We start from the raw sequence: 55,018 nt of genomic DNA, 5'->3' as shown, positions 1-55,018 counted from the left end.
GCCGACACCGCCGGGCGCGGCATCAGGAAGTTCAGCGTGCCCAGGCAGGCGCCGTCCAGCACCACCGGCACGTTGATCACCGAGCGCAGTCCCAGCGCCTGGATGGCGGCATGGTCGTCGAAGAAGGCCTGGATCGCGTCCTCGCCTTCGCCCACGAACACCTTGTGTTCAAGCAGGACATGCCGGCCCCACGCCGTGCCGGCCTTGTCCTTGCCGCCGCCCGGCGGGTAGGCGGACGGATTCGAGCTGTACAGCCGGACCACGCGCATGCGCGCCTCATCATGCCGGTTGACCGTGAACAAGGCGTGGGCCAGCGCCGCGCCGGCGTAGGCGTCGATCGCCGCGAGCGCGGCCAGCGGATCGGCATCGGCGTAGGCCTGCTCGATCCGCCGCAATTCGTCCTGCCCTGCGGCTGGAAGCGGCAGCAAGGCGCTCATTCGGCCGTCACTCCCAGTTCCTTGATCAGCTTGCCGTATTTGTCGGCATCGCGCGTCAGCGTCTTGGCGAACTGCTCGGGCGTGGTGTCCAGCAGCAGCACGCCCATGTCCGCCATCTTCTTGACGACGTCGGGCCGTTTCAGGATCAGGTTGATTTCCTTGTTGAGCCGGGTCGTGAGGTCGGCCGGCAGGCCCGCCGGACCGAACGCGCCGTACCAGACCGACAGCTCGTAGCCGGGCAGGGTCTCGGCCACGGTCGGCGTGCCCGGCAGCAGCGGCGAGCGCTGTTCCTCGGTGACGGCCAGCAGCTTGAGCTTGCCGCTCTGCACGTGCGGCAGCGTCTGCGTGCCGGCGCTGAACAGGACCTGAGTGCGGCCGGCCACCGTGTCCAGCACGGCGGGCGCGCCGCCCCGATAGGGCACGTGCACCATCTTCACGCCCGCGGCCTTCTCGAACAGCGCCGCGCTCAGGTGATTGGTCGAACCCTGTCCGGCCGAGGCGTAGGCGACCTTGTCGGGATTGGCCTTCAGGTAGTCGATGAACTCGCGCACATTGTTCGCGGGCACCGAGGGATGCGTGACCATGGTGTTGGTCACCAGCGCCAGTTCGGCGATGGGCGTGAAGTCTTTCACGCCGTCGAATGGCATGTTGGTGTACAGCGCCTGGTTCATCGTGTGCGTGCTCATCGAGCCCACCAGCAGCGTATAACCGTCCGGCTTGGCGCGCGCGACATAGGTGCTGCCGATGTTGCCGGACGCGCCCGAGCGGTTCTCCACGATCACCGATTGCTTCAGCGATTGGGTCAGTCCCTCGGATAGCACGCGCGCCAGGATGTCGGTGGAACCGCCGGCGGCCCAGGGCACGATCAGGGTGATCGGCTTGTCGTCGGGCCAGGCGGCCCGGCTCAGTCCGGGCGCCGTCAGCGCGAGACCCAGGGCCGCGGCGGCCAGCTGTTTTAGGAATGCTTGCTTCATCTTGTTTACCCCTTGCTGTGTGTGCCGGTCTCGATGCCGGCTGGAATCCGATATCCGATGGCCGGGATCTAGTGTGCTGTCCCGCAGATACGCCCGCACGAAATCCACCCCTAGCCGCCATGGCGTCGTTGGATGAATTTCGTTATGCGCACGCATCTACGGGACAGCACACTAGCGACCCACCGCGTAGCCCTGCATGCCGCGCGGATTCGCGCCCGCGCGCAGCAGCAGCCCGCCTTCCGGCGCCGCTTCGCGGGTACAGGCGCTGATGCGGCCCTCCGACCAGGCCGGACCGATCACCACCTCGTGGCCGGCCTGGCGCAAGGCTTCAATGGTGGCCGCGGGCATGCGCGATTCCACCGTGACGCGGTTGCGCTTGAACGCGCGGGGCCAGAACGAACCCGGGAAGTGATCGACGTGCCACGATGGCGCTTCGATCGCCTCCTGCAGGTTCAGGCCGGCGGCATGGCGCAGGAAGAACTGCACCGTCCATTGGTCCTGCTGGTCGCCGCCGGGAGTGCCGTACACCATGTAGGGCTTGCCGTCGCGCAGCGCCAGGCCGGGCGATAGCGTGGTAAGCGGGCGCTTGCCCGGCTGCAGCTGGCCTGGCACGCCGTCGTCCAGCCAGGTCATCTGCAGCCGCGTGGTCAGGGGAAAGCCCAGCGCCGGCACCACCGGGCTGGACGACAGCCAGCCGCCCGAGGGCGTGGCGGCGACCATGTTGCCGTGCCGGTCGATGACGTCGATCTGGCAGGTGTCGCCCACGAACAATTCGCGTTCGGCCCATTCGGCCACGGGCGGCAGGGCGGCGAAGGTGGGCTCGCCCACGCCGAACCGGGTGTCGGACGCCGCCAGCGTGCGCCTTGCCGCGTCCAGGTCGGGCAGGCACGGTGGCCGTCCCTCGGGCTGGCCGGGCCGCCAGTCGGGGCAGGCGGTGTCATTGATCAGCGCCGCGCGCGTGCGCGCGTAAGGCTCGCTCAGCAGCGCCTGCAAGGGTACCTCCACGAAGGCGGGATCGCCGTACCAGGCGGTGCGGTCGGCGAAGGCGAGCTTGGCGGCTTCGGCGATGCGATGCACGAACTGCGGTGATTCCGGGTCCAGCCCGTCCATGCCCAGGTGGCGCAGGATGGCCAGCTGTTGCAGATGCACGGGGCCTTGCGACCAGGGGCCGCATTTGGCCACGGTGTAGCGGCCGTACTGCACGGTCGCCGGCTCGTCATAGCCGGGCCGCCACTGCGCGAGGTCGGACTTGCGCAGCAGGCCGCGGTTGCGCTGGCCCGTGGTGTCGCGCACGGCCGCATGTGTGTAATAGGCGTCGATCTCGTCGGCGACGAAGCCTTCGTGCCAGATATGCAGCGCGGCCTCGATGCGGCCGCGGCGGTCCCGGCCGGCGGCTTGCGCCTGTTCCACGATGCGCGTGTAGGTGGCCGCGATGCCGGGCGTGCGGAACAGGGCGTCCGGCGCCGGCGCGCGGCCATTGCGCAGCCAGACCTCGGCCGAGCTGGTCCATTCGTCGCGGAACAGGGCCTGCACCGCCAGGATGGCCTGGGAGATGCGTGGCACCAATGGAAATCCGTCGCGGGCGTAGGCAATGGCAGGCGCGAGCACGTCGGCCAGCTCCCAGGTGCCGTAGTCGCGCAGCAGCGTGAGCCAGGCGCTGAAGGCGCCCGGCACGGTTGCCGGCAACAGGCCGATGCCGGGCACCAGGTCCAGACCCAGACTACGGAAATAGGCCGGCGTCGCCAGCGCGGGCGCCGGTCCCTGGCCGCATAGCGCGCGCATGCGCTGCTCGTCTTCGCTCCAGAACAGGATAGGCACCTCGCCGCCGGGGCCGTTCAGGTGCGGCTCGACGATCTGCAGCGCGAAGCCGCCCGCCGCCGCGGCGTCGAAGGCGTTGCCGCCGCGTTCCAGCACGCCCATGGCGACTTGCGAGGCGAGCCAGTGCGTGGACGACACCACGCCGAAGGTGCCGCGGATTTCGGGGCGGGCGGTGAATGCGGAGGACATGCCGGTCTGCGCCTGAAGCTGGGGACCAGGCCAGTATAGGAGCGTGAAATAACTGCGCGTATATTTGTGGGCATATCTGAATAACCATATGGCTATGGGAGGCCTGCATGGATTGGGATGGCGCGCGGCTGGGCAACCGGCTCAAGCCCAGGCATCTGCGCCTGCTGGCCGACATCGCCCGGCTGGGTTCGCTGACGCGCGTGGCCGCGGCGGCGGGCATCAGCCAGCCGGCCGTGACCAAGGCGCTGGCGGAACTGGAAGACATCTTCGGCGCGCCGCTGTTCGAACGCACGGGACGGGGCCTGCGGCCGACACCGCTGGGCGAGCTGGCGCTGCTGCGCGCCGGCCGCATGCGCCATGACCTGGAACTATGGGCGCGCGAGATCGCGTCGGTGCACGAGGGACGCTCGGCCCATCTGCAGGTGGGCGCGGTGCCCTATGTATCGGCGACCTTGCTGAGCGCGGCCGCCAGCGGGCTGTACCGGCGGCACGGCGCGACCCTGACCCTGCATCGGGCCACCACCGATCAGCTGGTGCCGATGCTGCGCGGGCATGAACTCGACTGCGTCATCAGCCGGGCCACGTCGACGCTGGTGGCGGACGACCTGACCCACCATGTGCTCTACCGGCAGCGGCCGTGCCTGGTCGCCCATGTGGCATCGGCGCGGCGGCTTGCCCGCCGCAAATCCGACTGGGCGGCCGTGGCCGGCATGGACTGGGTCTTGCCGGCAGCCGGCACGCCGACCCGCCGGTTGATCGCCGAGCATTTCATCCACGCGGGCCTGCGCGCGCCCGCGCCGGTGCTGGAAGCCTACTCGACCGACGTGATCGAGGGCATGCTGGCGGCCGACGAGACGCTGGTTTCCGTGCTGCCGGACGACATCGCGGCGGAGGTCTGCCAGCACGGCAAGCTGGGCAGGGTGCCCTGGGATTTCGGCTGGGAGCTTCCGCCCATCAATCTGATCCGGCGCCGCGAGGCCCGGGCGCTGGTGGCGGAAGAGGCGTTCGCCGCCATCCTGCTGGAATGCTGCGCGGGGCAGAAGCGCCAGGGGCCTGGTCCCGGGGCTTAGCGTGGGGTCGCCGTGGTCGCGGTGACGGCCGCCTTCGGCGCGCCGGACAGGACCGAGCGGACCTGGTCCAGCAGGGCCGCCGCCGCGACGTCGGGCGCCTCGTTGTTGTCCAGCCGTATCAGCCGGCACCCTTCGGGTACCGGAAATTCCTGGGCGGCGCGCGCCAGCCGCCGCGCGATGTCGGCTTCGCTTTCCCGGCCGCGTCCGGCCAGCCGGCGCGCCAGCAGCGCGGGGTCGACACGGATTTCCACGGCGGTCAGCGCAGGATAGCGCGCATGCGCCTGAGGCAGGTGTGCGCGCGAACCGTTGACGATGACCGCCGCGCCGCCGGCCAGCCAGGCATCCATTTCCACGCCGATGCCGTAGCGCAGGCCGTGGCTGGACCAACGCAGCGCGAAACCGCCAAGCGCTTCGCGCCGCGAGAATTCATCTTCCGAGAGCCGCAGCGCGTCCTCGCTGGCGCCGCTGTCGCGGGTGATGTAGCGATGCGCGACGATGACGGGTTCGTCGGCGCGCAACTGCGCGCGCAGCAGACGCAGCAAGGTGTCCTTGCCGCTGCCGGACGCGCCCATCAGGTAGATCAGGCGCGCGCCGTTCATGCCGCCGCCTCTCCCTGCATATAGGCCGCGCCGGCCGCATCCTCGCGGCCGCCGTCGAAACGGTAATGGCGCGCGGCCAGGAAGTCCTCGCCGGGGCCGGGCTGCACGTAGACGCTGACGCCGTCGACGGGCATGGGCCGGCCGGCGAGCGGATCGGCGTAGCGGGCGATGCAGGCCTGCGCCTGGCGCAGCTCGGCGTCCGCCAGTTTTTCGCTCAGGGTGATGTGGAAGGTGAACTGGTCGAACACATAGGGGTAGCCCCAGCGCTCCAGCAGCGCGTGCTGGGCCGGCGCCAGCGGATGGCGCAGGCGCTTGGCCAGTTCCTCGGGCGTGGGCGGGGCGCGCAGCGGATCCAGTTCGCGCACGGCGGCGTCGGCCAGCGCGTGAATGCGTGCGCGGCCCACCGGGTCGCTCTCGGTCAGTCGCCAGGCCAGGAAGCCGCGCAGGGGCGCGCATTCCAGTTCGATGGCGAAGGCGCTGTGCTGAGCCGCCAGCGCGGCGGCGGCCCGGTCCACATCCGACGGCCCGGCGCCGGCGATCAGGCGGAAGGGGGGCTTGAGCGTGGCGTGCAGGCCGTAGTGGCGCGGCGCGCGCGTCCATGCCTGCGCGGCGGCGGGCATGCCGGGCTGGCGCTCAAGGGCGGCGCCCGTTTCGGCGCAGCGACCGAGCCAGCGGCTGCCTTGTTCCTGCCAGGGACCGGACGGCGCCAGGTACAGCGCGTAACGATGGGCGAGCGGCATGACCGTCAGGCCGCCTGGCGCGCGGCGGACGCGTCGTCCTGGCCCAGGAAGGCGCCGGTGGCGTAACGCAATTCGCCGCCCACGATGGTTGCGCACACGCGCGGCAGGCCGGGCACGCGATCATCCACCACGATGGCGTCGGCCAGCAGGCCCGGCGCGAGCGCGCCGCGGTCGTCCAGTCCCGCCGCGCGGGCGGGATTGCGCGAGATCAGGTCCCAGGCCTGCGGCAAGGGCAGCACGCCGTCGTGGGCCAGGCGCATCGCGGCGGCCAGCGGCGCGGGATAGTAGTAGTCGGACGTCAGGATGTCGCACAGTCCGGCGCGGATCATGTCGGTGGCGTTGGGCGCGTTGGTGTGGCTGCCGCCGCGCACGACGTTGGGGCCGCCGAAGACGATGGCGTCGCCCAGGTCGCGGGCCACGCCAGCCGCTTCACGGGTCAGCGGGAACTCCGCGACGCCGCAGCCCAGCTGGTGGTAGTAGCGGCGGGTGGCGGCGTCCGGATCGTCATGCGAGGCTACTTTCAGGCCGGCGGCCTGCGCGCAGGCGGTGAGTTCGCGCATGGCGGCGGCCACGGCGTCGGCCGCCGCCATGGCCTGGCGGATGCGCGCCTGGAAGGTGTCCAGGTCGCATTCGGCGCGGTTGGCGTATTGCAGCAGCTTGCGGTCGTCGCCCAGGCGGCGTGCCATGCCGGGCAGGTGATCGTTCAAGGCCAGGAAACGCACGCGGCCCTGGCGGATCCATTCCTGGGCGGTCTCGACGCCGCCGACGTGGTGGGTCTCGAAGCGCAGATGCACGCAGTGCCGCGCGCCCAGCGCCTCGCGCATGCGTTCCAGCGAATCGAACATGCGCTCGGCATAGGCTTCGCCGCGCAGGCCGCCTTCCCAGGACAGGGTGAGGCCGTGGAATTCGGTGGTGATGCCATTGGCCAGCAACTGTCGGTCGACGTCGAACAGGGCGCTGTCGTAGGGAAAGGTCACGCCGGGACGCGGCATGACGGCGCGTTCGAAGGCGTCGCCGTGCAGGTCGACGATGCCGGGCAGCACCAGCAGCCCGCCGGCGTCGAACCAGGGCGCGTCGGAGCTTGCATGCGGGCTGTCGTCGATCCGTCCCGCGCGAAAGCACAGGCTGGCGGGCGCGATGCCGCCGGGGGTCAGGATGCGTTGGCCTGCGATGCCGGCCAGGGGCGAGGGGGCGTGTGCGTGCGGGTTCATGGAAGCAAGTTAGCGGCTGTGCGTTACAACCAGATGTCTAGATGAATTAAAGGGCCTGCCCGGTTCGTTCGATCCCCGCCGCGGCGGCCGGCTTCCGGGGCCGGCCCACCGCCACGCCGTACTCAGTTGTCGTCGCTGACCATCAGCTGCACCAGGTCCCCCACGAACCGGGTGATGCTGTACTGCAGGGGCGCGCCTTGCTGGTCCACGTTCAGCGCCTCGACCTGCAGGATAGGGCGCGTCTTCGGCTGGCCCAGCAGCCGCGCCACTTCGGGCGAGGGCAGCGCCGCCGTGATGCGCGACCATTTGCGCGTGTAGTCGTCGATGCCGTAGTGCGCATAGACCTTGGACACCGATTTCAGCGCGGTCAGGCGTTCGGCGAAATCGGGAAAGCGCTTTTCGTCGAAGTAGTGTTCGGACGCGCTGATGGGCCGGTTTTCGGCCTTGCCCGCCAGATGCACGCGCAGCAGCGGCGCGTTGCGCGGCAGGCCCAGGTGCTTGGCGATGTCGGCGGCCCGCAGCGTCTGGCTGCCCAGCGTTTCCAGGTGCCCCAGCACGCCCTGGCTGCGCAGGTTCTCGGAAAAGCGCGTGCGCTTGCCGATGGCGTAGTCGATGGCATGTTCCTGCACGAAGGTGCCGCGGCCCTGCTCGATGCGGACCAGCCCGCTCTGTTCCAGTTCACCCATCGCGCGGCGAATGGTGTGCCGGTTGACGGCGAACTTGGCGGCGAGCTCGGGCTCCGAGGGCAGCTGTTCGCCCGCGAGATAGAGCTTGTTGCGGATGTCGTCCGCCAGCGATTCGCCGATTTGCCGCCAGACGGCGATGCCGGAACCTCTTTCAACCATATGGGCGCTCGTATTGTCGCGTCGTCATCAAGAATGGCAGTGATTGTGCACCAAGCCGGCGCGCCCGTGTAGGCCGCGATTGTCATCAAAAATTCACGCCCGGCTGTTGAACTTCTCTTCAGCACGGATCATACTCTGTCCAGTCGTCTAGACGTGTAGAGGAAAAAATGAATCATCCACAATCCGATCAGGCCGAGGCCAACGCGCAACGCGCGGCCTGGATGCGCGTGCTGGCGCTGGCCGAATCGTCCGAGCTGGATGGCGCCTTTGGCGCCCTGGGCAGCCTGCCCGCGCACCGCATGCTGCGGCCCGCGCAATCCGGCATGGCCATGGTGCGCGCGCGCAGCGGCGGCACCGGCACGCGTTTCAACCTGGGCGAGATGACGCTGACGCGCTGCGCGGTCAGCCTGGAGAACGGCGTGGTCGGCATCGCCTATGTGCAAGGCCGCTCGCTGCGTCACGCCGAGCAGGCCGCCGTGGCCGACGCGCTGCTGCAGTTGCCTGAATGGCATGAGGCCGTGCAACGGCAGCTGATCGCACCGCTGGCGCGCAGCCGCGAGGAACGCGTGGCGCGGCAGGCGCAGGTGGCGGCGCGCACGCGGGTGGAGTTCTTCACCATGGTGCGCGGGGAGTAGATCCCCCCAGGGGGGCGCCGGCTGCGGACCGGCGGAGCCGGATCCGCGCGGCCCCGCTTGGGACGGCCGTCGCGGGCTTGCGGCGCTTGTGTGGTGGGGCAGGGATGGATGCGGCTTTGCGGATTTGCGGGTTTGGATCGCAGGGCGGGTGGTTGGATCGGAATCTGGAATGGAAATGGACATGCATGCACACACATTGAGTCCGGCGTTGGCCGGGCGGGCGCCGCAGGCGGGGTTCGCGGATCCGGCGGTCGGGGCGCAGGCGGCGTTCCGGGTGGCGCTGGAGGCGCTGGCGCATCCGGGACGGGTGCTGGAGATCGAGGCGGATTGCGGGGTGCCGGCGGGGATGTCGCCGGCGATGGTCGCGCTGTTGCTGACGCTGGTGGATGTGGATACGCCGCTGTGGCTGCCCGCCGGCGTCGATGACGAGGTGCGCGCGTTCTTGCGTTTCCATTGTGGTTGTTCGATGGTTGATCAGCCTGGCGAGGCGCGGTTCGCGGCCTTGCCGCGCGGGCATCGGGCGCCTGCCCTGTCCTTGTTCAATCCGGGGGATCCTGCGTATCCGGACCAGTCGGCCACGCTGCTGATCGAGGCGACGGACCTGGAGCGAGGCCGCGCGCTGACGCTGTCCGGTCCCGGCATCCAGGACCGCGCCGCCTTGCATGTCGACGGACTGGAGGAAGGATTTTGGCGTGAATGGCGCCTGAACCATCAGCGCTTCCCGTTGGGCGTGGATCTCTTCCTGACGCAGGGCCGGCGCATTTGCGGCCTGCCCAGAAGCACTCGAGTGGAGAACTGAAATGTACGTTGCCGTCAAAGGTGGCGAACGCGCCATCCTGAATTCCTACCGCATGCTGGACGACTACCGGCGCGGCGATCGCGAGGTGCCGGAGTTGAGCCTGGCGCAGATCCGCGAGCAGATGCCGCTGGCGGTGTCGCGGGTGATGTCCGAGGGCTCGCTCTACGATCCGCAGCTGGCCGCGCTGGCGCTCAAGCAGGCCGCTGGCGACGCGATCGAGGCGGTGTTCCTGCTGCGCGCCTATCGCACTACGCTGTCGCGCTTTGGCTACACGCAGCCTTTGGACACGGGCCGCATGCGCCTGCAGCGCCGCATTTCTTCCACGTTCAAGGACGTGCCGGGCGGCCAGATCCTGGGGCCGACCTACGATTACACCCAGCGCCTGCTGGATTTTTCGCTGGAAGCCGGGCGCGAGGCCGATGCCCTGCCGCCGGGCGAGGAAACGCTGGACTCGTCCATGCCGCGCGTCACCGACCTGCTGGCGCACGAAGACCTGATCGATCCCGAGCTGCCGCCGGAAGGCGATCCCGAGCCCTTCGACCTGACGCGCCAGCCGCTGGATTTTCCCGCCGACCGCGCCGCCCGCCTGCAGAACCTGGCGCGCGCCGATGAAGGTTTCCTGCTGTCGATGGGCTATTCCACGCAGCGGGGCTATGGCAATACTCATCCCTTCGCCGCCGAGATCCGCTACGGCGCGCTGGAAGTGGAAATGCACATCGAGGAACTGGGCTTCGCCGTGACCGTGGGCGAGATCGAGGTCACCGAATGCCAGATGGTGAGCCAGTTCTCGGGCAATGCGCAGGAAGGGCCGAAGTTCACGCGCGGCTACGGCCTGACGTTCGGCTATGGCGAGCGCAAGGCCATGTCGATGGCGCTGGTGGACCGGGCGCTGAAGGCCCGCGACCTGGGGGAAGCCGGTGATTCGCCCGCCAATGACCACGAGTTCGTGCTCTATCACAGCGACAACGTCGAGGCTTCGGGTTTCGTGCAGCACCTGAAGCTGCCGCACTACGTGGACTTCCAGGCCAACCTGGAACTGCTGCGCCGCATGCGCGGCGAACGCCTTGCGGCCGCCGCCGCGCCGAATGACATGATGGACGAGGCCGTGACGCCATGAACTCGCAAGCCACGCAACACACCGCGACGGTCGAACGCGACCCGCACTACAACTTCGCCTACCTGGACGAATCCACCAAGCGCATGCTGCGCCGCGCCTTGCTCAAGGCGGTGGCGGTGCCGGGCTACCAGGTGCCGTTCGGCAGCCGCGAGATGCCGCTGCCCTATGGCTGGGGCACCGGCGGCATCCAGGTCACCGCCGCCATCATCGGCCCGGACGATGTGCTCAAGGTCATCGACCAGGGCTCGGACGACACCACCAACGCCATCAACATCCGCCGCTTCTTCGGTCGGGTGACGGGCGTGGCGACCACCGAATCGACGCCGGCAGCCACCATCGTGCAGACCCGCCACCGGATCCCGGAGACGCCGCTGCGCGCCGGCCAGATCATGGTGTTCCAGGTGCCGATTCCCGAGCCGCTGCGCTGGCTGGAACCCAGCGAGACCGAGACCCGCACCATGCACGCGCTGGCCGAATATGGCGGCATGCACGTCAAGCTGTACGAGGACATCGCGCAGCATGGCCATATCGCCGCCACCTATGACTATCCGGTCATGGTGAACGGGCGCTACATGATGCGGCCGTCGCCCATTCCGAAGTTCGACAATCCCAAGCTGGACCAGAGCCCGGCGCTGATGCTGTTCGGCGCCGGCCGCGAAAAGCGCGTCTACGTGGTGCCGCCCTATACATCGGTCAAGAGCCTGGACTTCGAGGACCATCCCTTCGCCGTGCAGCAGTGGGACCAGCATTGCGAGCTTTGCGGCTCGCACCAGAGCTTCCTGGACGAGATCATCCTGGACGACGCCGGCACGCGCCGCTACGTCTGCTCGGACACCGAATATTGCAACGACAGGCAGGCGCGCCAGCGCCAGCAGGAGGAAGCGGCATGAACCTTCAGGCCGATATCGGCGCGGACGTCCGTCCGCGCGGCGTCCACGGACAACCGGAGAAGAACCCCCGGCCGCTGCTGTCCGTGCGCGACATGACGCGCACCTGGGACGGGGTGCATGGCTGCCGCGACGTGAGCTTCGACCTGCACGCCGGCGAAGTCCTGTGCGTGGTGGGCGAGTCCGGCTCGGGCAAGAGCACGCTGCTGTCGGCGGTGTCGTGCCAGGCGCCGCTGGATTCGGGCAGCGTCTGGTACGACACGCGCGACCAGGGCCTGATCGACCTGTCCTCGCTGTCGCAGGCCCGCCTGCGGCTGCTGTCGCGCACCGACTGGGGCTTCGTGCGCCAGCATGCCCGCGACGGCCTGCGTATGCAGGTCAGCGCCGGCGCCAACATCGCCGAGCGCCTGATGGCCGTGGGCGACCGGCATTACGGCGACCTGCGCCGCGTGGCCGGCAACTGGCTCGCCAAGATGGAGATCGACGTCGGCCGGCTGGACGACGCGCCGGCCTCTTTCTCGGGCGGGATGCAGCAGCGCCTGCAGATCGCGCGCAACCTGGTCACGCATCCGCGCCTGGTGTTCATGGACGAGCCCACCGCCTCGCTGGACGTGTCGGTGCAGGCGCGCCTGCTGGATCTGCTGCGCCAGTTGGTCAACGACCTGGGCCTGGCCGCCATCGTGGTCACGCACGACCTGGCGGTGGCCCGCCTGCTGGCGCATCGCACGCTGGTGATGCGCGGCGGCGCGGTGGTCGAAAGCGGCCTGACCGACCAGATTCTCGACGATCCGCAGCATCCCTACACCCAGTTGCTGGTGTCTTCCATCCTGCAGAGCTGATTCATGTCCAACGCCATACCCATGATCGAGGCGCGGGGCCTCGGAAAAATGTTCACCCTGCACAACCAGGGCGGCATCCGGCTGCCGGTGCTGGACGCCGTCGACTTCACCGCTTCCGCCGGCGAATGCCTGGTGCTGGCCGGTCCGTCCGGCGCGGGCAAGAGCACGCTGCTGCGCTGTCTGTATGGCAACTACCTGGCCACCGAGGGCAGCATCCGCGTGCGTAATGGCGAAGAATGGGTGGAGCTGGTCGGCGCGCCCGAACCGCGCATCCTGGCCCTGCGCCGCGAGGTCATTGGCTACGTCAGCCAGTTCCTGCGCGTGATCCCGCGCGTATCGGCGCTGGACGTGGTGGCCGAGCCGCTGCGGCAGGCCGGCGTGGACGCGGACGAAGCGCGCCAGCGCGCCGGCGCCATGCTGGCGCGGCTGAACGTGCCGCAGCGCTTGTGGGGGCTGGCCCCGGCCACGTTCTCGGGCGGGGAACAGCAGCGCGTGAACATCGCGCGTGGCTTCATCGCCCGCCATCCCATCCTGCTGCTGGACGAACCCACCGCATCGCTGGACGCGGATAATCGCAATGTGGTGATCGCGCTGATCCGCGAGGCGCTGGCCGAGGGCCGCTGCCTGCTGGGGATCTTTCACGACGCCGAGGTGCGCGACGCCGTCGCCACCCGCACGCTGGCCCTGAAGCCGGCGTCCGCGGCCAGCCTGGCCGCGCTGGAGGAACTGGAGCAATGATGCAAGGCACCTATCTCACCCATGCCCGCGTGGTGCTGGAAGACCGCGTGCTGGAAGACAGCGCCGTGCTGATCGAGGACGGCCGCATCGCCGCCATCGAACCGGCCGGCGCGCGGCCCGCCCGCGAGATCGCGCTGCGCGGCCAGACGCTGATGCCGGGCCTGATCGACCTGCACAGCGACGCCATCGAAAAAGAGGCCGAGCCTCGTTCGCGCGTGCTGTTCCCGCTGGATTTCGCCGTGGCCCAGGTCGACCGTCGCAACGCGGCCGCCGGCATCACCACGCCGTATCACGCGCTGTCCTTCGCCAATAGCGAATGGGGCGTGCGCAATAACCAGACCGCCGCCGAGGTGGTGCGCGCGCTGCGAGCTCACCGTCGCCACAGCCTGGTGGACAACCGCGTCCATTGCCGCTACGAAGTCACCGACCCCACGGCGGTGGACGTGTTGCGGGCGTTGATGGACGAGGGCGCGGTGGACCTGCTGTCGGTGATGGATCATTCGCCGGGGCAGGGCCAGTTCAAGACGCTGGAGTCCTATCTGCAATACATGATGGGCAACCACGCGATGAGCCGCGAGCAGGCCGAAGAGGCGGCGCGGGCCAAGACGCGCGCGCTGGATGGCTCGGTGGCGCGGGTCGAGGCGCTGCTGGCGCACGCGCATGCCCTGGGCATTCCCACCGCCAGCCACGACGACGATTCCATCCAGCGCATCGCCACCATGCGCAACCTGGGCGTGGCCATGAGCGAGTTCCCCATCACGCTGGATACGGCGCGCGCCGCCGTGTCTTGCGGGCTGCCCACCATCCTGGGCGCGCCCAATGTGCTGCGCGGCCAGAGCCAGAGCGGTTCGATGCGGGCCATCGACGCGATCCGCGCGGGCGTGGCGAGCTGCCTGTGTTCGGACTATCAGCCTTCCACGATGATCGCCGCCGCCCATGCCGTCGCGGCGCAGACCGACCTGAGCCTGCCGCAGGCCGTCGCGCTGGTGACGGCCAATCCGGCCCGCGCCTGCGGCCTGGATGATCGCGGCCGCATCGCGCCGGGCTTGCGCGCCGATCTGATCGCGGTGGCGCGGGTTGGCGGGCAGCCGCTGGTCAGCCATACCTGGTCGGCCGGGCGGCTGGTGTTCTCGACCCACTATCATCCGGACAGCGCGCACGCGCCGGCCGTGGCCGTGGCCGCCTGATCCCGCAGGAGTCGTCGATGTCAACACACGCCGTTGTGCAAGCCGTGGCCGCCAGCCCCGGGCATGGCTTCAGCAAGCCGTTGCAGCCGGCCATCACGCTGCTGGCCGGGCTGGGCGTGGAGGGCGACGCGCACATGGGCGTCACGGTCAAGCACCGTTCCCGGGTCCGAGCCGATCCCACCCAGCCCAATCTGCGGCAGGTGCATCTGATCCACGGCGAGCTGCTGGACGAGTTGACCGGGGCCGGTTTCCGGGTCGGGCCGGGCGTCATGGGCGAGAACGTCACCACGCGCGGCATCGACCTGCTGGGCCTGCCGCGCGGCGCGCGGCTGCGCATCGGGCCCGAGGCGATCGTCGAGATCACGGGCCTGCGCAATCCCTGCTCGCAGCTGGACGACTATCAACGGGGCCTGACCGCCGCCGTGCTGGGGCGCAACCCCGATGGCAGCCTGATCCGCAAGGCTGGCGTTATGGGCGTGGTGCTGGCGGGCGGCAGGGTGGCCGGGGGCGACCGCATCCTGGTCGAGCTGCCCGCGCCGCCGTACCGGGCGCTGGAACGGGTGTAGCGGCGCCAGCGCCATCCGGCCCTGCCGCTGGGGCGAAGATGCCGCGAGGCAAAAACGTCGCCCTCGGTCACAGACGCGGCGGCGCGGTTCTGCTTAAATGGCGGGCATGGCATGTTGGCATGCCCCAGCCTTACACGGAGCCCGCGATGGCGCGATTCAATTTCACCCAGGATCCCGAAGAGCCCGATTTGTGGGCGGCCGAGCTGGTGCCGGCCGGCGCCGGACGTCCGCCCATCCACGTCATGATCCAGACCGATGGCGAAGAACCCGGCAGCGGCGCGTCCAAGGCGGTCAAGAGCATCATCGACAAGCTGGACGACCACGTCCTGGCCGCGTCCGAATTCCTGCTCGATCATTATTCCTACGAACAGTGCAAGAAGCACGGCTACGAGGACGACCAGCTGCTGGCCGAGGAAACCGCCGAGGCCATGGCCGGCAAGGCGGTGCTGCGCGCGCTGTGGCTGTTCGACGAGGACGGTGAAGGCTACGAGCTATGGTTCACGCTGCCCTGGGACCCGGTCCATACCTACGACGTGGAGTTCGAGGACGGCGAGCCGGTGGCCTGTTCGGTCAATGACTGAACTGCGCGACTGAACCGCGCGACGGAACGGCGGTATAAAAAAACGGGCCATTCGGCCCGTTTTTGTCTTACACGCTCTGAGAGGCCGGTTTCGCCGGCGCTTCCTGCGCCTGCGGCGCGGCGGCTTCGCCGGCCGCGGCCGTGGTCGGATCATCCTCGCCGCCTTCCATCTTGGCGATCACCGCGGTGGCCAGGCTGTTGCCCACCACGTTGGTGGCGGTGCGGCCCATGTCGAAGAACTGGTCGATGCCCATGATGAGCAGCAGGCCGGCTTCCGGCAGGTGGAACATCGGCAGCGTGGCGGCCACCACCACCAGCGAGGCGCGCGCCACGCCGGCCATGCCCTTGCTGGTCACCATCAGCACCAGCAGCAGCGTCAGCTGTTGCGAGAAGCTCATTTCGATGTTGTAGGCCTGCGCGATGAACAGCACCGCGAAGGACTGGTACATCATCGAGCCGTCCAGGTTGAACGAATAGCCCAGCGGCAGCACGAAGCCCGAGATGCGCTTGGACACGCCGAAACGCGAGAGCGCCTCGATGGTCTTGGGATAGGCCGATTCGCTGCTGGCGGTCGAGAAGGCCAGCAGGGTGGGCTCCTTGATCAGGCCGCCCAGACGGAACGTGGATTTGCCCAGGAACAGGTAGCCGACCGCGAACAGGATGGCCCACAGCAGCGCCAGGCCCAGGTAGAACTCGCCGATCAGCTTGCCGTAGCTGACCAGCACGCCCAGGCCCTCGGTCGTGATGGCGGCGGCCATGGCGGCGAACACGCCCAGCGGCGCGAAGCGCATCACGTAGTCGGTGACGCGGAACATGATCTTGGCCAGTTCGTCGATCATGTTGAAGATGGTGTTGTGGCCCTTGCCGCGGATGAACGACAGCGCCGCGCCGAAGAACAGCGAGAACACCAGGATCTGCAGGATCTCGTTGTTGGCCATCGCCTCGGCGATACTCTTTGGGAAGACGTGGGTGATGAAGGTCTTGAGCGTGAAGTCGCCGGTCTTCAGGCCGGAGGTGAGGCTCGTGTCCGGCAGCGCCAGGTTCAGGTGGGCGCCGGGCTGGAACACGTTCACCAGCATCAGGCCCAGCAGCAGCGAGATGGCCGAGGCCGTGATGAACCAGAACATGGCGCGCAGGCCGATGCGGCCGACGGCGCTGGCGTCGCTCATGCTGGCCAGGCCCGAGACCAGGGTGGCGAACACCAGGGGCGCGATGATCATCTTGATCATGCGCAGGAAGATGTCGGTGATCAGGCTGAAGTACGAGGCGATCTGCTTGGCCTCCTGCGCGTTCTGCGCGTACTTGTTGCAGAGGTATCCCACCAAGACGCCGAGCACCATGGCTAGGCCGATGTAGCGCGTCAGTTTTTTCGTATTCATATCGGTAAAACGCAAAACGGAGGACCGGGTCGCCTGGCGTGAAGCCTGCCGCCGGCACGGGGCGGGACTAGCGGTCTGATGATGGAATGCCAGGGTGGGCCAGGCGGGTTCCACGGGTGGAAACGGCCGTGCGCGGCCTGCTGCGGCTGCGCGGGTTAACCCTCGGGGCGCGATGTTAACCCCGAGTAGCTGACAGTTAGTTGTAAGGTTGGGGACGGTTGAGTCATGACAAAATCATTTGTCCCCGTACCGCCCCGGAAGGAGCGGGAGAGGGCCCGGTCCGCCGGCGCGCCGGCGGCAGTCACGCAAAAATAATGGAGACAGAGCAATGCCGAAACGCGAATTGTCCGTGCTGGCCTCCGGTTATACCTATCTGGAGGGCCTGCGCTGGCGCGATGGGCGCCTGTGGGCGTCGGACTTCTACACCGAGCAGGTGATCGCCGTCGATCTCGAAGGGCGCATCGAGCAGATCTGCAGGGTGCCGCAGCAGCCATCCGGCCTGGGCTGGCTGCCCGACGGCCGCATGCTGGTGTCCTCCATGAAAGACCGCAAGGTGCTGCGCCGGGAGGCGGACGGGACGCTGGTCGTGCATGCCGACCTGAGCGCCCTGACCGGCGGCCCGATCAACGACATGGTGGTCGACGCCCTGGGGCGGGCCTACGTGGGCAATTTCGGCTTCGATCTGATGGCGGGCGAGCCCGTCGCCACCACCACCGTCGTCCGGGTCGATCCGGACGGTTCGGCCCGCGCCGTGGCCGACGGGCTGTGCTTTCCCAACGGCTCCTTCATCACGCCCGACGGCAAGACCCTGATCGTCAACGAGACCTTCGGCAATCGCATCTCGGAATTCGACATCCTGGCCGACGGCGGCCTCGGCCCGCGCCGCGATTGGGCCGACTTCGGCGCGCTGCCGGCCTCGGACGACCTGCACACGCTGATCGCCGCCTCGGCCATCGGTCCTGACGGCGGCGCGCTGGACGCCGAGGGCGCGTTGTGGGTGGCCGACGCCATCGGCAAGCGCATCGTGCGCGTGGCGCGCGGCGGCCGCATCCTGGAGCAGATCGACACCGGCGAACTGGGCATCTTCGCGGCGGCGCTGGGCGGGCCGGATGGCCGCACGCTGTTCATGGCGGCCGCGCCGGACTTCATCGAGGCTAATCGCCGCGCCAAGCCAGAAGGCCGCATCCTGGTCGCCCGGGTCGACGTGCCGCATGCGGGCCTGCCCTGAACATGCGGGCCTGCCCCGAACGTCGGGAGCGGGGAAGCCCGACTCGACCCGCGCCGGCCGCCGTCAGGCGTTCCCCGAGGGCTTCTCCCGGCGCCGCCGCCCTCGTCCGGAAGCATGTGGACATAGGGTTGCAAGACCTTTCCGCGAATCCCCCGTAAAATCCCTCCTTATCAGCAGGTTTCAATCATCTCTCAATAAACTGCACCCTTAGGAGGACCACTCATGGCCCTAGTCTCCATGCGCCAGTTGCTCGACCATGCCGCCGAGCATGGCTATGGCATCCCGGCTTTCAACGTCAACAACCTGGAACAGGTCCAGGCCATCATGGAAGCCGCGGCGGAGACCGACAGCCCGGTGATCATGCAGGCCTCGGCCGGCGCGCGCAAATACGCGGGCGAAGGTTTCCTGAAGTACCTGATCCAGGCCGCCGTGGAGTCCTACCCCCACATTCCCGTGGTCATGCACCAGGATCACGGCCAGTCGCCGGCCATCTGCCAGGGCGCCATCAACCTGGGCTTCTCCAGCGTGATGATGGACGGCTCGCTGAAAGAAGACGGCAAGACCATCGCCGACTACGACTACAACGTCGACGTGACCAAGAAGGTCGTGGACATCGCCCACAAGCTGGGCGTGACGGTCGAAGGCGAACTGGGCTGCCTGGGTTCGCTGGAAACCATGCAGGGCGACAAGGAAGACGGCCACGGCGCCGACGGCAAGCTGACCATGGACCAGCTGCTGACCGATCCCGAGCAGGCCGCCGACTTCGTGCGCAAGACCCAGCTGGACGCCCTGGCCATCGCCATCGGCACCAGCCACGGCGCCTACAAGTTCACGCGCAAGCCCACCGGCGACATCCTGTCGATCGCCCGCATCAAGGAAATCCACGCCCGCCTGCCCAACACCCACCTGGTGATGCACGGCAGCTCCAGCGTGCCGCAGGAACTGCTGGCCGAGATCCGCGAGTTCGGCGGCGACATGAAGGAAACCTACGGCGTGCCCGTCGAGGAAATCCAGGAAGCCATCAAGTTCGGCGTGCGCAAGATCAACATCGACACCGACATCCGCCTGGCCATGACCGGCGCCGTCCGTCGCTTCTTCGCCGAGAACCCCAGCAAGTTCGATCCGCGCGAATACCTGAAGCCGGCGCGCGCCGCCGCCAAGGCGATCTGTGTCGCCCGCTACACCGAGTTCGGTACCGCCGGCAACGCCAGCAAGATCAAGGCCCTGCCGCTGACCGAGATCGCCGCCCAGTACGCCTCGGGCAAGCTGGCGCAAGTGGTGCAGTAAGCCATGCAAAGATGGACTGCCCTCCATGGCAGTCCTGATGTGGCATGAAGAAAAGGGCGAGTCCTGCAGGACTCGCCCTTTTTGCTGTTTTGCCGCCGCATAGCGCGTCTGCCTCAGGCTATCGGTGGCGCATTGCCTGGAAAACTGGGCGCGGCGGCATCGATGTGGTGCCAGGACGGCGCCGAGCCGGTCCACAGGCTGACCCGCGCGCGGAAGGCTTCCGGGTCGTCCAGCGAGCCGGCGCGGACCACGTCGTAGTTGGCGCCCTCGGTGCCGCCGAATAGCGGCGTGCCACAGTCCGGGCAGAAGCTGCGCATGACGGCGCGGCCCGAACCGCCGCGGTAGCGGTGCTCCTTGGCCGCGCCGCGCAGCAGCGTGACCGATCCCGCCGGGAACAGCAGCGCGTGGGCCGGCGCGCCGCCGCTGGAATACTGGCAGTCGCGGCAATGACAGGTGGCGGCCGTGATCGGCTCGTCGGTGACCGCGTAGCGTATGGCGCCGCATTGGCAGCCGCCGGTGAAGTGCACCTGCGCGTCAGTCTTCGAGGTGCGTTTTTGGAAAGCATCCTGCATACGACTCTGTCTCCGGGCAAGGGATATGCGCCGTTGCGCCCCGGCCTGATCCTGCGTGCCGGTCTGGGCAGGAAACGTCCGGGCGGTCGGCGCGAATGTGTGCTGCGGCCACCGGACCCGGCGGCCGGATCAGAGGCTAACCCGGTCCCGCGCGCGCGGCAAGGCGGGCCTATTTGCAGTAATCTATGCGCTTTGCAGGATCCGCGCTTCCGGCGCCCGCCTCGCCCCGCGGATTCCCGGTTTCGTCTTGTTCCCGCCCTGGCGCTCGGCCCGAGGCGGGAATCTTCATTTTTGCCATAGGCCATTCCCGTGACTTCTGCTTTGCATCAATCCAGCATCAAGTCCTTGCCGCTGCTGGGACGCGGCAAGGTGCGCGACATGTACGCGGTGGGCGACGACAAGTTGCTGATCGTCGCATCGGACCGCATCTCCGCCTTCGACGTGATCCTCGACGATCCCATCCCCGGCAAGGGCCAGGTGCTGACCGAACTGACCGAGTTCTGGCTGCAGAAGCTCGCCCACATCCTGCCCAACCATTCCACCGGCGTGAAGCCGGAAGACGTGGTGGCGGCCGACGAGGTCGACCAGGTGCGCGGCCGCGCCGTGGTGGTCAAGCGCCTCAAGCCCATCCTGGTCGAGGCCGTCGCGCGCGGCTACCTGATCGGTTCGGGCTGGAAGGACTACCAGGCCACCGGCTCGGTCTGCGGCATCAAGCTGCCCGCCGGCCTGCAGCAGGCCAGCCAGCTGCCCGAGCCGATCTTCACGCCGGCCGCCAAGGCGGAGTTCGGCATGCACGATGAAAACGTGGACTTCGCCCACGTGGTCAAGGAAGTCGGTCAGGAAATGGCCGAGCGCATTCGCGACGTGACGCTCAAGCTGTACACCGAGGCCGCGCGCTTTGCCGCGACCAAGGGCATCATCATCGCCGACACCAAGTTCGAGTTCGGCCTGGACGACGACGGCACGCTCTACCTGATGGACGAAGTGCTGACGCCCGATTCCTCGCGCTTCTGGCCGGCCGACGGCTACCGCGTGGGCATCAGCCCGCCGTCGTTCGACAAGCAGTTCGTGCGCGACTGGCTCGAGACCCAGACCTGGGACAAGACGCCGCCGGCCCCGCGCCTGCCTCAGGATGTGCTGGAAAAGACCGCCGCCAAGTACCGCGAGGCGCTGGACCGCCTGATGGCCTGATCGCCGGCTGCCGGCTCAGGCACGATCCGAACCCCTCGCAGCGCAAGCGCTGCGAGGGGTTTTTTTTCTGGAATCCACCGGGAATAGGCGATGCCGCAAGGTCGGACAAGTCCGAGATTGCCGGCGCCGCCCCACGCCTTGCGCCGCATGCTCCTGCCCGCAACCGCGTCTTCATTGATCAATAAAAGCTGGAAAATGCGCATTTTTCGTCTAATTATTTCCTAATGTGACGCTATACTCGCCAGCGCATTCCTTCCCGACGCCGGGCCGAGGCCGCGCGGGAGTTCTTTCGCCATCAACCGGATGCGGCCCGCAGCCGCCGCAGCAGGGCCCCGCCGCCCGCCGGAAACAAGAAAGGAGCTGCGCATGGTAATGATGTTGCCTTTCCTGACCGGACTGGTCGCGGTGTGGTTCGGCATGCTGGGAAAGCGCCGTCCCGCGGTCGCCTTCTGGATCGTCACCCTGGGGATCTTCGCCGCCTGGTGCCAGTACCACATGACCAGTCCGCTGGCGCTGTCGCTGTAGGGGCGGGGCGATGATCTTTTCTCCGAACCCCGCGCGCGGCTCGCGCTTCCTGAACGGCCTGGCCCTGCTGGGCGTCACCGCCGTGCTGATCGTGGCCTTCGTCTGGCAGATCGCCTACGACGAGCCGCCTTGCCCGCTATGCCTGCTGCAGCGCGTCGCCTTCATGCTGGCCGGCGTGGGCTTGCTGTTGAACCTGCGGCTGGGGCCGTCGCCCATGCACTATGCGATGGTCATCGCCGCCGCGCTGGGCGGCATGCTGGCCTCCGGACGGCAGGTGCTGCTGCACATCGCGCCCGGCGATCCCGGCTACGGCACGACGCTGCTGGGCCTGCATTTCTATACCTGGTCGTTCATCGCCTTCGTCGCGCTCATCGCCTTCTGCGTGCTGATGCTGTCGGCCGACCGCAAATGGGGCGACAGCATGCTCAAGAAGCAGGTGCCGCTAGCGGGCTGGCTCGTCATGGCCCTGTTTTTCGTCATCGTGCTGGTCAACCTGGGCGGCACGACGCTGGAATGCGGTTTCGGGCCCTGCCCGGACAATCCGACGGGCTATCTCTGGCTGGATTCGCTGAGGCTGCGGTAGCGGCCGGCCGGCGCCGGGTAAAATACTGGGTTTCGCGGCGCGCGCCGTGGTTCCCCAACTATTTTTCACTCGACATCGGTCATGACAGCCAAGACTTCCGCAGCGGCGCAGGCCACCCCCGTGGTGGGCGTGATTATGGGTTCTTCCAGCGATTGGGAGGTCATGAAACACGCGGTCGCCATGCTTGAAGACTTCGGCGTGCCGTATGAAGCGCAGGTCATCTCCGCGCACCGCATGCCGCAGGACATGGCCGAGTACGGCGCCGCTGCGCACGCGCGCGGCCTGCGCGGCATCATCGCCGGCGCCGGCGGCGCCGCGCACCTGCCGGGCATGATGGCGGCCCTGACCGAAGTGCCGGTGTTCGGCGTGCCGGTGCCGTCCAAGTACCTGCGCGGCGAGGATTCGCTGCTGTCCATCGTGCAGATGCCCAAGGGCGTGCCGGTGGCCACCTTCGCGATCGGCGAAGCCGGCGCCGCCAACGCCGCCCTGCACGTGATCGCCACGCTGGCGGGCACGGACGCCGGCCTGCATCAGAAGCTGGTGGCGTTCCGCGCCCGCCAGACGCAGGCCGCGCGCGACATGAAGGTTCCGCCCGAGGCTTGATCCGCATGACTCAATCGACTGCTTTCTCCATCGCTCCCGGCGGCTGGCTCGGCTTGCTGGGCGGCGGCCAGCTGGGCCGCATGTTCTGTCACGCCGCCCAGAGCCTGGGCTACAAGGTCGCCGTGCTCGATCCGGCCGAGGAGTGCCCGGCCGGCATGGTCGCCGACCTGCACATCCGCGCGGCCTATGACGACGAGGCCGGCCTTGCGCGCCTGGCGCAGCAATGCCGGGCCGTCACCACCGAATTCGAGAACGTGCCCGCCGACAGCCTGCGCGCGCTGGCCGCGCGTTGCCGCGTCAGCCCGGCCGCCGATGCCGTGGCCGTGGTGCAGGATCGCATCGCCGAAAAAACCTTCATCGCCGCGCAGGGCATTCCCGTCGCGCCGCATGCCGCGATCCGAGGCGAGGCCGACCTGCGCGCCGCGCCCGCCAACCTGTTCCCCGGCATCCTCAAGGTTGCCCGCATGGGCTACGACGGCAAGGGCCAGTCCCGCATCGCCACGCGCGAGGAAGCGCTGGCTGCCTATGCCGAATTCGGTGGCGTGCCCTGCGTGCTGGAAGCGCTGATGCCGCTGGACTACGAGATCTCCGTGGTGCTGGCGCGCGGCTTCGACGGCGCCAGCGTGGTGTTTCCGGTGGCGCGCAACGTGCACCGCGACGGCATCCTGGCGGTGTCCACCGCGTCGGCCGCCGGCCAGGACGCGGCCCACGCAGAACGCCAGGCCCGCGCCACGGCGGCGGCGCAGTCCATCGCACAGGGTCTGGGCTACCACGGCGTGCTGTGCGTGGAATTCTTCGTCCTCAAGGACGGCAGCCTGATCGTCAATGAAATCGCGCCGCGTCCGCACAACAGCGGCCACTACACCATGGACGCCTGCCTGACCAGCCAGTTCGAGCAGCAGGCGCGCGCCATGGCCGGACTGCCGCTGGGTGGCGTCGACCTGCTGGCGCCGGCCGTCATGCTGAACATCCTGGGCGACATCTGGTACGAGTCGGCCGATACGGACGCGCAGCGCGAGCCCGATTGGGCCGGCGCGCTGTCCACGCCCACCGCCAAGCTGCACCTGTACGGCAAGCGCGAAGCGCGCCGTGGCCGCAAGATGGGCCACGTCACCATCGTCGCGCCGACGCTGGCGCAGGCGCAGGCCGATGCCGCCCGCGTCGCCGCGGCGCTGGGCATGCAGGCGCCGGAGTAGGGCGCGTCCATGGCTATCCCTTCGTCCTGTTCAGCCACGCCCGAGGAAATCGCCCGCGCCGCCGGCCTGCTGCTGGCCGGCGAGCTGGCGGCCTTTCCGACTGAAACCGTCTACGGGCTGGGGGCGGACGCGGAGAACCCGCAGGCCGTGGCCAAGATCTACGCCGCCAAGGGGCGGCCGTCCAACCATCCTGTGATCGTCCATATCGCGCCGGGCGCGGACGTGTCGTACTGGGCCGCGCAGGTGCCGGCCGAGGCGCGGCTGCTGATGGACGCGTTCTGGCCGGGCCCGCTGACGCTGATCCTCAAGCGCGCGCCGCATATCGCGGATACCGTCAGCGGCGGGCAGGACAGCATCGGCCTGCGTTGTCCCTCGCATCCCGTGGCCCAGGCCTTGCTGGCGGCTTTCGCCGCCGGCAAGCCGAACGGGCAGGGCGGGGTGGCGGCGCCGTCGGCCAATAAGTTCGGGCAGGTCTCGCCGACGCTGGCCGAGCACGTGCGCGCGGAATTCCCCGACGAGGTCGCGGCCGGCATGCCGGTGCTGGAAGGCGGGGCGTCCGAAGTGGGCATCGAATCCACCATCCTGGACCTGTCGCGGCTGGACCAGGGCGCCGGTCCCGTGCTGCTGCGTCCCGGCCATGTCAGCGCCGCGCAGATCGAGGCGGTGCTGGGCGCGCAGGTGTTCGCGCCCGACGCGGCCGCGCCGCGCGCCTCGGGCACGCTCAAGGCGCATTACGCGCCGCGCACCGAGCTGGAACTGGCCGGCGACGCGCGCGTGGCCGACGTCCTGCAAGGCATCGGCCTGCCCTCGGGCCAGGTGGCGCTGGTGTCGTTCGACCCCGCGCCGGCCTCGGCCGATGCCCGCGTGCAATGGCGCCAGGTGCCGTCCGATCCGGCGCGCTACGCGCAGGCGCTGTACGCGCTGCTGCGCGAGCTGGACGCCCAGGGCTATGCCCGCATCGTCGTGCAGGCGCCGCCCGCCAACGACGCATGGCATGCGGTCAACGACCGCATCGGCCGCGCCGCCGCCGCCTTCACGCTCGATACCTCCGACCTGTAGTTTTCGGACAGTCCCGTCTTGCCGGCATGCGTCCGGAGCGGCGCTGCGCCAGCCATGGGCGGCTGGCGGCATTTCCTGGCCTGGCTTCAGGTCTGGCTGAACCCACGGGCATTTCATCGCATCTTCTTGACCGGGCGTCGCTGTTGTCGCGGGGCGACGAAGGCGGTAATTTCAATCAAGGGAAGTAATGATAATGATTGTTATTTGTTATTATTTGTCCCGCAAGATTCCCAGCCCCCTTTGGTAAACGGGCTAGTCAGGGCCGGCGCAAGCCACCCTGCGGCAGTACCGGTCGCATAAGCCGAACCGCGCGTGGCCCCATCGGGATTCAGTGTTTCCTTGTTCCGCCTTGCGGACGTCCATTCCCACCCACATCCCGACATGAAAATCCGTACTCTCGCCTGCATGGCCGCGGCCCTGTCGTGCCTGGCCCATGCGCAGTCTCTGTCTCCATCCGCAACCCCGTCCGCAATGCCAGCCCAAGCCACGGCGCCCACGGTGTCCATGGACGCCATCAAGGTCGAGGCCAGCGCCGACGCCTCGGCCGGCGGCCTGGCCGAGCCCTATGCCGGCGGGCAGGTGGCGCGCGGCTTCGGCAATTTCCAGGAGTCGTACTTCATCCGCGGCTTCATCCTCGGCTCGGACGACGTGGCCTACAACGGCCTGTACAGCCTGCTGCCGCGCCAATACATCGCCACCGAGCTGTTCGAGCGGGTGGAGGTGCTGCGCGGCGCATCCACCTTCCTGACCGGCGCCGTGCCCAATGGCGGCGGCATCGGCGGCGTGATCAACCTGGTGCCCAAGCGAGCGCCCAACGAGCCGCTGACCCGCCTGACCACCGGCATCTCCAGCGGCGGCCAGTATCAGATTTCCACCGACATCGCGCGCCGCTTCGGCCCGGGCGACAGCACCGGCGTGCGCCTGAACGTGGCGCAGCGCAGCGGCGACACCGCCATCGACGACGAGCACTCGCGCACCAGCCTGGTGTCGCTGGGCCTGGATTGGCGCTCGGCCGACACGCGCCTGTCCGCCGACGTGGGCTGGCAGGAGAACAAGCTCAAGCGCGCCCGCCCGAACGTCAGCTTCGCGCCGGGCCTGAAGGATCACGTGCCCGCGCCGCCCGACGCCAGCTCCAACTACGCCCAGCCCTGGTCGTACTCCAACGAGCGTGATGTGTTCGGTACGCTGCGCGCCGAGCATGACTTCAGCGACAAGCTGACCGGCTGGGCCGCCTTCGGCATGCGCCGCAGCGACGAGGCCAATTCGCTGGGCAACGTCACGCTGACCGACGCGCGCACCGGCGCCGGCAATTTCTACCGCTTCGACAATACGCGCGAGGACAGCGTCAACACCGGCGAACTGGGCCTGCGCGCCAAGGTCCGCACCGGCCCGGTCGGCCACGAGCTGGTCGTGTCGGCATCCTTCTTCGACCTGAAGAAAAAGAACGCCTACGTGATGGACTACGCCAACACGTTCCCGACCAACCTCTACGATCCGGTCTCCTACGGCAAGCCGGCCTTCAGCGCCGGCGCGCTGCGCGGCAACGACCTCGACAATCCCGCCTTGCAGGGCCGCACGCGCACCAGCAGCTACGCCATCGGCGACACCATGTCCTTCCTGGACGACAAGGTGATGCTGACGCTGGGCCTGCGCCATCAGCGGCTGTCCTCGCGCAGCTATGCATACAACACGGGCAAGGAAAACGGCGCCTATGACGACAGCCGCAATTCCCCCGCGGCTGGCGTGGTGGTGAAGGTGGCGCCCAGCGTCTCGCTGTATGCCAACTACATCGAGGCGCTGGTCGCGGGCGACACCGCGCCGGCCAATGCCAATGGCAAGCCGGTGCCCAACGTGGGCACCAGTCTGTCGCCCTATGTATCCAAGCAGAAGGAAATCGGCGTCAAGTACGACGGCGATGGCCTGGGCGCCGGCCTGGCGCTGTTCTCGACCGACAAGCCGCGCGCCGCGTATGACGCCAACAACAACTTCACGGCGTCCGGCAAGGACCGCCACCAGGGCGTCGAACTGACTGTCTTTGGCGAGGCGAGCAAGCGCGTGCGTGTGCTGGGCGGCCTGACCTGGCTGGATGCCAAGCAGCGCGCCACCGGCAACGCCGCCATCGACGGCAACCGCGTCATCGGCGTGCCGCGCTTTCAGGCCAACCTGGGCGCGGAATGGGACATCCCCGGCGTGCAGGGCCTGACGCTGGATGGCCGTGTGGTGTACACCGGGGCGTCCTACGCGGACGATGCCAACACGCTCAAGGTGCCCGGCTGGACCCGCCTGGACGCGGGCCTGCGCTACATGATGGATGTGGACGGCCATGTGGTGACCCTGCGCGCCCGCGTCGAGAACATCGCCAACCGCAACTACTGGTCCTCGGTGGGCGGCTATCCCGGCAACGGCTATCTGGTGCTGGGCGGCCCGCGCACCTTCATGCTGAGCGCCAGCATGGACTTCTGAGGCCGCATGCGCGGCGGCGGGCCTACCAGAACCAGCCGCCGCGCGTCAGGTCCTGTTCGCAGCTCTTGTACTGCGTGGTGTAGCGCTCGGCGCGCGCCTTGACTTTCTGGGACACGGTCTTGAGCCAGGCCTTGCGGTCGTAGCTGCGGTTGCGGTAACCGGTCCAGCCTTCGTGGTAGTTCAGGTATTGGCCATAGGCATCGGACTTGGCCACGCCGTTCAGGCGCTGGGTCTTGTGCATGTACCAACCCATGAAATCGATCGCGTCGGCGAAGTTGTCGCGGCTGGAGCCCCAGCCGCCGGCGTCCTTCTTGTAGTCGTCCCAGGTCTCGTCCTTGACCTGGGCGTAGCCATAGGCGGAGCTGACGCGGCCCCAGGGAATGAGGCCCAGGAAGTAATAGCGGGGCGGCACCGCGTCCTGTTTGAAGGAGGACTCCTGGTACATCATGGCCATGGGAATGGGCACCGGCGCGCCCCATTTCTTCTGCACCTTGAGGGCGGCGTCGTGCCAGTCCGGCTTTTCCCGGAAGATGGCGCAGATGTTGTCGGGGTTCGAGGGCGGCGCGGTGGCGCAGCCGGCGAGCGCCAGCAGCAGGGGCGGCATCAGGAGCCGGATCATTGGCGGGGGTTCCTCCAGGCGCTCCACCGGCGTCCCGGCGGGCTATCTGTGTCAATGTGTGCCTGGATTGTATAAAAACGTTTCGTCCAAAATGCGCCGGCTTGGTGAAAAATCGTGAAAAAGATCGCTCGGACTGTCATTCCCGATGAATCAGCGCGCGATTTCGGCCGAATCCTCCGAGGCAAGCTCGCGGCGGGCGCGGCGGCCGAGCGCGCTCTAACAGATGGACACACGGCGCCGGCGTCCGATGTTATCGGGGCCAGATGCACGTGTTAATTTATGCGCCCAGGCGCGAGCGCCCGGCCGTTTGGTCCCACCTTTCCTAATCGTTGAACACCATGCACACGAACGTTGATCGCGCCCAGGCGGGCTCCCTTCGGAAAATGCGGGCTTCGGGCATGTTCGCCCTCGCGGTGAGCGCGGCCCTGACCTTCGCCGTCGTGCCGGGCATCGGCGCCGCGCAATCGGCCCATGGACACCAGCCGGCACAACCCGCCGCTGTCCAACCGCCCGCGACGCTGCCGGCGCCCGCGCCCACGGCTGCCGCCCGCGCCGAGCAGTCGGCAAGCGCCGGCGCCTTGGCGCCGGTGCAGAAGACCGACGTCAAGGACCAGGCCGCGTATGAGCGGCTGCTGGGCAACAGCGGCATCACGCTGCAATGGCTCTGGTCGGCTTCGCGCGGCCAGCTGAACGCCAAGGATGAGAACGGCGTGGTGCGCCTGGAAGGCACGCAGTCCAATTTCGAAGGCACGCTTAAGATCAAGGGCGAGGTCGTGTCCATCGGCAGCGACCGCTTCGTTCTGCGTGGCACCATCCTGATCCTGGACGCGCCGGACAAGGGCCGCCGCTGCGAACGCACGGGCGACTACGAGTTCCGCGCGACCGGCAAGCGCAAGTACTGGCGCATGCAGAAGATGGAAGCCTGCGGCGGTCTGACCGACTACGTGGACGTCTACTACTAAGGCCGCAGGCGCCTGCCCGTTCCCCTGCGTGACGGAACGGGCGCGGTCGCCAGCGGGGCGCGCGACGCGCAGCATGAAAAAAGGCCCTGGATCGCTCCAGGGCCTTTTCGCTTGGTCCAGGCCCGAAGGCCTGGAGGGCGGCGTTTACAGCTCGACGACGTCGGCCACGTCCTTGTAGTCCGCGATCTTGTCGAAGTTCAGGTATTGATAGATCTGGTCGCCGCTCTTGTTGATGACGCCCATGTCCACCATGTATTCCTCCTTGGTCGGAATACGGCCCAGCTTCGAGCAGATGGCGGCCAGTTCGGCCGAGCCCAGGTACACGTTGGTGTTCTTGCCCAGGCGGTTCGGGAAGTTGCGGGTGCTGGTCGACATGACCGTCGCGCCTTCGCGCACCTGCGCCTGGTTGCCCATGCACAGCGAGCAGCCCGGCATTTCGGTGCGCGCGCCGGCCGTGCCGAACACGCCGTAGTGACCTTCCTCGGTCAGTTGCGTGGCGTCCATCTTGGTCGGCGGGGCCACCCACAGCTTGACCGGGATGTCGCGCTTGCCTTCCAGCAGCTTGGACGCCGCGCGGAAGTGGCCGATGTTGGTCATGCAGCTGCCGATGAACACTTCGTCGATCTTGGCGCCGGCCACGTCCGACAGCGTCTTGACGTCGTCGGGGTCGTTCGGGCAGGCCACGATGGGTTCGTGCACGTCGGCCAGGTCGATCTCGATCACGGCGGCGTACTCGGCGTCGGCGTCCGGCTGCAGCAGCTTGGGATCGGCCAGCCAGGCTTCCATGGCCTTGATGCGGCGGCCCAGCGAGCGCTCGTCTTCATAGCCGTTGGCGATCATCCACTTCAGCATCACGATGTTGCTGTTGATGTACTCGATGATCGGTTCCTTGTTCAGGCGCACCGTGCAACCGGCGGCCGAACGTTCGGCCGAAGCGTCCGACAGTTCGAAGGCTTGCTCGACCTTCAGGTCCGGCAGGCCTTCGATTTCCAGGATGCGGCCGGAGAAGATGTTCTTCTTGCCCTGCTTGGCCACGGTCAGCAGATCCTGCTTGATCGCGTACAGCGGAATGGCGTTGACCAGGTCGCGCAGCGTGACGCCGGGCTGCATCTTGCCCTTGAAGCGGACCAGCACCGATTCCGGCATGTCCAGCGGCATCACGCCGGTGGCGGCGGCGAAGGCCACCAGGCCCGAACCGGCGGGGAACGAGATGCCGATCGGGAAGCGGGTGTGCGAGTCGCCGCCGGTGCCGACGGTGTCGGGCAGCAGCATGCGGTTCAGCCACGAGTGGATCACGCCGTCGCCCGGACGCAGCGAAATGCCGCCACGGGTGCTGATGAACTCGGGCAGCGTGTGGTGCGTCTTCACGTCCACGGGCTTGGGGTACGCAGCGGTGTGGCAGAACGACTGCATCACCAGATCGGCCGAGAAGCCCAGGCAGGCCAGGTCCTTCAGCTCGTCGCGGGTCATGGGGCCGGTGGTGTCCTGGCTGCCGACCGAGGTCATCTTCGGTTCGCAGTAGGTGCCCGGGCGCACGCCCTTGCCTTCCGGCAGGCCGCAGGCGCGGCCGACCATCTTCTGGGCCAGCGTGTAGCCCTTTCCGGAATCGACCGGGTCCTTGGGCAGGCGGAACAGCGTCGACGGCGCCAGGCCCAGCGCTTCGCGCGCCTTGGCCGTCAGGCCGCGACCGATGATCAGCGGAATGCGGCCGCCGGCGCGCACTTCGTCGAACAGCACGTCGGACTTCACTTCGAATTCAGCGATGACTTCGCCGTTCTTGATGGCCTTGCCGTCGTAGGGACGCAGTTCGACCACGTCGCCCATTTCCATCTTGGACACGTCCAGCTCGATCGGCAGGGCGCCGGCGTCTTCCATGGTGTTGTAGAAGATCGGGGCGATCTTGCTGCCCAGGCACACGCCGCCGAAGCGCTTGTTCGGCACGAAGGGGATATCTTCGCCGGTGAACCACAGCACCGAGTTGGTGGCGGACTTGCGCGACGAACCCGTGCCGACCACGTCGCCGACGTAGGCGACCAGGTGGCCCTTTTCCTTGAGCGATTCAATGAACTTGACCGGGCCGCGCTTGCCGTCTTCCTCCGGCTGGAACGCGGCGCCTTCGCGCTTGTTCTTCAGCATCGCCAGGGCGTGCATCGGGATGTCGGGACGGGTGGTGGCGTCCGGGGCCGGCGACAGGTCGTCGGTGTTGGTTTCGCCGGGCACCTTGAAGACGGTGATCGTCAGGCTCTGGGGCAGCTCGGGGCGGCTGGTGAACCATTCGGCGTCGGCCCAGCTTTGCAGCACGGCGCGCGCGTTGGCGTTGCCCTTGTCGGCCTTTTCCTTCACGTCGTGGAAGGAGTCGAACATCAGCAGGGTCTTCTTCAGCGCCTCGGCGGCGATGGTGCCGATTTCAGCGTCGTCCAGCAGTTCGATCAGCGGGCCAATGTTGTAGCCGCCGAGCATGGTGCCCAGCAGTTCGGTCGCCTTGGCGCGGCTGATCAGCGCACAAGCTTCCTTGCCCAGCGCCACGGCGGCCAGGTACGAGGCCTTGACCTTGGCGGCGTCGTCCACGCCGGCAGGCACGCGGTGCGTCAGCAGCTCGACCAGGTTCTGCTCCTCGCCGGCGGGCGGGTTCTTCAGCAGTTCGATCAGTTCGGCGGTTTGTTTGGCCGTCAAGGGCAGCGGGGGGATCCCCAGGGCCGCGCGCTCGGCGACGTGTTGACGATAAGTATCCAGCATGGAAGGCCTGCTCAAAGTCGGGTTGGAAGAAGGGTTACCGGACGGATTGTAGAGGCAAGGCCGGCCGCTCGCAAATGTCTTATATCTTATATAAGACTTGCGGCGGCGCGACTGTTGCCGGCAGGCGACGGCATGGTCGTCGTCGATCCGGCCCCGGTTGATTCAGGCGTCGCCCTTACTCGGGCACGGCGTCGTAGACCACCGCGACGCGCTTGAAATTGGCGCCGTATTGTTTCACGTCCAGCTGGAACGGCGCGCTGTCGCCGGGCGCCAGGCGCGGCAGCCGCAGCTCCTCGGAACGGGCGCCGGTCAGCTGGTCTTGCGCGTCGTACAGGCTGATCCAGACCTTGACCTTCTTGACCGCGGCCTGGTCGTCATTGCGCACGCGTCCGTGGACCACCACATACTTGTAGCGGAAGCGGTAGCTGAAGTTCAGCGTGCCGGTGCCGACCGCGGCTTCGGTGTTTTCGACCGTCACCGCCAGCTTGGGGCGCGGGCCGGGCAGTTCGGCGCGCTTGGCGGGAGTCCAGTCCGTCTTGACCTCGGTGTAGCGCGCGAAGTCGCGCCCGACCAGCTCCACCGGCACGCGTTCGCCTGGATACAGATAGGCGGGCAGCTCCCAGGACTGACGCAGTTCCAGCGGCTGCGAGCCGTCGAACACGGCGATCGAGGCGCGCGGCGACAGCGCGACGTAGCGATCGCTGGTGTTGCTGACCTCGGCGTAGAGCCGGGGGCGGTCGATCTCGTCGAGCAGCCGGCGCGGCGCGCTGAGCTTGAGCTGGGCGGGATCGAACAGGGCGAAATTCTCGTCCAGCAGTTCCAGCGCAGTCAGCCGGGGCTTTGGAATCGCTCGGATGGCCGCCGGGCTGATGCGCTGCATCCGGCTGGCGGCGTTGGCCTGCGTGCTGGCGTCCTGGCCGCCGGACGCCGTGGTCTGGACCATGTATTCATAGGATGCGACCGCGCCTTCGCCGTACAGCTCGCAGCGCACGTCGAAGGTGGTGGCGGCGCCGGCCGCCAGCGAGCCCGCCGCGCCGTAGCCGTTGCCGCTGCCGATCAGCTTGCCGCCGGCGTCGTACAGCATCACCGTGACCTGCGCGCCGGAGATGGCGCTGGCGCCTTCATTCTTCAGGATGCCGACCAGCCGGTGCGCGCCGTCATTCTGGACCAGCTGCACCTTGCTGGCGGCGACCTGCCGGGTGATGGCGCTCATCGCGGGGCTGACCGAGCCGATGCGCAGCTCGTAGCGGCTGTAGGGCTGGCTGGGCAGGTCGATCAGCACCGGGCTGTACTCGCCGGGCAACAGGGTGCGTGACAGCGGCGAGCCGCTGGCCGAGTTCTGCGCCAGATCGCCCTGGTAGAACTGCGCGCTGACGCTGGGCGCGTTGATGGGCTTGCCAGTCTCGTTGCGCATCATCAGCAGCAGCTGCTTGCGGCTGCCGTTGGCGATTTCACGGGTGTCCGTCAGTTTCACCAGCGAGGCGTCGATGGGCGGAACGCGCGGCGCCGCCTGATACGACGTGCGCGAGGAGCCGTTCATCAGCGAGATGACCACGGGAATGGAGATCACGGCCACCGCGATCGCGGCGGCCGTGATGACCAGATTGGGCTTGACGCGCGGCGTTGCCGGCGCCTGCATGCCGCGCAGGATCTGCTCCAGCCGCTCGGCGACGTTGTCCTCGACCAGCGTCACGGCCTGGCAGTGGGTGCAGCGGTACTCGTTCTGGTCCAGCTTGGTGAAGTGGCCGCTGCCGCAATTCGAGCAGGTCAGGGTCACGGTATTGATGGTGGCGTGTTTGGCTGTCATGGACGCGGGCTGCGGGCGTATGGGTGTCTGGTGCGCACGCGGTGCCTGGGAGGGCTGGCGCGGCGGCTGCGCTGGCCGGCAAGGATAGCGGTGGAGCGGCCATCAGACATGGACGCTCGCATCTATTTGTGACAAAAAATGTGGAGCTTTCCGCTGGCGGGCCCGGACTAGGCCCGGTGCTATCATCGCGTCCTTCTCCATACGCCATCTGGCAAGCGCGTCCGCCGTTCCCAATCGTTTCCTCCCTGGCCGCGCCGCGCGGCGGGCAGAGCCGAGGCAGGTCAGGCTCTTTCCCCGCTGAGCATCTACCAACATCTGCTGTTCCTGGCCTGCGTGGCGCTCGCCACCTATGCGCAGACCATGACCGGTTTCGCCTTCGGCCTGGTGTTGCTGGGCCTGTCCGGAGTGTTTCAGCTGGCCTCGGTGTCCGAGGTGGCCAACGTGGTGAGCGTGCTGTCGCTGGTGAACGCGGCCGTCACGCTGGCCCGCGCCAAGCCGCAGGTGAACTGGCGATTGCTGGCGCCGGCGCTGGGCAGCAGCCTTGCCGGCGTGGTCGCGGGCGTGTTCGCGCTGGCCTGGATCAGCGGTTCGATGGCCGTGGCGCTGCAACTGCTGCTGGGCGTGACCATCATGGCCTGCGCCGTCTTGCTGGTGGCGCGCGCCGAACCCTTGCCGCGCCTGTCCTCGCGTGGTTCCTTCGTCTTCTTCGGCAGCGTGTCCGGCCTGCTGGGCGGTTTGTTTTCCAGCGCCGGGCCTCCCATGGTCTATCACCTGTACCGCCAGCCGCTGCCGCTGGCGTCCATCCGCAACAGCCTGCTGATCCTGTTTTCGTTCAATGCGATGGCGCGCCTTGGGCTCGTGACCAGCCAGGGCCAGTTCCAGGCCTCATCCTTCTGGCTGAGCGCGCAGGCGTTGCCGCTGGTGATCGCCGTGACCTGGGCGGCGCGCCGCTACGGCAGCGCCGGATCGATGAAGACCATCAGGCGCATGGTGTTCGTGTTGCTGCTGGCGGCCGGAGCCGGGCTGGTCGTGCCCGCCGCCCGCCAGCTGGCGGGCGGATAAGGCACCTGGCCGGCGCGTCCGCGCTAGCGTTCGCCGCTGATGTAGCGTTCCAGTTCGGTAATGATGAACTTTTGCTCGCTCATCACATCCTTGACCAGGTCGCCGATCGACACCAGGCCGACCAGTTTCTGTTCATGGATGACGGGCAGGTGCCGGAAGTGGCGCTCGGTCATGAGCGCCATGCAGTGCTCGCGGGTGTCTTCCGGGCGCACGTAGTAGACCGAGTCGGTCATGATGTCGCGGACCTTGGTGGTGCGCGAGGAGCGGTCCTGCAGCACGATCTTGCGGGCGTAGTCGCGTTCGGTGAGCATGCCCAGCACCGTCTCGCCATCCACCACGACCACGGCGCCGATGCCGCGTTCGGCCATGGTGCGGATGGCGTCGTAGACGGAGGAGTCCGGCGCCACCGTCACGACCGCCGGATTGGACTTTTCCCTGAGAATCTCAGCCACTTTCTTCACGATGCGCTCCCGAATCGCTGCCTGGGTTCAAACCCTGGCCGCCCCGCGCGGCTGATGCCTTCATCGCCGCGAGGCGCGGTCCTGGCTCCATCCTAAGCCCGAGCCCCGACTTGCCGCAAGCGCGCCGGCGGAGCCGGGCGTCCGGGCGACTCGGACCTGTCATCCGGCGGCAACATCGTGCGTCCGGGCGGCGGCGGGCGGCTCGGGTAGCCGCCCGCCGCCGCCTGTTCCGAATCAACGGATCAGGAAGCCGGCGCCGACCGGATCGTTCTGGTCGATCACCCAACGCGCCGTGCCCAGGATGCTGGCGGTGCCCTTGACCGTGGGACGGACCGCGCGGGTGCCGTTCAGGTCGACCTCGCCCAGCAGGCAGCCTTCGAAGGTGCCGCTGCCCAGCAGGCCCTCGGAGCGGATCGGCTGGTTCAGGCCAAGTTTGCCGCGGGCCTCGAACATGGCCATCATCGCGCTGGTGCCGGTGCCGCCGGGCGAGCGGTCGAGCTGGCCGGCGCTGAACACGTGCACGTTCTTGTAGAAGGCGCCCTCGATGGTGGGCTCGTGCCAGAACGTGATGAAGTTCAGATTGTTGATATGGGCCTCGGTCGGGTGCTGGATGCGCTGGCGGGCGTTGAGCTGGTCGCGCACGATCAGGCCCATGCGCGACAGCTCGGTGCCATTGTCCGGCGAGATGCGCAGGCCGCAGCGCGACAGGTCGACGATGCCGAAGTAGTTGCCGCCCCACACGATGTCGGCCGACAGCGCGCCGTAGCCGGGCAGTTCCACCGGGATATCCTGCGCGGCCACATAGGCCGGCACGTTCTCGAAGCGCGTCCACAGCACCTGCTCGCCTTCCGAGGCGACTTCCGACACGACCAGGCCGGCGGTGGTCTCGAAGCGGATGCGGGTGATGCCGTCCGGACCGCGCGGCACCAGGCCGTTGGCCACCATCGCCATGCTGACCGCGATGGTGCCGTGGCCGCACATGTGCGAGTACTCGGTGCCGTCGATGTAGATCAGGCCGGCGTCGAACTCGGGGCTGGACGGCGGCGTCAGGAACACGCCGAACATGTCCTTGTGGCCGCGCGGCTCGCGCATCAGCGCCTTGCGCAGCCAGTCATAGCGCTGTTCCAGGAAGGCGCGCTTTTCCAGGATGGTCGAGCCGGCGGGATAGGGGATGCCGCTGTGGACGATGCACAGGGGCTCGCCCTCGGTATGGGTATAGATGACGTCGAACGCGTCTTGCTTGCGCATGGCGTGTGCTCCAGGCTTGGGGGTAGGGTAAGGGTTCATTGGCCGCGTTCGGACAGCATGTCCAGCCCGACGGTCAAATCGAGGATGACGATGGCGATCACCGCTGCCGCGATCGTGGCGCCCGAGACGGCGGCGATGGTCGGATCGATCGTGTACTGCACGTAGTTGAAAAGCTTGACGGGGATGGTGTTCAGGTCCGCCGTGGTGTTGAAGATCGACAGCTCCACGTTGATCCACGACGAGATGAAGGCGAAGATCGATCCGGTCACGATGCCGGGCCGGATCTGCGGCAGCGTCACCAGGAAGAAGGTGGTCCAGGGACTGGCGCCCAGGTCCGCCGAGGCTTCCTCCAGCGCGCGCTGCTCCGGCGTCAGCAGGCCCAGCGTGGCGCGCAGCACGAAAGGGGCGATGATGACGACGTGGCCGATCAGCAGGGACAGGAAGCTGCGTGTCAGGCCGAAATACGCGCCGTACTGCAGCAGCGCCGCGCCCAGCACGATGTGCGGCAGGACCAGCGGTGACATCAGCACCGACGACAGCGCCGCCTTGCCCGGGAATTCGTGGCGCGCCAGCGCCAGGGCGGCGGGCACCGTAAGCAGCACCGCCGCCGCGGTGGCGGCCAGCGCCAGCACGGTGCTGGTGGCGAAAGCCGCCGCGTAGCCGGGCTCGGCCAGCATGGCGCGATACCAGTCCAGCGTCCATCCCTGCGGCGGGAAGGCCAGGTAGGGCGTGGCCGTGAAGGACGCGCCCAGGATCACCAGCAGCGGCAGGGCCAGGTAGGCGAGCACGCCCAGGGCGGACAGGCGGATCAGGCAGCGGGCGATCATCGTGCGCCTCCGGGCGGAACGGCGGCGCGGTTTGCCAGCGCCACCAGGATCAGGGTCAGGACCAGCAGCACCATGCTCAGCGCGCCGCCGTAGTGGAAGTCGAACACCGTGCTGTACTGCTGGAAGATCAGCATGGACAGCACCGTGACGCGCCCGCCGGACAGCAGCGCCGGCGTCACGTAGGCGCTGACCGCCAGCGTGAAGACGATGATGGCGCCGGATATCACGCCCGGCAGCGTCAGCGGCCAGGTGACGTGCACGAAGGTGGCCGCGGGGCTGGCGCCCAGGTCCGCCGAGGCCTGCTCGCAGGCCGGGTCGACGCGCGCCAGCGCATTGCCCACGGCCAGCACCACGAAGGGCAGCAGCACGTAGACCATGCCGATCAGGATGCCCAGCTCCGCGCCGATGAAGCGCACCGGACGGTCGGCAGCGCCGGTCGCCATCAGCGCCTGGTTGATCAGCCCGTTGCGGCCCAGTAGCACCATCCAGCCGAAGGCGCGCACGATGTTGCTGGTGAACAGCGGCACCACCAGCAGGATCACGCAGGCCCGGCGCCATGCCCGCCAGCGCACCACCCGCACCAGATACCAGGCCAGCGGATAGCCCAGTGCCACGCAGATCAGGGTGGTGTAGAAGGCCAGCCGGAACGTCACCAGGATCACGTCCCAGTGGTACTGATCCGCCAGCACGCGCAGGTAGTTGGCCGGTGTCAGGGCGGTGCCCGACGGGCCGCCGGTGATGCTGGCCAGCGCCACCACGGCCAGCGGGGCCAGGAAGAAGGCCGCGAAGAACAGCGCGGGCGCGGCCAGCAGCAGGGCGGGCGCGCGCAGGGAGCGGCGCGTCATGATTGTCCGCCGATCAGGTGCAGGTCCGTGGCCGCGAAGGCCAGCGTGGCGGCGTCGCCCGCGCGCAGCCCCGCCGGCGCGGCGCCGCCGTGCCGCGCCACCAGCGTCTGTCCGTCCACGTCCACGTGGATCATGCAGTGGCTGCCCACGTTGATCACGTCGCGCACCGTGCCGCTCAGCGCGCAGTCCGCGCCGGGTCCGTCCTGCGCGAGGCGCAGGTCTTCCGGACGCAGCAGCGCCAGGCCGCTGGCCGGCGCGTCGCCGGCCGAGCGCGTCACGCGCAGGCCCTGCGCCTGCAGCCGCAACGCGCCGCCCGCCTCGACGGCGTAGGGGATCAGGTTGGCGTCGCCGATGAACTCGGCCACGAAGCGCGAGGCCGGACGCCGGTAGATGTCGGCGCCCGCGCCGGCCTGTTCGATGGCGCCGGCGCGCATCACGACAATGCGGTCGGCCATGGTCATGGCCTCTTCCTGGTCGTGCGTGACAAAGACGAAGGCGATGCCCAGCCTGGCTTGCAGGTGCTTGAGCTCAAGCTGCATGCGCTTGCGCAGCTTCAGGTCCAGCGCCGACAGCGGCTCGTCCAGCAGCAGCAGCTTGGGCCGGTTGACGATGGCGCGCGCCAGCGCCACGCGCTGCTGCTGTCCTCCGGACATCTCGCGCGGGTAGCGCGGGCCGAACTCGGCCAGGCCCACCATGTCCAGCGCAGCCCGCGCGCGCTCTGCGGCTTCGGCCCGCGACGCGCCCTGGCGGCGCGGGCCGTAGGCCACGTTGTCCAGCACGCTCATGTGCGGGAACAGAGCATAGTTCTGGAACACCGTGTTCAGCGGGCGATGATGGGGCGGCAGGCGGCTGACGTCGCGGCCTTCGATCAGGATGCGGCCGGCATCCGGCGTGAGGAAACCGGCGATCGAGCGCAGCAGCGTGGTCTTGCCGCAGCCGCTGGGGCCCAGCAGCGCGACGAACTCGCCCTGGTTGATGGCCAGATCGATGCGGTCCAGCGCCTGGTAGGCGCCGAAGCGCGTCGACACGCCTTCTATGGATAGCAAAGCGGACATGGCGGTTCCTGCATTCAGCGCTTGCGGGCGACCTGGCGGTTCCAGGCCTCGGTGACTTCGGCGCGGCGGCTGTTGATCAGGTTCCAGTCGAACAGGCTCAGGTTCTGCACCGAGCCTTCGGCGCCCCAGGGCAGCTTGCGCGCCACGTCGGGCGGCACCTGGGTGTTCCTGACGGCCGGCCCCAGGTAGAGCCGCTGCGCCAGGCAGGCCGCGGCCTGCGGCGTGAGCGCGGTATCGATGAAGCGCTGCGCGGCGGCCTTGTTCGGCGCGCCCTTGACCAGGTGCAGCCGGGCGTCGGTGGCCCAGGCGCCTTCCTTGGGCACGGCGAAGCCGATCGGCAGGCCCTTGTCGATCAGGTCCCAGGCGCCCACGTTGAAATGCGCGCCGATCACCGCTTCGCCGCTCTGGTAGGCATTGGTGGCCGCACCCGAACTGTCGAAGTACAGCGCCGTGTCCAGCGTGGCGAGCTTGGCGTAGAGCGGGGCCAGGTTGGACGGATCCACCGACCAGACGCGCGCCAGGAAGAACACGAAAGGCACGCCGGAGGAATTGGCGGGCGAGGGCAGGGCCACCGCGCCGGCGTATTCGGGCCGCCACAGGTCCTTCCAGCTGGCCGGCGGCTGCTTGACCTCGCGCGTGTTGTAGACGATGCCCAGCGAGTAATAGCCGGAGCTGACCGCATAGGCGGCCCCGTCCTTGCGATACACGCCCTGGTCGATCACGTTTTTCAGGTTCGGGATGGCCGCCGGGTCCAGCGTGTCCAGCACGCCCGCCTGCTCGGCCAGCTCGCTGATGCCGCCGTCCAGCCAGGCCACGTCGATGGTGGGCGCGGCCTTCTGCTGCTGGAGCTTGGCCAGCGTCGTGGTCGAGGTGCCGACCTCGGGAGATACCTGCACGCCGGTCGCCTGGGTGTAGGGCTCGGCGACGCAGGCGTGGAACGCGTCGCCCCAGTTGCCGCCGTACCAGGCGACGGTGATCTTCTGCTGCTGCGCGCCCGCCAGTGGGGCCGTGATTAGCCCCGCAGCGAGCAAGGCGGCGCCAACGGCGCCGCGGACGAATGTTGCCATGTCGGATTCCCCTTGTCGTTTGTCGATCCGTGATCTGGACACTGTCTAGCCACATCCGCATCTTGGTGGATGCCCGGGAAAACCAGCTTGAAGGCGCGGGACATAAATTTGAATAATTGCGTCATGCAGCCGCCGCTTTCCGCCCCAACCGAGCCCGTTCCCTATGAAGACGATGCCGATGCCCCGGCTCGGGGAAAACCCGCGCTCGCGGTTGGCATCGTGTTGCTGGACCAGTTCACGCTGGCCGCCTTCGCGGGTTTTGTCGACGCCTTGCGCCTGGCCGGCGATCACGGCGGACGCAGCCGGCAGATCCACACGTCCTGGCGGGTGATGAGCTGGGACGGCAAGCCGCGCTGCTCCAGCGCGGGCCTGACCATCGACGTGGCGGCGGGCCTGCCGGACGATCCCGAGCAGTTCGACTACGTGGCAGTCTGCGGCGGCAATGACTACATCAACGGGCGCATGCCCGAGCCCTTGCGGGACTGGCTCCGGCTGGCCGCCGAGCGGCGCGTGCGGCTGCTGGGCATCTGCACCGGCACTTTCGCGTTGGCGCAGGCCGGCGTGGTCGGGCCGCGCACGGTCTGCGTGCACTGGAACGTGCTGGAAGCTTTTCGCGAGCGCTTTCCGCAGACCCGCGCCGTGGTGGACCGGCTGTTCATCGACGAGGGCGACTTGATTTCCTGCGCGGGGTCGACCGCCGCGATCGACCTGGGCCTGTACCTGGTGGCGCGCCATTGCGGCCGCGACAAGGCGCAACAGGCCATGCGCCACATGATGCTGCAGGGCGTGCGGCCGGCGCGCGTGCCGCAGGCGCATTTCCGCAGCGATCTCTCCGGCATCCAGGATCTGCGCGTCAGGCAGGCCGCGCATTTCATCGAGCAGCGCATCGACAATCCGCCGCCGCTGGACGCCATCGCCCGTTATGTCGGCGTCGGGCGCAGGCAGCTGGAACGGGCGTTCCGCCTGGCCACGGGTTTATCGCCGATGGCTTTCCAGCGCCAGTTACGCCTGGAATATGGCTGCTGGCTGCTGCTGAACAAGCCCAGCAGCATTACCCAGGTTGCGCTGGATTGCGGTTTCGCCGACGGCGCGCATTTCTCGCGCGACTTCCGCGCGCATTTTGGCGTATCCCCGCGTCAATATCTGCAATCCGGGGCGGCCGTCGCGCGCGAACCCGATTCCGTGGGCGGTCTGGCGACAGTCTGAATCAATCGGGTTTTACGGGGCGCATGCCGGTTGCTCGCCGGCATATACGGGGCGCACCCGTGATAACCCAGGGAAATTAATGCGCTTTCAGCTTTCCGCAAGACTCGCGCGGCGGGTTTCCCTATTTTTGTAACCCGTTGATATTTTTTTGGAAACCGCGCCCTGGAAAATATTGAGAATGGCGCCTTTTTGAGATTAAATATTTTCGACTGGATACATTCTGCTGTTTTTTGTTTTCAGTAGACCTACCGTCATCGCGGGGATGGCGGAAAACGTAGGCGGCCTGTGGCGCGGCGCGGCGCGCACAGCCGGATCGCGGGCGCGCAGACGGTTTTCCTGATTGTTTTGCGGTTGTTTGTCGGTGTCAGCAGTTTCGTCCATCCCTCGCAGGAGGCGTCATAATGCATTGGCTTACCCTCAACCGCCTGCTCCGCGTCGAACGCGGCATGCAGAAAGCGGATCTATACGGTCAGATCGCGGCAATTCACAAAGCCCAGGCAGTCATCGAGTTCGATCTTCAGGGTCATGTCCTGATGGCCAATCAGAATTTCCTGGACACCATGGGTTATTCCCTGGACGAGGTTCTGGGACAGCATCACCGCATGTTCATACGCCCGGAAGAACGTGATTCCGCCGCCTATGCCGAGTTCTGGGAAAAACTGGGGCAGGGCGCCTACGATGCCGGCCGTTATCGGCGCGTGCGCAAGGACGGCAGCGATGTCTGGCTGCAAGCCACCTACAGTCCGATCTGTGACAAGCGCGGTCGCCCGTTGAAAGTGATCAAGTACGCGACCGATATCAGCGAACAGCAGCAGCGGCAGGCCGATTTCGAAGGCCAGCTGGCGGCGATTTCGAAAGTCCAGGCGATCATCGAATTCGAGCTGGACGGCACGATACTACGCGCCAATGAGCTGTTCCTGGATGCCATGGGCTACCGCGCCGACGAAGTCGTCGGCCGTCATCACAGCATGTTCGTCACGCCGGAGGAGGCGCGCGGCGCCGCCTACCAGGAATTCTGGCGCAAGCTGCGCGAAGGCCGCCATGACGCCGGACAGTATCTGCGCATCGGCAAGGGCGGCCGGCAGGTCTGGATCGAGGCCAGCTACAACCCCATCCTCGATGCCGAGGGTCGGCCCTTCAAGGTGGTCAAGTACGCCACGGACATCACCAAGCGCTTCACCGCCGCGCAGACGCTGCGGGTCACGGTGCAGGGCTTGACCGAGAATGCCGAACGCGCGTCCCAGGCCAACACGCTGGCGCAGGATGCCTGCAAGGTGGCCGAAGAGGGCGGCCGCACGGTGCAGGACGTGGTGCGCACGATGTCCGCCATCACCGACAGCTCGCGCCGCATTTCCGAAATCATCGGCGTGATGGACGGCATCGCCTTCCAGACCAACATCCTGGCGCTCAACGCCGCGGTCGAGGCGGCCCGGGCCGGCCCGCACGGCAAGGGTTTCGCCGTGGTCGCGGCCGAGGTGCGCAGCCTGGCGCAGAACAGCGCCGCGGCGGCCAAGGAGATCAAGGGGCTGATCACCACGTCGGTGGAGCAGATCCAGGCGGGAGCGGTCCAGGTCCAGTCGGCCGGCAGCACCATGGATGACATCGTCACGTCGTCGCACCGGGTCACCGAGATCATGGGCGAGGTGGTCCAGGCATCGCTGGCGCAGTCGTCCAAGCTTGGCGACGTGACCGAAGACATCACTGCGATGACCGCCGACGCCGCCCAGGTGCTCAGGCAATCGACGGCCGAGCGCGAGGTGCGGCCGGTCTCCGTGGTCAAGCCGGTGGCGCAGGGCGTGCGGGCGCGCCCCGCGGCCAATACGCCCATGCCGTCCAAGCCGGTGTTGGAGTACGTCCGCTACTGAAGGGCGCGGCAGGTGGACGGCGGGATGCGCTATAAAGTGCGTCTTGCCTGAACTTCGCGGGCCCGGGCGGCAAGATCGCCCACCGGGCCTGCCGCCATTGCCACGCCCATGACCGAATCCGAAGCCCTGGCCCTTGCCTCGCACCGCCATTACAAGGGCGGTCTGTACCGCTATGTGGGCGAAGCCCGCCATTCCGAAACGCTGGAAACCATGGTGGTGTACGAACACCTGTGGCCGCATGCGCGCGGCCTGTGGGTGCGGCCGGCGGACATGTTCTTCGGCCAGCTGGCCGACGGTTCGCCGCGCTTCGCGCCGCTGGACGCCAAGTGAGCGGCGCGCGGGCCTTGCCGGCGCCCCTGGCCGCCGCGCTGCATGCGCTGCGCGGCCCTTTCGTCGTGGCCGACCTGGAAACCACCGGCCTGTCCACCGCCAGTTGCGAGATTCTTGAAATCGCCGCGGTGCGCGTGCAGGCCGATGGCGTTTGCGAGCGGGAATATGCGCAGGTGGTACGCACAAGGGGCCGGGTGCCGCCGTTCATCAGCCAACTGACCGGCATCACGCAGGCTGAAGTGGACCGGTTTGGCATCCCCGTGAGGCAGGCGTTCTCGTCCTTCCTGGATTTCGTCGAGGACCTGCCGGTGTTCTTTCACAACGCCTCGTTCGACCGACGCTTCCTGGCGGCCGCCTCGGACCAGACCGGGCTGGCCTTCGCCAACCCGGTGCACTGCACGCTGGCGCTGGCGCGACGCGCCTGGCCGGAACTGCCGTCCCATAAACTGGATATCCTGGCCCGTCACGTGGGCGCGTCGGATCCGACGCACCGCGCCCTGGCCGATGTGCGTACGACCGTGGCGGTGGCGCTGGCCGCCGGGGCCAGGCTGGCGCGGGCTTGATGCCCGCCCGATGACTGCGGGAGCGCGACATGAGCGATTTGCGGGAGATCACGGCGGCGGTGCGCCGATTCGCCGAGGAACGGGAATGGCAGCCCTTTCATACGCCCAAGAATCTGGCGATGGCCCTGGCCGGCGAGGCGGGCGAGCTGCTGGCCCTGTTCCAGTGGCTGACCGCCGAAGAGTCTCGCGGCCTGTCGCCGGCGCGCCTGGCCGAGGTCGCCGACGAGATCGCCGACGTGCAGATGTATCTGGCGGCGCTGGCCGATCAGCTGGACATCGACATCGCCGGCGCGGTCTCGGCGAAGATGGCCAAGAACGCGCTGAAGTATCCGGCGGATCGCTTTCGCGGCAGCGCGCGCAAGTATGACGATCCGCCCGAAGCGGACTGAACGCTACAGGACTTTCTGCTCGTGATGCACCTGTGGCGGCTCGACGAAGAAGCCTGCCACGAGCTTGCGCCATTCCTGGAAATCGGTGGATTCGCGGAAGTCCACCATGTGGTTTTCCACGGTTTCCCAGTCGACCACGAGCGTGTAGCGCTGCGGTTGTTCGATGCTGCGATAGAGCTGCATGTCGTGGCAGCCGCGGGCGCGCAGGAACAAGGGCCTGGCTTGGGCCACGCCGGCCTCGAACAGCGCCTCCTGGCCTTCACGGACGTGAATGCTGGCGATCTCCTGGATCATTCTGGGTCTCCGTAGGAATGGTGCCGGGCGCAATCCCGCCGGCCGGAGTAGTATGGCTGAAAAACTCCGCACGCGTCGCCCGATGGCAGGCGCGCCAACCCCGTTCCGGCCCCACCGATGACCCGAGTCGCCACCTTGCCGCGCCTCATCGCTGTCCGACTGCTGTGGTATGCGGCTGTCGGTGCGGTTGCGCTGCTTGCCTTCAAGTTGCACACGCAGTTCGGGGCAGATGTGCTGCTGACGGCGATCGCCGCCTACGTGCCCTTGTCCCTGTCGTTCCTGCCCGTCCTGGCCTGGCTGTGCGGTCGCCGCCGCGAATCCGGACGAGCGGACGCGCAAGCCGCGCCGGGTTGGCCGGGATACCTGGCCGCCGCGACCGGCATTGTCATGCTGGCCGGCTATCATGTGGCGGCCGCGCCGTACCTGGCCGAATGCGGCATCCTGCTGTTGCTGGTGGCAGCCGATCTGTGGCTGGTTCGCAAGGAGTCGGCGTACTTCCTGGCCCTCGCCGGCTGACATTCCCTTTCCCGGCCAGATTCTCTCCCGACGCTTCCGACGCCGTGCCCGCCGCCTTTGCTCCGCGACGCCATGTACGCGTCCGTCCGGGGCGAGACGTTCGCCCGTGAAACCTATGCCTGGACCGTCACTTGCATCATCCTGGCCTATGCCCGCGCGGGCCCGACCCGGGATGGCGTAGTCCGCTGGTTTGCGCGGTGCAGCACCTGCTGCTTTCGTCGGCGCCGGCTGACAAACAGCCTAACGCGCATCTGCCATCCACGGACCCGCATGCGCGCTAGGCAAGGCGGGCGAGTCGCGCGGCTGCTTTGCCCTCCATAGTGCTGAGCCGCTCCGGCGGATCAGGCCAAGCCGCCCTCCATTCATCCTCCATATGCATGGCCCGCGCATCCGCGCACGCAAGATGCCCGCAACTTTGGCGAGATTGTGGCGTGCTTGCGCATGGCGCCAGCCGGACGGTCCGCCGTTTAACCGATATCGACACACTTTGGACGGCGCAATCATTCCGTACCAATACGAAAGTTCCACGCGTCCTGCCGCGGCATGACGGGACTGCTGGAGAAGTAGAGGTCCGCGCCGGTCGGCCACCGGCAGCCTGTACATCCGTATCCACGGATCAGGAGGAGCTCAAATGAAACAGCTCGCAGCAGTCGCAGTCCTGTCGATGTGCGCCGCTTCCGCGTACGCGGCGGGTCCCGGACCCAGCGTATCCATCTCGGGTTATAGCGGGAACATCCATGGCACCGTGTCGTCCGTGTCGACTGGCAGTTCGGTGGTTTCCACCCAGGTCAACGGCTACGGTTCGTCCAGCCAGACCTCGTTCGGCGAAACGGGCGGCGTGGCGCAAGCCAGCGGGTCGTTCAGCCACAACGGCATCGAAACCGTCACCAGCACGCGGCAATACGCCACCAGCGATACCTACGGCCACGTGAGCGGCAATGCGCCGATCATGGTGGGCGACAGCATCGCCAATGGCGGCGCCACGTTCGAGAAGACCGACACGAACGCTTCCGCCACGGGATCGTTCCATGCGGCGACTTTCGGCGCGACGGCGTCGATCCAAGGGATCGGAGGGATTGGCCACTTCCAAGGGTTCAACCACTGAGCCAGCGTTCCGGACGGCTTCGGCCGTCCGGGCAAGGGGACATCATGAAGACCATTGTTCTTGCCCTATCCCTGTCGCTCGCGGCGTTCTCAGCCACGGCGCAGACCAACAGCGCCTCGTCGTCCACCACGTCCGCGACCTCGGGCGCGACCAACGCCGGCAACACGCAAGGCATCACGTTCAATTCCAAATCCGACGCTTCCGGCACCTTGCGCACGGCGCCCGCCATGGGTGGGCAGAGCTTCTACGGCTCGTTCTCTTCGGACAGCTGCATGGTGTCGGCGGGCGGGGGCGGCTCGGTCGTCGGCTTCGGCATGAACGTCGCGTTCCCGATCGAGGATCAGAAGTGCAGCCTGCGGCGCAACTTCGAACGCACCATGCAGGCGGCGGCGTCCACCAAGGATCCCGACCGCTCGCGCCGGCTGGAAACCGCGGCCATCGACATTCTGTGCCAGACGGACGATCGGACCAAGGCCGCGCTGGTGGCGCAGGGGCTGTGCACCAATCCCGCCCTGACCACGGCTGATCACCGCTTCGACAATTCCGCCGTGGCGCAGACCTCGACGCCGGCCTCCGCGCCGCCCGCCTCGCCGGCCGCGCTCGCGCCCACGCCGCAGACGCCTGTCGCCCAGGCTTTCCCGGTGCAATCGGTGCAGAGCGGCGCCATGAATTCGCCGCCCTTGCGTAACCCGCGCCTGGATCGGCAGGGCATGCTGGATATGTACTCGCCGGGCTGACGCGCGTGGGCAGCGGACCCGGCGGCTAGGACGTGGCGGGCGGAGCCGCCAGGCCCGGCGCGTCCACGGTCCGGGCCGGCGGGGTGGGGGCAAGCAGCACGGTGGTCGGCGATGACACCTCCAGTCCCGCCTCGCGCAGGCGACTCAGCACCGTGAACAACAGTGCGCTGCGCACGCCATAGGCCGCGCGCGGCGATGAGACGTAGCCCTTGGCGTTGAAGATCAGGTTGCCGCCATCCAGGCCATCCAGGAAGACATTCGGCGCGGGCGTGGCCAGGATATCGGCGTGGTCGGCGAAGGCTTGCAGGATGGCGTCGCGGGCGCGTTCGGCGTCCGTCGACAGGGGCATGGGCAGCTTGATCTGCACCAGGCCCAACGGGCTGGAGCGCGTCACGTTGCGCACGGTCTTGGTGATGAATTCCGAATTCGGCACGATCACGGTCGAACGGTCGCTCATCTGGATTTCGGTCGCGCGGACGTTGATGCGCAGGATGTCGCCTTCCACGCCGCCCAGCGAGACCCAGTCGCCGACCTGGACAGGACGTTCCGCCAGCAGGATCAGGCCCGACACGAAGTTCTGCACAATGGCCTGCAGGCCGAAACCGATACCCACGGACAAGGCGCTGGCGATCCAGGCCACCCGTTCCAGTCCGATGCCGGCGGCCGACAGAGCCAGCGCCACCGCCACCACGAAGCCGGCATACCCGAACAGCGTGACCGCCGACAGCTGCATGCCCGGATCCAGTTCCGTGGTGGGCAGATAGCGGTTGGACAGCCAGCGCTTGAGCATCTTCACGCCCAGCAGGGCCAGCGCCAGCACGATGAGCGCCTGCAACACGGCGCCCGGATGAATCTGCGCCTCGCCGATGGCCAGTCCCTTGCGCAGCTGGTCGAAGCGCTGCAGCAGGTCGGTGGGGCCTTCGCCGAATGGCGCCAGCAGCAGCGTGATGGTCAGCAGTCCCACTGCCACCCGGCCGACGCCGGACAGCAGCACGGCCGCCTGGTCGCGCAGGGTGGGCCGGGCCTTTTCGCCGGTCTCGGGTCGGGGCGAGCTTAGCAGCGAACTGAAGACGTCTTCGATCAGCGTGGACGCCAGATAGCCCGAGGCCAGCACGATCAGCACCCACAGGACCTGCTTGGCCAGGAAGTTGGCGATTGCGACGTAGCCCGCGAGCAGGCTGCCCAGGCTCACGATCAGCACGGCCCAGGCGATGCCGGTCAGCGCCGGCACCCAGGCCGGAATGGTGGCGTCTTCCTGTTTCCGGGCCTGGCGGCGCAGCTTGCGGCCGATGGCGAGCGCGGTCGCCATGGTGGCCATGATCAGGGTGGACACGATCCCGGTCAGCGTGATGGTGGTGGTCAGGCTGGTGTTCAGCAGCACCGTCAGGCGTTCGGCCAGCCAGATCAGCACGATCAGCGCGCCCATCGTTGCCGGCACCCAGCTCAGCCTCTGCGCCACGGCATCGCTGATGGGCGGCAGGCGCCAGGACGGATGGCGGGCCGACAGCAGGGCGCTGCCCAGCCCCGAGGTGTAGCCGCCGAAAAAGACCGTGATGACCATCGCGGCCAGCAGGTTGGAGGTGCTGTCGGACAGCTGTGAATTCCAGTCCAGGCCGACATGGACCAGCACGGCGATGAGGCCGGGCGTGGCGGTCGACAGCGCCACCTGGGCTGCTGCCAGCGCCGATCGGCGCAGGCGTCCTGGCGGCACGCGGTTCGCGGTCAGTCTGAGCAGCGCGCGGCCGATCCCCATCCGCAGCGCGATCACCAGGGCGGCAATGCCCGCCAGCAGCAGCCAGCCCCAGGCGGGTGTCTGCTGCACGGCTTCATAGAGATCGTCTCGCAGCGTGCTGAGGCGTTCCAGGTCGCGCGGAAGCTCGCCCTTGAATTCGTTCCAGAACTGTCCGGACAGGAAGGCGTCGCGGCGCTCGCCCAGACGGGCCTTGAACTGCGTGCGCAGCTGCGCCGATACCTGCTCGGCGGTCTGTCCCGCGTCCACGGACAGCAGCTTGGCGAGCTTGATCTGTGCGTCCAGCCCGCGCCGGCTGGTTTCCAGGCTCAGGCGCTGGGCGGCGACGTCGGGCGCTTCCTTGCTGCCTTCCGGGGGCGCGCCCAGCTCGTTCAGCCTGGCCGCCACGCTGGCCAGCTGCGGCGCCAGGGTTTCGGCGGCGGCCTCCGCCTTGGCCTGGATGTCCACCGCCGTGCCATAGAGCTGCTGCAGATTGGCATCGTCGGCTTCGTTCGCGATGCGCTTGCGCATGTCGTCGATCTGCTTGCGGGCGCTGGCCAGGTCAGCCTCGATTTCTGCCGGTGTGCCCGGCGTCGCGGCATGGGCGGCGGCGGACCATGCGCCCGACAGCAGCAGCGCCATGGCCAACGCCAGTGATGCGAGCAGGGCGGACGCGCGCGAGCGGCCGGCGCGCGTCAGGGGCAGGGAGGTGTTCGGAAACATAAAGGGTTTGATGAGCGGCTTGCGCCAGGGGAGGCCAGCATAGCAAGGCCGGGGCCGGCGGCTGCAACAAAATTGCGAGCCTGTTTCTTTTATGTGACAGGGGGGATGGTGGAATCGGCCGGTCCGCTTTGTCGGGGTGAGCATCTTTCGCCTTCGCGTTCGCGCGGGGCGTACAGGACTGGGCCTATCCCGGGAGCGGTTCTCGTTTCGCCGCGGGTGGTTCGCCATGTCGAGGTCGTCCCGATTTTGGCCTCCCTAGCACTTCGTCACACACTTCCAGCCAGGCGCGGGCGGCGTAGGACAGGTAGCCGGACTGCTGCCAGATGTGGCCGACCTCCCATTGCAGGCCCGACTTGGCCAGTTTCGCCGTGCTCAGGCCGCGCGTCTTCATGCGGCCCATCAGCGGTTCGGGCAGCAGCGCGACGCCCAGGCCGACCGAGGCCATCGCCACCAGGAAATCCCAGTGCGCGCTCTGGGCTGCGATGGCGGGCTGCATGCCGGCGTCGGCAAAGGCCTGGCGCAGCCGGCGTGTCATGGCGAAGTCATCCGTGGGAACCAGCAGGCGGGAATCGCGCAGGGCCGTCAGCGGCAGGGATGTCTTGCCCGCCCAGGCGGCGTCCGGCGGGCCGATGACCCAGATCGGATGGCTGCCGAAGGCCCGGGCCGCCAGGCCGTGGTCCGGCGCGACGGGCAGGACGGTGGCGCCCACTTCCAGCTCGCCGTCGGCGACCAGGTTTTCCACCGCCTGGCCCGTGCCTTCGCGCAGCGTCAGATGGATGTCCGGATGGCGCTCGCGAAAGCGCTTGACCACGGGCGTGAACAGCAGATTGATCATGGGCGGAATGCCCACTTCCAGCGCGCCGCGGCGCAGGTCCGCCGTTTCACGGATTTCCTCGGACAGCTGGCGCATGGTCTCCAGCACCTGCAAGCCGCGTTGGTACATCACGCGGCCGGTGTCCGTGGGGCGGGCTGTATGTCCGTCGCGGATCAGCAGCTGCGCGCCGGCTTCCTCTTCCAGTTGCCGGATCATCTTGCTGACGGTGGACTGCGTGACGAATAAGGCGCGCGCCGCCTGCGTGAAGCTGGCGTGCCTGACCGTCTCGACAAAGTAGCGCAGCGCGCGCACATCCATGGAGCCATCCCGTCCGCATCGGCGCGGAATTTCAATTAATGAAAAAAGCGACTTGAATGAATGATTTTAAGTCATTACGAGATTTGAAGCCGCGTTCCTATACTGCCGGAAAATCGTCCGCCTTCCCGTGATCCGGGATTGCGGACATCGGGAAACGCCGCGTCAGACGGCGTCCGGACAGAAGGCTGCCGTGCCCGGTCCGGTCGCCGGCCGTCGGCCCTCAAATCTGGAGACACCATGCATCTCGACCGTATCCGCCATTCCGGCCTGCACGCCAGGATCACTTCCGCCGAAGAGGCGGCCCTGCTGATCGAGGACGGCATGACCGTCGGCATGAGCGGATTCACCCGCGCGGGCGACTGCAAGTCGGTGCCTGCGGCGCTGGCCCGGCGGGCGGAGCGCGAGCCGCTGTCGATCACGCTGATCACCGGCGCCTCGCTGGGCCACGACACCGACAAGATGCTGGCGCAGGCCAATGCGCTGGCGCGTCGCATGCCGTTCCAGGTCGACACCACGCTGCGGCGCAAGATCAACCAGGGCGAGATCGCCTTCATCGACCAGCATCTTTCGGAAACCGCCGAACAGCTGCGCGCCGGCCATATCGGGCCCGTCGACGTGGCCATCATCGAGGCCGCCGCCATTACCGAAAGCGGCGCCATCGTGCCCACCATGTCCGTGGGCAATTCGGCGTCCTTCGCCTTGCAGGCCAAGCGCATCATCATCGAGCTGAACGTCGGCGTGCCGGCCGCCATCGAAGGGCTGCACGACATCTATGTGCCGCAGGATCGTCCCGCGCGCGAACCCATCGGCCTGATGGCGGTGGACCAGCGCATCGGCAAGCCCTACATCGAAGTGGATCCTTCCCGGATCGCGGCCATCGTTGTCACCGAGAAGCCGGACAGCCCGTCCAATGCCTTGCCGCCGGACGATGAGACCAACGCCATCGCCGGCCACATCAATGATTTCCTGCGCGCCGAGGTCAACGCAGGCCGGCTGAACAACGGCCTGTTGCCGCTGCAGGCCGGCATCGGCACCATCGCCAACGCGGTGCTGCACGGTTTCGAATCCTCGGAGTTCGAGCAGCTGTCCATGTATTCCGAAGTGCTGCAGGACAGCGCCATCGAGCTGCTGGACCAGGGCAAGCTGCAATTCGCCTCGGCCTCGTCCATCACCGTATCCAAGCCGGTCTACGACAAGATCCTGGCCAACATCGAGCACTATCGCGAACGCATCGTGCTGCGTCCGCAGGAGATCAGCAACGCGCCCGAGATCGTGCGCCGGCTGGGGATCATCGCCATCAACACGGCGCTGGAGTTCGATATCTACGGCAACGCCAACTCCACGCATGTGGGCGGCACGCACATGATGAACGGCATCGGCGGGTCGGGCGATTTCGCCCGCAACGCGCATCTGGCGATCTTCGTGTCCAAGTCCATGGCCAAGAACGGCGACATTTCCAGCGTGGTGCCCATGGTGTCGCACGTGGACCATACCGAGCACGACGTCGACGTGCTGGTCACCGAGTGCGGCCTGGCCGACCTGCGCGGCCTGGCGCCGCGCGAGCGCGCCCGCGCCATCATCCGCCACTGCGTGCATCCGTCGTACCGCGAGGCCTTGCAGGACTACTTCGACCGGGCCTGTGAACGCGGCGGCCAGACGCCGCATCTGCTGGAAGAGGCGTTCTCCTGGCACCAGCGCTTCAGCGAAACCGATTCCATGCGCCTGTCCAAGGCCGAGGTGCGCAAGGTCGCCTGAAGCGCGCCGCGGCCCGGTCCACTATCGCCGCGAGGCGTGGTGCCGGGCCGGTTTCATGTCTTGTCGTCGCCGGGGCGGCGTTCTTCGGGTTTCTCGGGCGCGGGCACATGACCGCGCCTCGCGCCTTACAGGCCGCGCGCGAGGCTGAGCCTGGCCGAGGGCGTTGTCTTGGATTGGGGCGGAGCGGCGCTTGCCGCTCCGCCTATTTTTTTGGGTTCTCGCCTTCGGCGCAATCTTCGGGCTGGTACGTGACCAGCGACTTGCGCGACAGCTCGAGTTCGTCGCGCAGCCATTGCTTGAGCGCGACCAGCGGCGGCCAGTCGCGCAGACTGGGGCGGTAGACCAGATGATAGGTCTGCGCCTGTTCATACTGCACGCGTACCGTCGACAGCTGCACCAGCCTGCCTGCGCACAACGCGTCCGCGGCCAGCAGCTCGCGGCCGAGCGCGATGCCCAATCCTTGTTCCGCCGCCTGCAGCATCATGCCCGCGTCATTGAAGGTCGCGACGGGGTTCACCGGAATGCGCAGCCCGGCCGAGTTGAACCAGTGTTGCCAGACATCGCGCTCGCCCAGCAGGGGCTGTCCGGCGAGCGTCTCGGGCGTGTGGTCCGGCAGGGCGCGCGCCGTTTCGGGGGATGCCAGCGCGATGAGCGGCAGCGGCACATCGAATAGCGGTTCGGATTCGACCCCCGCCCAGGGGCCGCGCCCGAAGCGCAGCGCCGCATGGAATCCATCGCGCAGCAGGTCCACCACCTGCTGCGAGGTTTCCATTTCCAACGTCAGCTCCGGATGACGGGCGCGCCAGCGCGCCATGCGCGGCAGCATCCAGCGCTGCGCGAACGAGGGCAGCACCGAAACCCGCAGTTGCAGGGAACTGCCCGCAGCCGCGGCGGCGGCCGTGCGCATGCCGTCGTCCAGCAGCGCCAGCGCTTCCTGCACGCTGCACAGCAGTGCCGCGCCGGCGGGGTTCAGCACGATGCCCCGGCCGCTGCGCTCGAACAGGTCGAAACCCAGCTGTTCTTCCAGGCCACGGATCTGCTGGCTGACGGCGCTATGGGTCAGGTGCAGGCGTTCGGCCGCGGCGCGCAGGTTTTGCAGTTCGGCCACCGCGCGAAAGGCGGGCAGGGCGTTCAGGGATAGTCGCATGGCTGGAATAAGGGGATATGGATCGCTGGTCAGTTGGTGGTTAGATTAACTGACCAAATCAGGCAAAACAATTTGATTTTCTCCGGGGATTTGGGCGGATACGCTAACCAAAACATTCCAAATCCGGAGCAAATCATGAGTCATCTGCAATCCAGCCCCGCTACTTCCTGCCTTGTCGCCTGCGACGCCGTGCCGCCGGCGCGGGATACCCAGGAACGCTGGGCTCCCTCCAGCCTGCTTGGCCGTCTGCTGCAGGTCTGCCTGCAATGGCGGAACAGGAACCGGCTGCGCAATACGGCGGAAGGCTTGGACGAGCATATCCTGAAGGACATGGGGGCGCCCGATTGGCTGGTCAGCGAGGCCAGTGTCAGCCGGGAGTTCAAGCGTTTGCGCAATATCGACTATTTCCGGTGGTAGTTTCGGCTTGCCGCCCCTAGGGACGCCTGCCAAAGCTCGGCCCGAGCCGGTCGATTCATCATGGCGCCAGGTGCATGCCAGCCGCCCGATGGGGGCGAGGCGGGGGTGAGGTCGACTTCCCTTTAGCAGTCCCTGGAATGTGCTGACGGCCGAAACGCGGTGCTATCTATATATAGAGACGCCATTGTCCATGGATGGCAAGCAGGAAGGGGGGCTGGCGCGGCTGGAGCAGGGGTAGGTCGCTGGCTTTGCGCGGTCCTGGGCGATCCGGCAGGTGTCGCTACTCAGACTTGAGCTCGCTCTCTATAGAGAGATCCCTATAGGAACCATCTGCATACTAGAAGAGGGTTCCTATGGAAGAAAAATGGCCTGGCGTGCCTGACGAGCCAGGACTCTCCTGCTCTTGTCAGGCACTTTGCCATGGATGGCGGCGAGCTAAGCGCAGATTTCTTCACTCTTTTTGCGTCGCGCTGATGACAAGCGAAATTTCTGTGCTATAGTCTCGCTCCTTCGCAGTTCAAGCAGTTTTCTGAGCCGCGAAGCCAAGCAGGACGCAACGGGTTGTTGGTTTTTCCAGCGATCTGCCGCAGCGGCAAACGAGGTCCTTCGGGACGTTGAGCGCCAGGCGGTTATTGCAAGGTACGGTGCAAATCAGGCAGAAGCCAGTTGCATGAACTGCAATAGTGTGTTATAGTCTTGGGCTTGGCTAGTGATGTTGATTCAGGGTTAACCCGGATGGGTGGTCTGAACAAGATGACAAGCCAACCGAGGTGTAGCCAACCTTCGATGCGATGCAAATTGAATCGAAGCTGCGGATAGGAAGTTTGAGCGAAAGCGCAAGCGACCGGAAAGCGGGGTTGCAAGATAGAATGCAAATTAGGCAAAAGCCGGTTGCATAATCTGCAAAAGTTGTGTTATAGTTTCGGGCTTGGCAGTTGTCGAAAAGTTAGGGAATACCCTGATGTTTCGATAGCTGCTAAGAGGGAGATCCGAAAGGGTTTTCCGGCGAGACCTGAAGAGGTCGCCGTCAAGTGGGTGAAGCGAAATTAAACGCGACGCTGACTTGACAAGCGATAAAAACTTCTTCATAATCTCGTTTCTCTG

Annotated in this window: 53 protein-coding genes (1 of these 53 cut by a window edge); 31 read left to right on the top strand and 22 right to left on the bottom strand. The window is 67.5% G+C overall.

Annotation, left to right across the window (positions count from 1 at the left end; all coding sequences use genetic code 11):
• The 3 genes from AC6LJ5_RS15750 to AC6LJ5_RS15740 all read right to left on the bottom strand — a co-directional run.
• Positions 1–437 carry the 5' portion of a GAF domain-containing protein gene (locus AC6LJ5_RS15750; RefSeq protein ID WP_498140955.1) on the bottom strand. The gene continues 76 nt to the left of window position 1, outside the view, so the window shows 437 of its 513 coding nt (coding positions 1–437); its start codon is at positions 435–437; the stop codon falls past the left edge of the window.
• Positions 434–1,411 (bottom strand): Bug family tripartite tricarboxylate transporter substrate binding protein, encoded by a 978-nt coding sequence (locus AC6LJ5_RS15745; protein WP_498140954.1) that lies wholly within the window; start codon positions 1,409–1,411, stop codon positions 434–436. Before AC6LJ5_RS15745 ends, AC6LJ5_RS15750 begins: the two co-directional genes overlap by 4 nt.
• Before the next feature lie 171 nt (positions 1,412–1,582).
• Positions 1,583–3,418: a gamma-glutamyltransferase family protein gene (locus tag AC6LJ5_RS15740; protein ID WP_498140953.1), complete on the bottom strand. Its 1,836-nt coding sequence runs from the start codon at positions 3,416–3,418 to the stop codon at positions 1,583–1,585.
• Positions 3,419–3,525: 107 nt separating this feature from the next.
• Here AC6LJ5_RS15740 and AC6LJ5_RS15735 point away from each other — a divergent pair, with 107 nt between their 5' ends.
• Positions 3,526–4,488 carry a LysR family transcriptional regulator gene (locus AC6LJ5_RS15735; protein WP_498140952.1) on the top strand — a complete coding sequence of 321 codons (963 nt, stop codon included), beginning with the start codon at positions 3,526–3,528 and terminating at the stop codon, positions 4,486–4,488.
• Here AC6LJ5_RS15735 and phnN read toward each other — a convergent pair.
• The 4 genes from phnN to phnF form a co-directional block, all read right to left on the bottom strand.
• Positions 4,485–5,087 carry a phosphonate metabolism protein/1,5-bisphosphokinase (PRPP-forming) PhnN gene (phnN, locus tag AC6LJ5_RS15730; protein WP_498140951.1) on the bottom strand — a complete coding sequence of 201 codons (603 nt, stop codon included), beginning with the start codon at positions 5,085–5,087 and terminating at the stop codon, positions 4,485–4,487. The genes AC6LJ5_RS15735 and phnN overlap by 4 nt on opposite strands.
• Positions 5,084–5,827 (bottom strand): DUF1045 domain-containing protein, encoded by a 744-nt coding sequence (locus AC6LJ5_RS15725; protein ID WP_498140950.1) that lies wholly within the window; start codon positions 5,825–5,827, stop codon positions 5,084–5,086. The genes phnN and AC6LJ5_RS15725 overlap by 4 nt, the downstream gene beginning before the upstream one ends.
• Positions 5,828–5,832: 5 nt before the next feature.
• Positions 5,833–7,038 (bottom strand): alpha-D-ribose 1-methylphosphonate 5-triphosphate diphosphatase, encoded by a 1,206-nt coding sequence (locus AC6LJ5_RS15720; protein WP_498140949.1) that lies wholly within the window; start codon positions 7,036–7,038, stop codon positions 5,833–5,835.
• A gap of 122 nt (positions 7,039–7,160) precedes the next feature.
• Positions 7,161–7,883: a phosphonate metabolism transcriptional regulator PhnF gene (gene phnF / locus AC6LJ5_RS15715; RefSeq protein ID WP_103275813.1), complete on the bottom strand. Its 723-nt coding sequence runs from the start codon at positions 7,881–7,883 to the stop codon at positions 7,161–7,163.
• Positions 7,884–8,050: 167 nt separating this feature from the next.
• Here phnF and phnG point away from each other — a divergent pair, with 167 nt between their 5' ends.
• From phnG to AC6LJ5_RS15670, 9 genes are all read left to right on the top strand, one after another.
• Positions 8,051–8,518 carry a phosphonate C-P lyase system protein PhnG gene (gene phnG, locus AC6LJ5_RS15710; RefSeq protein ID WP_498140948.1) on the top strand — a complete coding sequence of 156 codons (468 nt, stop codon included), beginning with the start codon at positions 8,051–8,053 and terminating at the stop codon, positions 8,516–8,518.
• A gap of 181 nt (positions 8,519–8,699) precedes the next feature.
• Positions 8,700–9,317, top strand: a complete 618-nt coding sequence (gene phnH / locus AC6LJ5_RS15705; protein WP_392411982.1) for a phosphonate C-P lyase system protein PhnH — start codon at positions 8,700–8,702, stop codon at positions 9,315–9,317.
• A gap of 1 nt (position 9,318) precedes the next feature.
• Entirely contained in the window at positions 9,319–10,434 is a 1,116-nt protein-coding gene (locus tag AC6LJ5_RS15700; protein ID WP_103275811.1) for a carbon-phosphorus lyase complex subunit, read from the top strand.
• Positions 10,431–11,324, top strand: coding sequence for an alpha-D-ribose 1-methylphosphonate 5-phosphate C-P-lyase PhnJ (locus AC6LJ5_RS15695; RefSeq protein ID WP_498140947.1), 894 nt, complete (start codon positions 10,431–10,433; stop codon positions 11,322–11,324). Before AC6LJ5_RS15700 ends, AC6LJ5_RS15695 begins: the two co-directional genes overlap by 4 nt.
• On the top strand, positions 11,321–12,160 hold the full coding sequence (gene phnK, locus AC6LJ5_RS15690; RefSeq protein WP_392411958.1) for a phosphonate C-P lyase system protein PhnK: 840 nt from the start codon (positions 11,321–11,323) through the stop codon (positions 12,158–12,160). The genes AC6LJ5_RS15695 and phnK overlap by 4 nt, the downstream gene beginning before the upstream one ends.
• Positions 12,161–12,163: 3 nt before the next feature.
• Entirely contained in the window at positions 12,164–12,898 is a 735-nt protein-coding gene (gene phnL, locus AC6LJ5_RS15685) for a phosphonate C-P lyase system protein PhnL (protein WP_498140946.1), read from the top strand.
• Positions 12,898–14,085: an alpha-D-ribose 1-methylphosphonate 5-triphosphate diphosphatase gene (locus tag AC6LJ5_RS15680; protein ID WP_498140956.1), complete on the top strand. Its 1,188-nt coding sequence runs from the start codon at positions 12,898–12,900 to the stop codon at positions 14,083–14,085. The genes phnL and AC6LJ5_RS15680 overlap by 1 nt, the downstream gene beginning before the upstream one ends.
• A gap of 17 nt (positions 14,086–14,102) precedes the next feature.
• On the top strand, positions 14,103–14,651 hold the full coding sequence (locus tag AC6LJ5_RS15675; protein WP_103275808.1) for an MOSC domain-containing protein: 549 nt from the start codon (positions 14,103–14,105) through the stop codon (positions 14,649–14,651).
• A gap of 146 nt (positions 14,652–14,797) precedes the next feature.
• Positions 14,798–15,232, top strand: coding sequence for a hypothetical protein (locus AC6LJ5_RS15670; protein WP_103275807.1), 435 nt, complete (start codon positions 14,798–14,800; stop codon positions 15,230–15,232).
• Positions 15,233–15,299: 67 nt separating this feature from the next.
• Here AC6LJ5_RS15670 and AC6LJ5_RS15665 read toward each other — a convergent pair whose 3' ends face one another.
• Positions 15,300–16,610 carry a dicarboxylate/amino acid:cation symporter gene (locus tag AC6LJ5_RS15665; RefSeq protein ID WP_103275806.1) on the bottom strand — a complete coding sequence of 437 codons (1,311 nt, stop codon included), beginning with the start codon at positions 16,608–16,610 and terminating at the stop codon, positions 15,300–15,302.
• A gap of 328 nt (positions 16,611–16,938) precedes the next feature.
• On the opposite strand from AC6LJ5_RS15665, the gene AC6LJ5_RS15660 reads away from it, so the two are divergent.
• The gene (locus AC6LJ5_RS15660) at positions 16,939–17,838 is read left to right on the top strand and encodes an SMP-30/gluconolactonase/LRE family protein (protein WP_498140945.1); all 900 of its coding nucleotides are present in this window, start codon (positions 16,939–16,941) and stop codon (positions 17,836–17,838) included.
• Positions 17,839–18,060: 222 nt separating this feature from the next.
• On the top strand, positions 18,061–19,125 hold the full coding sequence (gene fba / locus AC6LJ5_RS15655) for a class II fructose-bisphosphate aldolase (RefSeq protein WP_103275804.1): 1,065 nt from the start codon (positions 18,061–18,063) through the stop codon (positions 19,123–19,125).
• 113 nt (positions 19,126–19,238) lie between these two features.
• Here the strand turns inward: fba and AC6LJ5_RS15650 are convergent, their stop codons facing one another.
• On the bottom strand, positions 19,239–19,697 hold the full coding sequence (locus AC6LJ5_RS15650) for a GFA family protein (RefSeq protein WP_103275803.1): 459 nt from the start codon (positions 19,695–19,697) through the stop codon (positions 19,239–19,241).
• Positions 19,698–20,006: 309 nt separating this feature from the next.
• Between AC6LJ5_RS15650 and AC6LJ5_RS15645 the strand changes: the two genes are divergently transcribed.
• From AC6LJ5_RS15645 to AC6LJ5_RS15615, 7 genes are all read left to right on the top strand, one after another.
• Positions 20,007–20,888, top strand: a complete 882-nt coding sequence (locus AC6LJ5_RS15645; RefSeq protein ID WP_103275802.1) for a phosphoribosylaminoimidazolesuccinocarboxamide synthase — start codon at positions 20,007–20,009, stop codon at positions 20,886–20,888.
• 366 nt (positions 20,889–21,254) lie between these two features.
• Complete coding sequence (locus tag AC6LJ5_RS15640; RefSeq protein ID WP_212313058.1) at positions 21,255–21,413, top strand: DUF5993 family protein; 159 nt, start codon at positions 21,255–21,257, stop codon at positions 21,411–21,413.
• A gap of 10 nt (positions 21,414–21,423) precedes the next feature.
• Positions 21,424–21,996 carry a disulfide bond formation protein B gene (locus AC6LJ5_RS15635; protein ID WP_103275801.1) on the top strand — a complete coding sequence of 191 codons (573 nt, stop codon included), beginning with the start codon at positions 21,424–21,426 and terminating at the stop codon, positions 21,994–21,996.
• A gap of 81 nt (positions 21,997–22,077) precedes the next feature.
• On the top strand, positions 22,078–22,599 hold the full coding sequence (gene purE, locus AC6LJ5_RS15630; RefSeq protein ID WP_212313062.1) for a 5-(carboxyamino)imidazole ribonucleotide mutase: 522 nt from the start codon (positions 22,078–22,080) through the stop codon (positions 22,597–22,599).
• Between the two features lie 5 nt (positions 22,600–22,604).
• The gene (locus AC6LJ5_RS15625; protein WP_498140944.1) at positions 22,605–23,795 is read left to right on the top strand and encodes a 5-(carboxyamino)imidazole ribonucleotide synthase; all 1,191 of its coding nucleotides are present in this window, start codon (positions 22,605–22,607) and stop codon (positions 23,793–23,795) included.
• A gap of 9 nt (positions 23,796–23,804) precedes the next feature.
• Positions 23,805–24,854, top strand: a complete 1,050-nt coding sequence (locus AC6LJ5_RS15620; RefSeq protein WP_498140943.1) for an L-threonylcarbamoyladenylate synthase — start codon at positions 23,805–23,807, stop codon at positions 24,852–24,854.
• Positions 24,855–25,325: 471 nt separating this feature from the next.
• Positions 25,326–27,317 carry a TonB-dependent receptor gene (locus AC6LJ5_RS15615; protein WP_498140942.1) on the top strand — a complete coding sequence of 664 codons (1,992 nt, stop codon included), beginning with the start codon at positions 25,326–25,328 and terminating at the stop codon, positions 27,315–27,317.
• Positions 27,318–27,339: 22 nt separating this feature from the next.
• On the opposite strand, the gene AC6LJ5_RS15610 is transcribed toward AC6LJ5_RS15615, so the two are convergent.
• Positions 27,340–27,936, bottom strand: coding sequence for a transglycosylase SLT domain-containing protein (locus tag AC6LJ5_RS15610; RefSeq protein WP_103275798.1), 597 nt, complete (start codon positions 27,934–27,936; stop codon positions 27,340–27,342).
• 398 nt (positions 27,937–28,334) lie between these two features.
• On the opposite strand from AC6LJ5_RS15610, the gene AC6LJ5_RS15605 reads away from it, so the two are divergent.
• A complete protein-coding gene (locus AC6LJ5_RS15605) occupies positions 28,335–28,898 on the top strand; it encodes a hypothetical protein (RefSeq protein ID WP_233772532.1) in 564 nt (187 codons plus the stop codon).
• A gap of 144 nt (positions 28,899–29,042) precedes the next feature.
• Here the strand turns inward: AC6LJ5_RS15605 and acnB are convergent, their stop codons facing one another.
• Positions 29,043–31,634 carry a bifunctional aconitate hydratase 2/2-methylisocitrate dehydratase gene (gene acnB, locus AC6LJ5_RS15600; RefSeq protein ID WP_103275796.1) on the bottom strand — a complete coding sequence of 864 codons (2,592 nt, stop codon included), beginning with the start codon at positions 31,632–31,634 and terminating at the stop codon, positions 29,043–29,045.
• Positions 31,635–31,809: 175 nt separating this feature from the next.
• Positions 31,810–33,441, bottom strand: a complete 1,632-nt coding sequence (locus AC6LJ5_RS15595) for an FxLYD domain-containing protein (RefSeq protein WP_498140941.1) — start codon at positions 33,439–33,441, stop codon at positions 31,810–31,812.
• A 297-nt stretch (positions 33,442–33,738) separates the two neighbouring features.
• Between AC6LJ5_RS15595 and AC6LJ5_RS15590 the strand changes: the two genes are divergently transcribed.
• Complete coding sequence (locus AC6LJ5_RS15590; RefSeq protein WP_103275795.1) at positions 33,739–34,503, top strand: sulfite exporter TauE/SafE family protein; 765 nt, start codon at positions 33,739–33,741, stop codon at positions 34,501–34,503.
• 23 nt (positions 34,504–34,526) lie between these two features.
• Here the strand turns inward: AC6LJ5_RS15590 and AC6LJ5_RS15585 are convergent, their stop codons facing one another.
• The 6 genes from AC6LJ5_RS15585 to AC6LJ5_RS15560 all read right to left on the bottom strand — a co-directional run bounded on the left by AC6LJ5_RS15585 (position 34,527) and on the right by AC6LJ5_RS15560 (position 40,006).
• The gene (locus AC6LJ5_RS15585) at positions 34,527–34,964 is read right to left on the bottom strand and encodes a CBS domain-containing protein (RefSeq protein WP_103275794.1); all 438 of its coding nucleotides are present in this window, start codon (positions 34,962–34,964) and stop codon (positions 34,527–34,529) included.
• Between the two features lie 234 nt (positions 34,965–35,198).
• On the bottom strand, positions 35,199–36,212 hold the full coding sequence (locus tag AC6LJ5_RS15580) for a proline racemase family protein (RefSeq protein WP_103275793.1): 1,014 nt from the start codon (positions 36,210–36,212) through the stop codon (positions 35,199–35,201).
• A gap of 35 nt (positions 36,213–36,247) precedes the next feature.
• Positions 36,248–37,039, bottom strand: coding sequence for an ABC transporter permease (locus AC6LJ5_RS15575; protein WP_103275792.1), 792 nt, complete (start codon positions 37,037–37,039; stop codon positions 36,248–36,250).
• On the bottom strand, positions 37,036–37,884 hold the full coding sequence (locus tag AC6LJ5_RS15570; RefSeq protein WP_392413317.1) for an ABC transporter permease: 849 nt from the start codon (positions 37,882–37,884) through the stop codon (positions 37,036–37,038). The genes AC6LJ5_RS15575 and AC6LJ5_RS15570 overlap by 4 nt, the downstream gene beginning before the upstream one ends.
• Complete coding sequence (locus tag AC6LJ5_RS15565; protein WP_498140940.1) at positions 37,881–38,939, bottom strand: ABC transporter ATP-binding protein; 1,059 nt, start codon at positions 38,937–38,939, stop codon at positions 37,881–37,883. The genes AC6LJ5_RS15570 and AC6LJ5_RS15565 overlap by 4 nt, the downstream gene beginning before the upstream one ends.
• A 14-nt stretch (positions 38,940–38,953) precedes the next feature.
• Positions 38,954–40,006: an ABC transporter substrate-binding protein gene (locus AC6LJ5_RS15560; protein ID WP_498140939.1), complete on the bottom strand. Its 1,053-nt coding sequence runs from the start codon at positions 40,004–40,006 to the stop codon at positions 38,954–38,956.
• Between the two features lie 123 nt (positions 40,007–40,129).
• Between AC6LJ5_RS15560 and AC6LJ5_RS15555 the strand changes: the two genes are divergently transcribed.
• From AC6LJ5_RS15555 to AC6LJ5_RS15535, 5 genes are all read left to right on the top strand, one after another.
• Positions 40,130–41,212, top strand: coding sequence for a GlxA family transcriptional regulator (locus tag AC6LJ5_RS15555; RefSeq protein ID WP_233772530.1), 1,083 nt, complete (start codon positions 40,130–40,132; stop codon positions 41,210–41,212).
• Positions 41,213–41,613: 401 nt separating this feature from the next.
• Positions 41,614–43,077 carry a methyl-accepting chemotaxis protein gene (locus tag AC6LJ5_RS15550; protein WP_498140938.1) on the top strand — a complete coding sequence of 488 codons (1,464 nt, stop codon included), beginning with the start codon at positions 41,614–41,616 and terminating at the stop codon, positions 43,075–43,077.
• 108 nt (positions 43,078–43,185) lie between these two features.
• A complete protein-coding gene (locus AC6LJ5_RS15545; protein WP_103275786.1) occupies positions 43,186–43,407 on the top strand; it encodes a DUF1653 domain-containing protein in 222 nt (73 codons plus the stop codon).
• Positions 43,329–43,970 carry a 3'-5' exonuclease gene (locus AC6LJ5_RS15540; protein WP_498140937.1) on the top strand — a complete coding sequence of 214 codons (642 nt, stop codon included), beginning with the start codon at positions 43,329–43,331 and terminating at the stop codon, positions 43,968–43,970. The genes AC6LJ5_RS15545 and AC6LJ5_RS15540 overlap by 79 nt, the downstream gene beginning before the upstream one ends.
• A gap of 29 nt (positions 43,971–43,999) precedes the next feature.
• Positions 44,000–44,359 carry a nucleotide pyrophosphohydrolase gene (locus AC6LJ5_RS15535; protein ID WP_392413305.1) on the top strand — a complete coding sequence of 120 codons (360 nt, stop codon included), beginning with the start codon at positions 44,000–44,002 and terminating at the stop codon, positions 44,357–44,359.
• 3 nt (positions 44,360–44,362) lie between these two features.
• Here the strand turns inward: AC6LJ5_RS15535 and AC6LJ5_RS15530 are convergent, their stop codons facing one another.
• Positions 44,363–44,653 (bottom strand): antibiotic biosynthesis monooxygenase family protein, encoded by a 291-nt coding sequence (locus AC6LJ5_RS15530; protein ID WP_103275783.1) that lies wholly within the window; start codon positions 44,651–44,653, stop codon positions 44,363–44,365.
• A 117-nt stretch (positions 44,654–44,770) separates the two neighbouring features.
• Between AC6LJ5_RS15530 and AC6LJ5_RS15525 the strand changes: the two genes are divergently transcribed.
• From AC6LJ5_RS15525 to AC6LJ5_RS15515, 3 genes are all read left to right on the top strand, one after another.
• Positions 44,771–45,169 carry a hypothetical protein gene (locus AC6LJ5_RS15525; protein WP_103275782.1) on the top strand — a complete coding sequence of 133 codons (399 nt, stop codon included), beginning with the start codon at positions 44,771–44,773 and terminating at the stop codon, positions 45,167–45,169.
• A 631-nt stretch (positions 45,170–45,800) separates the two neighbouring features.
• Positions 45,801–46,274 (top strand): hypothetical protein, encoded by a 474-nt coding sequence (locus AC6LJ5_RS15520; protein ID WP_498140936.1) that lies wholly within the window; start codon positions 45,801–45,803, stop codon positions 46,272–46,274.
• A gap of 44 nt (positions 46,275–46,318) precedes the next feature.
• Positions 46,319–47,011 (top strand): hypothetical protein, encoded by a 693-nt coding sequence (locus AC6LJ5_RS15515; RefSeq protein WP_498140935.1) that lies wholly within the window; start codon positions 46,319–46,321, stop codon positions 47,009–47,011.
• A 25-nt stretch (positions 47,012–47,036) separates the two neighbouring features.
• Here the strand turns inward: AC6LJ5_RS15515 and AC6LJ5_RS15510 are convergent, their stop codons facing one another.
• Both AC6LJ5_RS15510 and AC6LJ5_RS15505 read right to left on the bottom strand, forming a co-directional pair.
• Complete coding sequence (locus tag AC6LJ5_RS15510) at positions 47,037–49,463, bottom strand: DUF3772 domain-containing protein (protein ID WP_392413298.1); 2,427 nt, start codon at positions 49,461–49,463, stop codon at positions 47,037–47,039.
• Positions 49,464–49,647: 184 nt separating this feature from the next.
• The gene (locus AC6LJ5_RS15505; RefSeq protein WP_103275778.1) at positions 49,648–50,595 is read right to left on the bottom strand and encodes a LysR family transcriptional regulator; all 948 of its coding nucleotides are present in this window, start codon (positions 50,593–50,595) and stop codon (positions 49,648–49,650) included.
• A 237-nt stretch (positions 50,596–50,832) separates the two neighbouring features.
• Here AC6LJ5_RS15505 and scpC point away from each other — a divergent pair, with 237 nt between their 5' ends.
• Positions 50,833–52,350 carry a succinyl-CoA:acetate CoA-transferase ScpC gene (gene scpC, locus AC6LJ5_RS15500; protein WP_498140934.1) on the top strand — a complete coding sequence of 506 codons (1,518 nt, stop codon included), beginning with the start codon at positions 50,833–50,835 and terminating at the stop codon, positions 52,348–52,350.
• 202 nt (positions 52,351–52,552) lie between these two features.
• Here scpC and AC6LJ5_RS15495 read toward each other — a convergent pair whose 3' ends face one another.
• Complete coding sequence (locus tag AC6LJ5_RS15495) at positions 52,553–53,497, bottom strand: LysR substrate-binding domain-containing protein (protein WP_103275776.1); 945 nt, start codon at positions 53,495–53,497, stop codon at positions 52,553–52,555.
• 135 nt (positions 53,498–53,632) lie between these two features.
• On the opposite strand from AC6LJ5_RS15495, the gene AC6LJ5_RS15490 reads away from it, so the two are divergent.
• Complete coding sequence (locus AC6LJ5_RS15490) at positions 53,633–53,914, top strand: hypothetical protein (protein ID WP_392413294.1); 282 nt, start codon at positions 53,633–53,635, stop codon at positions 53,912–53,914.
• The last annotated feature ends 1,104 nt before the right edge of the window (positions 53,915–55,018 follow it).

This window comes from Achromobacter sp. 1011791174 (assembly GCF_059760925.1).
This window is presented reverse-complemented; position numbering and strand designations above follow the sequence as displayed.

Bases quoted from the DNA above. Each gene is read 5' to 3' on its own strand.
- AC6LJ5_RS15745 (WP_498140954.1), bottom strand. From the start codon at position 1,411: ATGAAGCAAGCATTCCTAAAACAGCTGGCCGCCGCGGCCCTGGGTCTC.
- AC6LJ5_RS15740 (WP_498140953.1), bottom strand. From the start codon at position 3,418: ATGTCCTCCGCATTCACCGCCCGCCCCGAAATCCGCGGCACCTTCGGC.
- AC6LJ5_RS15735 (WP_498140952.1), top strand. From the start codon at position 3,526: ATGGATTGGGATGGCGCGCGGCTGGGCAACCGGCTCAAGCCCAGGCAT.
- phnN (WP_498140951.1), bottom strand. From the start codon at position 5,087: ATGAACGGCGCGCGCCTGATCTACCTGATGGGCGCGTCCGGCAGCGGC.
- AC6LJ5_RS15725 (WP_498140950.1), bottom strand. From the start codon at position 5,827: ATGCCGCTCGCCCATCGTTACGCGCTGTACCTGGCGCCGTCCGGTCCC.
- AC6LJ5_RS15720 (WP_498140949.1), bottom strand. From the start codon at position 7,038: ATGAACCCGCACGCACACGCCCCCTCGCCCCTGGCCGGCATCGCAGGC.
- phnF (WP_103275813.1), bottom strand. From the start codon at position 7,883: ATGGTTGAAAGAGGTTCCGGCATCGCCGTCTGGCGGCAAATCGGCGAA.
- phnG (WP_498140948.1), top strand. From the start codon at position 8,051: ATGAATCATCCACAATCCGATCAGGCCGAGGCCAACGCGCAACGCGCG.
- phnH (WP_392411982.1), top strand. From the start codon at position 8,700: ATGCATGCACACACATTGAGTCCGGCGTTGGCCGGGCGGGCGCCGCAG.
- AC6LJ5_RS15700 (WP_103275811.1), top strand. From the start codon at position 9,319: ATGTACGTTGCCGTCAAAGGTGGCGAACGCGCCATCCTGAATTCCTAC.
- AC6LJ5_RS15695 (WP_498140947.1), top strand. From the start codon at position 10,431: ATGAACTCGCAAGCCACGCAACACACCGCGACGGTCGAACGCGACCCG.
- phnK (WP_392411958.1), top strand. From the start codon at position 11,321: ATGAACCTTCAGGCCGATATCGGCGCGGACGTCCGTCCGCGCGGCGTC.
- phnL (WP_498140946.1), top strand. From the start codon at position 12,164: ATGTCCAACGCCATACCCATGATCGAGGCGCGGGGCCTCGGAAAAATG.
- AC6LJ5_RS15680 (WP_498140956.1), top strand. From the start codon at position 12,898: ATGCAAGGCACCTATCTCACCCATGCCCGCGTGGTGCTGGAAGACCGC.
- AC6LJ5_RS15675 (WP_103275808.1), top strand. From the start codon at position 14,103: ATGTCAACACACGCCGTTGTGCAAGCCGTGGCCGCCAGCCCCGGGCAT.
- AC6LJ5_RS15670 (WP_103275807.1), top strand. From the start codon at position 14,798: ATGGCGCGATTCAATTTCACCCAGGATCCCGAAGAGCCCGATTTGTGG.
- AC6LJ5_RS15665 (WP_103275806.1), bottom strand. From the start codon at position 16,610: ATGAATACGAAAAAACTGACGCGCTACATCGGCCTAGCCATGGTGCTC.
- AC6LJ5_RS15660 (WP_498140945.1), top strand. From the start codon at position 16,939: ATGCCGAAACGCGAATTGTCCGTGCTGGCCTCCGGTTATACCTATCTG.
- fba (WP_103275804.1), top strand. From the start codon at position 18,061: ATGGCCCTAGTCTCCATGCGCCAGTTGCTCGACCATGCCGCCGAGCAT.
- AC6LJ5_RS15650 (WP_103275803.1), bottom strand. From the start codon at position 19,697: ATGCAGGATGCTTTCCAAAAACGCACCTCGAAGACTGACGCGCAGGTG.
- AC6LJ5_RS15640 (WP_212313058.1), top strand. From the start codon at position 21,255: ATGGTAATGATGTTGCCTTTCCTGACCGGACTGGTCGCGGTGTGGTTC.
- AC6LJ5_RS15635 (WP_103275801.1), top strand. From the start codon at position 21,424: ATGATCTTTTCTCCGAACCCCGCGCGCGGCTCGCGCTTCCTGAACGGC.
- purE (WP_212313062.1), top strand. From the start codon at position 22,078: ATGACAGCCAAGACTTCCGCAGCGGCGCAGGCCACCCCCGTGGTGGGC.
- AC6LJ5_RS15625 (WP_498140944.1), top strand. From the start codon at position 22,605: ATGACTCAATCGACTGCTTTCTCCATCGCTCCCGGCGGCTGGCTCGGC.
- AC6LJ5_RS15620 (WP_498140943.1), top strand. From the start codon at position 23,805: ATGGCTATCCCTTCGTCCTGTTCAGCCACGCCCGAGGAAATCGCCCGC.
- AC6LJ5_RS15615 (WP_498140942.1), top strand. From the start codon at position 25,326: ATGCCAGCCCAAGCCACGGCGCCCACGGTGTCCATGGACGCCATCAAG.
- AC6LJ5_RS15610 (WP_103275798.1), bottom strand. From the start codon at position 27,936: ATGATCCGGCTCCTGATGCCGCCCCTGCTGCTGGCGCTCGCCGGCTGC.
- AC6LJ5_RS15605 (WP_233772532.1), top strand. From the start codon at position 28,335: ATGTTCGCCCTCGCGGTGAGCGCGGCCCTGACCTTCGCCGTCGTGCCG.
- acnB (WP_103275796.1), bottom strand. From the start codon at position 31,634: ATGCTGGATACTTATCGTCAACACGTCGCCGAGCGCGCGGCCCTGGGG.
- AC6LJ5_RS15595 (WP_498140941.1), bottom strand. From the start codon at position 33,441: ATGACAGCCAAACACGCCACCATCAATACCGTGACCCTGACCTGCTCG.
- AC6LJ5_RS15580 (WP_103275793.1), bottom strand. From the start codon at position 36,212: ATGCGCAAGCAAGACGCGTTCGACGTCATCTATACCCATACCGAGGGC.
- AC6LJ5_RS15575 (WP_103275792.1), bottom strand. From the start codon at position 37,039: ATGATCGCCCGCTGCCTGATCCGCCTGTCCGCCCTGGGCGTGCTCGCC.
- AC6LJ5_RS15570 (WP_392413317.1), bottom strand. From the start codon at position 37,884: ATGACGCGCCGCTCCCTGCGCGCGCCCGCCCTGCTGCTGGCCGCGCCC.
- AC6LJ5_RS15565 (WP_498140940.1), bottom strand. From the start codon at position 38,939: ATGTCCGCTTTGCTATCCATAGAAGGCGTGTCGACGCGCTTCGGCGCC.
- AC6LJ5_RS15560 (WP_498140939.1), bottom strand. From the start codon at position 40,006: ATGGCAACATTCGTCCGCGGCGCCGTTGGCGCCGCCTTGCTCGCTGCG.
- AC6LJ5_RS15555 (WP_233772530.1), top strand. From the start codon at position 40,130: ATGCAGCCGCCGCTTTCCGCCCCAACCGAGCCCGTTCCCTATGAAGAC.
- AC6LJ5_RS15550 (WP_498140938.1), top strand. From the start codon at position 41,614: ATGCATTGGCTTACCCTCAACCGCCTGCTCCGCGTCGAACGCGGCATG.
- AC6LJ5_RS15545 (WP_103275786.1), top strand. From the start codon at position 43,186: ATGACCGAATCCGAAGCCCTGGCCCTTGCCTCGCACCGCCATTACAAG.
- AC6LJ5_RS15535 (WP_392413305.1), top strand. From the start codon at position 44,000: ATGAGCGATTTGCGGGAGATCACGGCGGCGGTGCGCCGATTCGCCGAG.
- AC6LJ5_RS15530 (WP_103275783.1), bottom strand. From the start codon at position 44,653: ATGATCCAGGAGATCGCCAGCATTCACGTCCGTGAAGGCCAGGAGGCG.
- AC6LJ5_RS15525 (WP_103275782.1), top strand. From the start codon at position 44,771: ATGACCCGAGTCGCCACCTTGCCGCGCCTCATCGCTGTCCGACTGCTG.
- AC6LJ5_RS15520 (WP_498140936.1), top strand. From the start codon at position 45,801: ATGAAACAGCTCGCAGCAGTCGCAGTCCTGTCGATGTGCGCCGCTTCC.
- AC6LJ5_RS15515 (WP_498140935.1), top strand. From the start codon at position 46,319: ATGAAGACCATTGTTCTTGCCCTATCCCTGTCGCTCGCGGCGTTCTCA.
- AC6LJ5_RS15510 (WP_392413298.1), bottom strand. From the start codon at position 49,463: ATGTTTCCGAACACCTCCCTGCCCCTGACGCGCGCCGGCCGCTCGCGC.
- AC6LJ5_RS15505 (WP_103275778.1), bottom strand. From the start codon at position 50,595: ATGGATGTGCGCGCGCTGCGCTACTTTGTCGAGACGGTCAGGCACGCC.
- scpC (WP_498140934.1), top strand. From the start codon at position 50,833: ATGCATCTCGACCGTATCCGCCATTCCGGCCTGCACGCCAGGATCACT.
- AC6LJ5_RS15495 (WP_103275776.1), bottom strand. From the start codon at position 53,497: ATGCGACTATCCCTGAACGCCCTGCCCGCCTTTCGCGCGGTGGCCGAA.
- AC6LJ5_RS15490 (WP_392413294.1), top strand. From the start codon at position 53,633: ATGAGTCATCTGCAATCCAGCCCCGCTACTTCCTGCCTTGTCGCCTGC.